The 55,053-nt window shown below is 70.1% G+C and carries 56 protein-coding genes, 1 tRNA gene and 1 pseudogene (1 of these 58 only partly in view); 37 read left to right on the top strand and 21 right to left on the bottom strand.

What is annotated here, in order from left to right; genetic code table 11:
• Positions 1–1,174, top strand: partial view of a heavy metal translocating P-type ATPase gene (locus B9Y70_RS10540; RefSeq protein WP_085550234.1) — the 3' portion only. 668 nt of this gene lie to the left of the window's left edge; 1,174 of the gene's 1,842 nt are visible here — the last part of the coding sequence; the start codon falls outside the window, past its left edge; it ends in the stop codon at positions 1,172–1,174.
• Here the strand turns inward: B9Y70_RS10540 and B9Y70_RS10535 are convergent.
• From B9Y70_RS10535 to B9Y70_RS10525, 3 genes are read right to left on the bottom strand one after another with little or no spacing between them, the layout of a single operon-like run.
• Complete coding sequence (locus B9Y70_RS10535; RefSeq protein WP_143337615.1) at positions 1,129–1,560, bottom strand: Rossmann-fold NAD(P)-binding domain-containing protein; 432 nt, start codon at positions 1,558–1,560, stop codon at positions 1,129–1,131. The two genes, B9Y70_RS10540 and B9Y70_RS10535, sit on opposite strands and share 46 nt — an antisense overlap.
• Before the next feature lie 3 nt (positions 1,561–1,563).
• Positions 1,564–2,043, bottom strand: coding sequence for an NAD-dependent epimerase/dehydratase family protein (locus B9Y70_RS10530; RefSeq protein WP_085550232.1), 480 nt, complete (start codon positions 2,041–2,043; stop codon positions 1,564–1,566).
• A 45-nt stretch (positions 2,044–2,088) separates the two neighbouring features.
• A complete protein-coding gene (locus tag B9Y70_RS10525; protein ID WP_085550231.1) occupies positions 2,089–2,508 on the bottom strand; it encodes a rhodanese-like domain-containing protein in 420 nt (139 codons plus the stop codon).
• A 57-nt stretch (positions 2,509–2,565) separates the two neighbouring features.
• Between B9Y70_RS10525 and fdh the strand changes: the two genes are divergently transcribed.
• Genes fdh through nrfD form a run of 3 tightly spaced genes read left to right on the top strand, consistent with a single transcriptional unit; the run spans position 2,566 to position 7,947 of the window.
• Positions 2,566–5,883: a formate dehydrogenase gene (gene fdh / locus B9Y70_RS10515; RefSeq protein ID WP_205410444.1), complete on the top strand. Its 3,318-nt coding sequence runs from the start codon at positions 2,566–2,568 to the stop codon at positions 5,881–5,883.
• Complete coding sequence (locus B9Y70_RS10510; protein ID WP_085550324.1) at positions 5,873–6,862, top strand: 4Fe-4S dicluster domain-containing protein; 990 nt, start codon at positions 5,873–5,875, stop codon at positions 6,860–6,862. Before fdh ends, B9Y70_RS10510 begins: the two co-directional genes overlap by 11 nt.
• On the top strand, positions 6,859–7,947 hold the full coding sequence (nrfD, locus tag B9Y70_RS10505) for an NrfD/PsrC family molybdoenzyme membrane anchor subunit (protein WP_085550228.1): 1,089 nt from the start codon (positions 6,859–6,861) through the stop codon (positions 7,945–7,947). The genes B9Y70_RS10510 and nrfD overlap by 4 nt, the downstream gene beginning before the upstream one ends.
• Here the strand turns inward: nrfD and selD are convergent.
• A complete protein-coding gene (selD, locus tag B9Y70_RS10500) occupies positions 7,934–8,926 on the bottom strand; it encodes a selenide, water dikinase SelD (protein ID WP_085550227.1) in 993 nt (330 codons plus the stop codon). The two genes, nrfD and selD, sit on opposite strands and share 14 nt — an antisense overlap.
• A 46-nt stretch (positions 8,927–8,972) precedes the next feature.
• Between selD and B9Y70_RS10495 the strand changes: the two genes are divergently transcribed.
• The 5 genes from B9Y70_RS10495 (at position 8,973) to B9Y70_RS10480 (ending at position 13,302) form a co-directional block, all read left to right on the top strand.
• Positions 8,973–9,067: transfer RNA gene (locus tag B9Y70_RS10495), tRNA-Sec, on the top strand.
• Between the two features lie 25 nt (positions 9,068–9,092).
• Positions 9,093–10,400 (top strand): L-seryl-tRNA(Sec) selenium transferase, encoded by a 1,308-nt coding sequence (gene selA / locus B9Y70_RS10490; protein WP_240309238.1) that lies wholly within the window; start codon positions 9,093–9,095, stop codon positions 10,398–10,400.
• Between the two features lie 3 nt (positions 10,401–10,403).
• On the top strand, positions 10,404–12,191 hold the full coding sequence (gene selB / locus B9Y70_RS10485; RefSeq protein WP_085550225.1) for a selenocysteine-specific translation elongation factor: 1,788 nt from the start codon (positions 10,404–10,406) through the stop codon (positions 12,189–12,191).
• Positions 12,192–12,505: 314 nt separating this feature from the next.
• Positions 12,506–12,868, top strand: a complete 363-nt coding sequence (locus B9Y70_RS12830; RefSeq protein ID WP_162494809.1) for a hypothetical protein — start codon at positions 12,506–12,508, stop codon at positions 12,866–12,868.
• Positions 12,865–13,302, top strand: coding sequence for a DUF418 domain-containing protein (locus tag B9Y70_RS10480; protein ID WP_240309237.1), 438 nt, complete (start codon positions 12,865–12,867; stop codon positions 13,300–13,302). The genes B9Y70_RS12830 and B9Y70_RS10480 overlap by 4 nt, the downstream gene beginning before the upstream one ends.
• Here B9Y70_RS10480 and B9Y70_RS10475 read toward each other — a convergent pair.
• Both B9Y70_RS10475 and B9Y70_RS10470 read right to left on the bottom strand, forming a co-directional pair.
• On the bottom strand, positions 13,292–13,744 hold the full coding sequence (locus B9Y70_RS10475; RefSeq protein ID WP_476728486.1) for an S-ribosylhomocysteine lyase: 453 nt from the start codon (positions 13,742–13,744) through the stop codon (positions 13,292–13,294). The two genes, B9Y70_RS10480 and B9Y70_RS10475, sit on opposite strands and share 11 nt — an antisense overlap.
• 35 nt (positions 13,745–13,779) lie before the next feature.
• Positions 13,780–14,535, bottom strand: coding sequence for a hypothetical protein (locus B9Y70_RS10470; protein WP_085550222.1), 756 nt, complete (start codon positions 14,533–14,535; stop codon positions 13,780–13,782).
• 35 nt (positions 14,536–14,570) lie between these two features.
• Here B9Y70_RS10470 and B9Y70_RS10465 point away from each other — a divergent pair, with 35 nt between their 5' ends.
• Positions 14,571–15,005 (top strand): methyltransferase family protein, encoded by a 435-nt coding sequence (locus B9Y70_RS10465; RefSeq protein ID WP_085550221.1) that lies wholly within the window; start codon positions 14,571–14,573, stop codon positions 15,003–15,005.
• On the opposite strand, the gene B9Y70_RS10460 is transcribed toward B9Y70_RS10465, so the two are convergent.
• Positions 14,992–15,621, bottom strand: a complete 630-nt coding sequence (locus B9Y70_RS10460; protein WP_085550220.1) for a superoxide dismutase family protein — start codon at positions 15,619–15,621, stop codon at positions 14,992–14,994. The genes B9Y70_RS10465 and B9Y70_RS10460 overlap by 14 nt on opposite strands.
• A gap of 96 nt (positions 15,622–15,717) precedes the next feature.
• Between B9Y70_RS10460 and B9Y70_RS10455 the strand changes: the two genes are divergently transcribed.
• The 4 genes from B9Y70_RS10455 to B9Y70_RS10440 all read left to right on the top strand — a co-directional run bounded on the left by B9Y70_RS10455 (position 15,718) and on the right by B9Y70_RS10440 (position 20,302).
• Positions 15,718–16,224 (top strand): O-acetyl-ADP-ribose deacetylase, encoded by a 507-nt coding sequence (locus B9Y70_RS10455; protein ID WP_085550219.1) that lies wholly within the window; start codon positions 15,718–15,720, stop codon positions 16,222–16,224.
• 154 nt (positions 16,225–16,378) lie between these two features.
• Positions 16,379–18,178, top strand: coding sequence for a BCCT family transporter (locus B9Y70_RS10450; RefSeq protein ID WP_085550218.1), 1,800 nt, complete (start codon positions 16,379–16,381; stop codon positions 18,176–18,178).
• 27 nt (positions 18,179–18,205) lie between these two features.
• A complete protein-coding gene (locus B9Y70_RS10445) occupies positions 18,206–19,483 on the top strand; it encodes a cytochrome P450 (RefSeq protein ID WP_085550217.1) in 1,278 nt (425 codons plus the stop codon).
• 51 nt (positions 19,484–19,534) lie between these two features.
• Complete coding sequence (locus tag B9Y70_RS10440; protein ID WP_085550216.1) at positions 19,535–20,302, top strand: SDR family NAD(P)-dependent oxidoreductase; 768 nt, start codon at positions 19,535–19,537, stop codon at positions 20,300–20,302.
• On the opposite strand, the gene B9Y70_RS10435 is transcribed toward B9Y70_RS10440, so the two are convergent.
• Positions 20,299–22,626: an ATP-binding cassette domain-containing protein gene (locus tag B9Y70_RS10435; protein WP_085550215.1), complete on the bottom strand. Its 2,328-nt coding sequence runs from the start codon at positions 22,624–22,626 to the stop codon at positions 20,299–20,301. The genes B9Y70_RS10440 and B9Y70_RS10435 overlap by 4 nt on opposite strands.
• The gene (locus tag B9Y70_RS10430; RefSeq protein ID WP_085550214.1) at positions 22,616–23,674 is read right to left on the bottom strand and encodes a lipoate-protein ligase small subunit; all 1,059 of its coding nucleotides are present in this window, start codon (positions 23,672–23,674) and stop codon (positions 22,616–22,618) included. The genes B9Y70_RS10435 and B9Y70_RS10430 overlap by 11 nt, the downstream gene beginning before the upstream one ends.
• A 122-nt stretch (positions 23,675–23,796) precedes the next feature.
• Between B9Y70_RS10430 and B9Y70_RS10425 the strand changes: the two genes are divergently transcribed.
• The 3 genes from B9Y70_RS10425 to B9Y70_RS10415 all read left to right on the top strand — a co-directional run bounded on the left by B9Y70_RS10425 (position 23,797) and on the right by B9Y70_RS10415 (position 27,179).
• A complete protein-coding gene (locus tag B9Y70_RS10425; RefSeq protein ID WP_085550213.1) occupies positions 23,797–25,113 on the top strand; it encodes a hemolysin family protein in 1,317 nt (438 codons plus the stop codon).
• A gap of 11 nt (positions 25,114–25,124) precedes the next feature.
• Positions 25,125–25,931, top strand: a complete 807-nt coding sequence (gene zupT / locus B9Y70_RS10420) for a zinc transporter ZupT (RefSeq protein WP_085550212.1) — start codon at positions 25,125–25,127, stop codon at positions 25,929–25,931.
• Between the two features lie 114 nt (positions 25,932–26,045).
• Entirely contained in the window at positions 26,046–27,179 is a 1,134-nt protein-coding gene (locus B9Y70_RS10415; protein ID WP_143337614.1) for an HNH endonuclease signature motif containing protein, read from the top strand.
• Here the strand turns inward: B9Y70_RS10415 and B9Y70_RS10410 are convergent.
• Both B9Y70_RS10410 and B9Y70_RS10405 read right to left on the bottom strand, forming a co-directional pair.
• Positions 27,162–28,343: a chloride channel protein gene (locus B9Y70_RS10410; RefSeq protein ID WP_085550210.1), complete on the bottom strand. Its 1,182-nt coding sequence runs from the start codon at positions 28,341–28,343 to the stop codon at positions 27,162–27,164. The genes B9Y70_RS10415 and B9Y70_RS10410 overlap by 18 nt on opposite strands.
• 4 nt (positions 28,344–28,347) lie before the next feature.
• On the bottom strand, positions 28,348–29,448 hold the full coding sequence (locus tag B9Y70_RS10405) for an MFS transporter (protein ID WP_085550209.1): 1,101 nt from the start codon (positions 29,446–29,448) through the stop codon (positions 28,348–28,350).
• Between B9Y70_RS10405 and B9Y70_RS13155 the strand changes: the two genes are divergently transcribed.
• The 3 genes from B9Y70_RS13155 to B9Y70_RS10395 are packed head-to-tail and all read left to right on the top strand — an operon-like array spanning position 29,434 to position 30,235.
• Positions 29,434–29,562 carry a hypothetical protein gene (locus B9Y70_RS13155; RefSeq protein WP_275886741.1) on the top strand — a complete coding sequence of 43 codons (129 nt, stop codon included), beginning with the start codon at positions 29,434–29,436 and terminating at the stop codon, positions 29,560–29,562. The genes B9Y70_RS10405 and B9Y70_RS13155 overlap by 15 nt on opposite strands.
• A 12-nt stretch (positions 29,563–29,574) precedes the next feature.
• Positions 29,575–29,976 carry an ArsR/SmtB family transcription factor gene (locus tag B9Y70_RS13250; protein ID WP_085550208.1) on the top strand — a complete coding sequence of 134 codons (402 nt, stop codon included), beginning with the start codon at positions 29,575–29,577 and terminating at the stop codon, positions 29,974–29,976.
• Entirely contained in the window at positions 29,861–30,235 is a 375-nt protein-coding gene (locus B9Y70_RS10395; RefSeq protein WP_420838457.1) for a rhodanese-like domain-containing protein, read from the top strand. Before B9Y70_RS13250 ends, B9Y70_RS10395 begins: the two co-directional genes overlap by 116 nt.
• Here the strand turns inward: B9Y70_RS10395 and B9Y70_RS10390 are convergent.
• Positions 30,232–31,173 carry a DUF808 domain-containing protein gene (locus B9Y70_RS10390; RefSeq protein ID WP_085550206.1) on the bottom strand — a complete coding sequence of 314 codons (942 nt, stop codon included), beginning with the start codon at positions 31,171–31,173 and terminating at the stop codon, positions 30,232–30,234. The genes B9Y70_RS10395 and B9Y70_RS10390 overlap by 4 nt on opposite strands.
• Before the next feature lie 56 nt (positions 31,174–31,229).
• Here B9Y70_RS10390 and B9Y70_RS10385 point away from each other — a divergent pair, with 56 nt between their 5' ends.
• From B9Y70_RS10385 to B9Y70_RS13245, 7 genes and pseudogenes are all read left to right on the top strand, one after another.
• Positions 31,230–32,090 carry a 2-dehydropantoate 2-reductase gene (locus B9Y70_RS10385; protein WP_085550205.1) on the top strand — a complete coding sequence of 287 codons (861 nt, stop codon included), beginning with the start codon at positions 31,230–31,232 and terminating at the stop codon, positions 32,088–32,090.
• Between the two features lie 10 nt (positions 32,091–32,100).
• Positions 32,101–32,406 carry a hypothetical protein gene (locus B9Y70_RS10380; protein ID WP_085550204.1) on the top strand — a complete coding sequence of 102 codons (306 nt, stop codon included), beginning with the start codon at positions 32,101–32,103 and terminating at the stop codon, positions 32,404–32,406.
• 170 nt (positions 32,407–32,576) lie between these two features.
• Entirely contained in the window at positions 32,577–34,196 is a 1,620-nt protein-coding gene (locus tag B9Y70_RS10375; protein ID WP_085550203.1) for a peptide ABC transporter substrate-binding protein, read from the top strand.
• Between the two features lie 100 nt (positions 34,197–34,296).
• On the top strand, positions 34,297–35,223 hold the full coding sequence (locus tag B9Y70_RS10370; protein WP_085550202.1) for an ABC transporter permease: 927 nt from the start codon (positions 34,297–34,299) through the stop codon (positions 35,221–35,223).
• A complete protein-coding gene (locus B9Y70_RS10365; RefSeq protein ID WP_085550201.1) occupies positions 35,216–36,235 on the top strand; it encodes an ABC transporter permease in 1,020 nt (339 codons plus the stop codon). Before B9Y70_RS10370 ends, B9Y70_RS10365 begins: the two co-directional genes overlap by 8 nt.
• Positions 36,232–37,893, top strand: coding sequence for a dipeptide ABC transporter ATP-binding protein (locus B9Y70_RS10360; RefSeq protein WP_085550200.1), 1,662 nt, complete (start codon positions 36,232–36,234; stop codon positions 37,891–37,893). Before B9Y70_RS10365 ends, B9Y70_RS10360 begins: the two co-directional genes overlap by 4 nt.
• Positions 37,894–37,979: 86 nt before the next feature.
• A pseudogene (locus tag B9Y70_RS13245) lies at positions 37,980–38,048 on the top strand (hypothetical protein); the annotation flags it as partial.
• 175 nt (positions 38,049–38,223) lie between these two features.
• On the opposite strand, the gene B9Y70_RS10350 reads toward B9Y70_RS13245, so the two are convergent.
• The 9 genes from B9Y70_RS10350 to B9Y70_RS10320 all read right to left on the bottom strand — a co-directional run bounded on the left by B9Y70_RS10350 (position 38,224) and on the right by B9Y70_RS10320 (position 45,118).
• A complete protein-coding gene (locus B9Y70_RS10350; protein WP_085550198.1) occupies positions 38,224–38,676 on the bottom strand; it encodes a CinA family protein in 453 nt (150 codons plus the stop codon).
• Entirely contained in the window at positions 38,676–38,837 is a 162-nt protein-coding gene (locus tag B9Y70_RS12815) for a hypothetical protein (RefSeq protein ID WP_159449810.1), read from the bottom strand. Before B9Y70_RS12815 ends, B9Y70_RS10350 begins: the two co-directional genes overlap by 1 nt.
• Before the next feature lie 49 nt (positions 38,838–38,886).
• Positions 38,887–40,344 carry an FAD-dependent oxidoreductase gene (locus B9Y70_RS10345; protein ID WP_085550197.1) on the bottom strand — a complete coding sequence of 486 codons (1,458 nt, stop codon included), beginning with the start codon at positions 40,342–40,344 and terminating at the stop codon, positions 38,887–38,889.
• On the bottom strand, positions 40,341–41,525 hold the full coding sequence (locus B9Y70_RS10340; protein WP_085550196.1) for a zinc-dependent alcohol dehydrogenase: 1,185 nt from the start codon (positions 41,523–41,525) through the stop codon (positions 40,341–40,343). Before B9Y70_RS10340 ends, B9Y70_RS10345 begins: the two co-directional genes overlap by 4 nt.
• A gap of 6 nt (positions 41,526–41,531) precedes the next feature.
• Positions 41,532–43,184: an NAD-dependent epimerase/dehydratase family protein gene (locus B9Y70_RS10335; protein ID WP_085550195.1), complete on the bottom strand. Its 1,653-nt coding sequence runs from the start codon at positions 43,182–43,184 to the stop codon at positions 41,532–41,534.
• 107 nt (positions 43,185–43,291) lie between these two features.
• Positions 43,292–43,636, bottom strand: coding sequence for an arsenate reductase (glutaredoxin) (gene arsC, locus B9Y70_RS10330; protein WP_085550194.1), 345 nt, complete (start codon positions 43,634–43,636; stop codon positions 43,292–43,294).
• A gap of 16 nt (positions 43,637–43,652) precedes the next feature.
• On the bottom strand, positions 43,653–43,814 hold the full coding sequence (locus B9Y70_RS12885; protein ID WP_162841660.1) for a hypothetical protein: 162 nt from the start codon (positions 43,812–43,814) through the stop codon (positions 43,653–43,655).
• Positions 43,815–43,892: 78 nt separating this feature from the next.
• Positions 43,893–44,438, bottom strand: a complete 546-nt coding sequence (locus B9Y70_RS10325; RefSeq protein ID WP_085550193.1) for a ribonuclease FAU-1 family protein — start codon at positions 44,436–44,438, stop codon at positions 43,893–43,895.
• 5 nt (positions 44,439–44,443) lie between these two features.
• The gene (locus B9Y70_RS10320; protein WP_085550192.1) at positions 44,444–45,118 is read right to left on the bottom strand and encodes an Rv1157c family protein; all 675 of its coding nucleotides are present in this window, start codon (positions 45,116–45,118) and stop codon (positions 44,444–44,446) included.
• 270 nt (positions 45,119–45,388) lie between these two features.
• On the opposite strand from B9Y70_RS10320, the gene B9Y70_RS10315 reads away from it, so the two are divergent.
• The 10 genes from B9Y70_RS10315 (at position 45,389) to B9Y70_RS10270 (ending at position 54,937) form a co-directional block, all read left to right on the top strand.
• Positions 45,389–45,964, top strand: a complete 576-nt coding sequence (locus B9Y70_RS10315) for a hypothetical protein (protein ID WP_085550191.1) — start codon at positions 45,389–45,391, stop codon at positions 45,962–45,964.
• Positions 45,965–46,090: 126 nt separating this feature from the next.
• A complete protein-coding gene (gene typA / locus B9Y70_RS10310) occupies positions 46,091–48,004 on the top strand; it encodes a translational GTPase TypA (protein ID WP_085550190.1) in 1,914 nt (637 codons plus the stop codon).
• 1 nt (position 48,005) lies between these two features.
• On the top strand, positions 48,006–49,160 hold the full coding sequence (locus B9Y70_RS10305; RefSeq protein ID WP_085550189.1) for an MFS transporter: 1,155 nt from the start codon (positions 48,006–48,008) through the stop codon (positions 49,158–49,160).
• An 8-nt stretch (positions 49,161–49,168) separates the two neighbouring features.
• Positions 49,169–50,770 (top strand): ABC transporter family substrate-binding protein, encoded by a 1,602-nt coding sequence (locus B9Y70_RS10300; RefSeq protein ID WP_085550188.1) that lies wholly within the window; start codon positions 49,169–49,171, stop codon positions 50,768–50,770.
• Positions 50,767–51,618, top strand: coding sequence for an N-acetyl-1-D-myo-inositol-2-amino-2-deoxy-alpha-D-glucopyranoside deacetylase (gene mshB, locus B9Y70_RS10295; protein WP_085550187.1), 852 nt, complete (start codon positions 50,767–50,769; stop codon positions 51,616–51,618). The genes B9Y70_RS10300 and mshB overlap by 4 nt, the downstream gene beginning before the upstream one ends.
• Positions 51,615–52,007 carry a hypothetical protein gene (locus B9Y70_RS10290; protein WP_085550186.1) on the top strand — a complete coding sequence of 131 codons (393 nt, stop codon included), beginning with the start codon at positions 51,615–51,617 and terminating at the stop codon, positions 52,005–52,007. Before mshB ends, B9Y70_RS10290 begins: the two co-directional genes overlap by 4 nt.
• 58 nt (positions 52,008–52,065) lie before the next feature.
• The gene (gene fdxA / locus B9Y70_RS10285; RefSeq protein WP_085550185.1) at positions 52,066–52,389 is read left to right on the top strand and encodes a ferredoxin; all 324 of its coding nucleotides are present in this window, start codon (positions 52,066–52,068) and stop codon (positions 52,387–52,389) included.
• A gap of 3 nt (positions 52,390–52,392) precedes the next feature.
• Positions 52,393–53,502, top strand: coding sequence for a succinyldiaminopimelate transaminase (gene dapC / locus B9Y70_RS10280; protein WP_085550184.1), 1,110 nt, complete (start codon positions 52,393–52,395; stop codon positions 53,500–53,502).
• A complete protein-coding gene (locus B9Y70_RS10275) occupies positions 53,495–54,334 on the top strand; it encodes a pseudouridine synthase (protein WP_085550183.1) in 840 nt (279 codons plus the stop codon). The genes dapC and B9Y70_RS10275 overlap by 8 nt, the downstream gene beginning before the upstream one ends.
• A 15-nt stretch (positions 54,335–54,349) precedes the next feature.
• Positions 54,350–54,937 carry a GtrA family protein gene (locus B9Y70_RS10270; RefSeq protein ID WP_085550182.1) on the top strand — a complete coding sequence of 196 codons (588 nt, stop codon included), beginning with the start codon at positions 54,350–54,352 and terminating at the stop codon, positions 54,935–54,937.
• Positions 54,938–55,053 lie beyond the last annotated feature (116 nt).

Raw genomic sequence — 55,053 nt, 5'->3', positions numbered from 1 at the left:
CACCCCGGGCGTCATGCTCGGCGCGCTGCTCGCCGGGCTGCTCACCCGCGACATCGAACTGGCGCTGACGCTGCTGGTCATCGGCTGCCCCGGCGCGCTGGTGATCTCCATCCCGGTGTCGATCGTCGCCGGTATCGGCCGCTCCGCGAAGGACGGGGTGCTCATCAAGGGCGGCGAGTACCTGGAGACCGCCGCGAAGGTGGACACGGTGGTCGTCGACAAGACGGGCACCCTCACCAACGGCCGCCCGGAGCTCACCGACGTCCTGGCGTTCGACGGCTGGTCGCAGGATGAGGTGCTGGCGCTTGCCGCCCGCGCCGAGACCGCGTCCGAGCATCCGCTCGCCGAGGCGATCATCCGCGGGGCGGAGGACCGGGGCCTTGAGGTCCCGCTTATCGACGCCGCCGAGCCCGTCACCGGCCACGGCATCCGCGCCCTGATCGACGGGCAGGACGTCACCGTCGGCACCGCCGCCCTGCTGCAGGTGCAGCCGGACCCGGCCCCGGTGCTGGAACTCAACGAACTGGGCCGCACCGCGATGTGGGTCGGTGTCAACGGACAGGCCGTGGGTATCGTGGCCGTGGCCGACACCGTCCGTGCCGACGCCGCCGCCGCGATCGCGGCTCTGCACCGTCGCGGGGTGCGGGTGGTCATGGCCACCGGCGACGCCTCCCGGGTGGCGCACAACGTCGCCGCCCAGCTCGGCGTCGACGAGGTCCGCGCGGAGCTCATGCCCGAGGACAAGCTCGACATCGTCCGCGAACTGCAGGATGCCGGGCGGGTGGTCGCCATGGTCGGCGACGGAGTCAACGACACCCCGGCCCTGGCCCGCGCCGACATCGGCGTGGCGATGGGAGCCGCCGGATCGCCGGCCGCCATCGAGACCGCCGACATCGCGCTCATGGCCGATCGTCTGCCCCGGCTGCCCTACGCCCTCGGCCTGGCCCGCCGCACCGTCCGGACCATGCGGATCAACATCGCCATCGCCCTGGTGACCGTCGCGGTGCTGCTCGCCGGTGTCCTGGCCGGCGGGGTGACCATGTCGATCGGCATGCTCGTCCATGAGGCGTCCGTGCTGCTGGTCATCGCCATCGCGATGCTCCTGCTGCGGCCGACGCTGCGGGAGGATCAGCCGACGCTGCGGGTGGCATCGCGGGAGGGGGTGCGGGTCTGACCCTGCAGGTCAGCCACCATGTCGGTGAGACTCTCCCGCACCGGGCGCGGCCGGAACGACAGTTCCCGCCGCGCCCGCGTGCTGTCGAAACGGTTGCCGGAACCGAGTGTGTGGAGGGCGTAGCGGGTGAACAGGGGAGGACGTCCGAAGACCTTCCCGATCCACTCCGCCGGGATGGCACCGACCCGGGCGATCCACGTCGGCAGGATCGTCGGGCGGCGTCGGCCGACCAGCTCCGTGACGATGCCGCCGATCTGCCGGAGCGTGACGTAGTCGCCGGTGGTGAGGTAGCAGCCGTCTCCGGTGCGGCAGGCGGTGACGATCGCCGCCGCGACGTCGCGCACGTCGACCATGTCGTACCCGCCGTCGCACCACGCCGAGCTCACCGATCATGAGTCGGCGCACGAGGTTGGTGAGGTTGGTCGACCCCGGATCACCCGGCCCCAGCAGGCCGGAGGGGTGGATGATGACGCGCTCGAGATCGTCGGCCGCCAGCACCACGCGGCGGCCTCCGCCTTCGTCTTCGCGTAGCCGCCCACCACGGTGTCGGGGTCGAAACTGTCGGCCTCCCGCATGACCGCCCCGGCCGGGGATTCGGTGAGTGCGTGGACGGAGGAGACGTAGACCAGGCGGGCGCTCAGTCGGCGCGCGGCGTCGATGATGTTCGCCGTCCCGCCGACGTTGACGGCGCGCACCTCCGGGCGGACGATGTCGTCGCATGGGCCGATCGCCTCCGCCACCTGCGCGGCGTCGCGCACATCGCAGGCCGCCGGGTCCGCCAACGCGGTCACCCGGTCGCCGTAGGCCCGCAGTTGAGCGACGACATGGGTGCCGAGGACACCCCCGGCCCCCGTGACGGTGACATGCAGTGGAGTGCCCGTACCTCCACCGTACGCGTTCCGGGGAAAGCGTCCTCAGGGTCGGACGTCGACCGGGCCGTGGTGCAGCGGCAGGCCCGCGGCCTCCCAGGCGTCGAAACCGCCGACGATGTCGGTCGCCCGGTGCAGACCCATCTGACGCAGGTTCCAGGCCGCCAGGGAGGAGGAGTAGCCGTGCCGGCAGAAGAGGATGATGCGGCGGTCGAAGTCCGTGGCCTCCGGGATGCGGTGGCTGAACCCGGGGTCGAGCCGCCAGGGCAGGACCGTGAGGTCCACGGCGATGGCCCCCGGGACACCCGCAGTGCCGGCGCGGTGGGTGTCCGTGCGGACGTCGATGAGCAGGGCACCGGAGCGCTGCTCGGCGAGCGCCTGCTCGGGGGAGAGCCGGTCGAGGCCGGCGCGGGCGTGCTCGAGGAGCGACATCGAACCGGCCACCGGAAACCGAGGGGGATACATGCGGACAATGTTAAAACAAACCCGTGTGTCGTATACGTCACTTGGTAGGGTGGGGACATGTCCAGAATCAGCCCCCTGAATTGGCCGGTCATCCGGCAGCTGCGGGACGGTGACCCCTTCGGCCGCGACCGCAACGCGCAGTCACGGAAGAGCGCCGAGCTCCAGCCGCGGGTCGCCGAGGCGGACCGCGTCGTCAAGAGCGTGTGCCCCTACTGTGCCGTCGGCTGCGGCCAGCTCGTCTACGTCAAGGACGAGAAGGTCATCCAGATCGAGGGCGACCCGGATTCGCCGATCTCGCGCGGCCGTCTGTGCCCGAAGGGCTCCGCCTCCGAGCAGCTGGTGAACTCCTCCACCCGTGTGACCGAGGTGCTCTACCGCGCGCCGAAGGCGAAGGAGTGGCAGAAGCTCGACCCGGAGCAGGCGATGGACATGATCGCCGACCGCTTCCTCGAGGCCCGCCGCAACGGCTGGCAGGACACCGACGCGCAGGGCCGCCCCGTCAACCGCACGATGGGTATCGCCGGGCTCGGCGGCGCGACGCTGGACAACGAGGAGAATTACCTCATCAAGAAGCTGTTCACCGCCGCCGGCGCGATCCAGCTCGAGAACCAGGCGCGCATATGACACTCCGCCACGGTTCCTAGTCTAGGAACCTCGTTCGGCCGCGGCGGCGCGACCCAGCCGCTGCAGGATATGGCGAATGCGGACTGCATCGTCATCCAGGGGTCAAACATGGCCGAGGCTCACCCGGTGGGATTCCAGTGGGTGATGGAGGCGAAGAAGCGCGGAGCCAAGCTCATCCACGTCGACCCGCGCTACACGCGCACCTCCGCCGTGGCGGACCGTCACATCGGCATCCGTGCCGGCAGTGACGTCGTGCTGCTCGGTGCCCTCATCCGCCATGTCATCGAGAACGATCTGTGGTTCCGGGACTACGTCCTCAACTACACGAACGCCTCGACGCTCATCCACGAGGACTTCCAGGACACCGAGGACCTCGACGGCCTGTTCTCCGGCTTCGACCCGGAGACCGGGCAGTACGACATCGACACCTGGGCGTACCAGCGTGCCGACGGCTCCCACCGCAACCCGCAGGGGGAGAGCGACAACCAGGAGGAGGAGCACCAGCGCGCGGCGTGGGCGCAGTCGACCGGGGCCGGCGGTCAGCCGCTGGACACGTGGCAGTTCAAGAAGGACGAGACGCTGCAGGACCCGAACACGGTGTTCCAGATCCTGCGCCGCCACTACTCCCGCTACACCCCGGAGATGGTGGAGGAGACCTGCGGCATCTCCGTCGAGGACTTCCACTACCTCGCCGACGCAATCACGCAGAACTCCGGCCGCGAGCGCACGACCTGCTTCGCCTACGCGCTGGGCTGGACCCAGCACACCCTGGGCGCGCAGTTCATCCGCACCTCGGCGATCCTCCAGCTGCTGCTGGGCAACATGGGTCGCCCCGGCGGCGGCATCATGGCGCTGCGCGGTCACGCGTCGATCCAGGGCTGCACCGACATCCCGACGCTGTTCAACCTGCTGCCGGGTTATCTGCCGATGCCGACCGTCGAGGAGCAGTCCTTCGACGACTACCTGTGGACGGTGAGCAACCCGAACCAGGCCGGTTTCTGGCAGAAGGGTGACGCCTACGCCGTCAGCCTGCTCAAGGCCTACTTCGGCGAGCACGCGACGGAGGAGAACGACTGGGGTTTCAACTGGATCCCCAAGCTCACCGGCGCGCACTCGACGTACCACACCCTGCAGGCCATGCTCCGCGACGAGGTGGAGGGGTACCTGGTCTTCGGCCAGAACCCGGCCGTCGCCCAGTCGCACGGCCGCCTGCAGCGCCTCGGCCTGTCCCACCTCAAGTGGCTGGTGGTCCGTGACTTCCAGGTCATGGAGACCGCGTCGTTCTGGAAGGACTCCCCGGAGGTGCTCTCCGGCGAGCTGAAGACCGAGGACATCGAGACCGAGGTCTTCTACCTGCCGGCTGCCAACCACGTGGAGAAGTCCGGCACGTTCACCCAGACGCAGCGCATGCTGCAGTGGCGTTTCCAGGCGAAGCACCCGCCGGGGGACTCCACCAGCGAGCTGCAGTTCTTCTACGACCTCGGCGTGCGCATCCGCGAGAAGATCGCCGATTCGGATGATCCGCGCGACATCCCGCTGAAGAACATCACGTGGGACTACCCGGTCGACGAGCACGGTGACCCGGACGCCGAGGCCGTGCTCAAGGAGATCAACGGCTACCACCTCACCGGGGAGAAGGCCGGCGAGCTGCTCAGCACCTTCACCGAGATGAAGGCGGACGGCTCGACCTCCGGCGGCTGCTGGATCTACTCCGGTGTCTTCGCCGACGGTGTCAACCACTCGGCGAAGAAGCGCCCCGGCTCCGAGCAGAACGAGCTCGCCATGGACTGGGGCTGGGTGTGGCCGCTCAACCGTCGCCTGCTGTACAACCGCGCCTCTGCGGATCCGGACGGCCGGCCCTGGTCGGAGCGCAAGAAGTACGTCTGGTGGGACGAGTCCGCGGGTAAGTGGGTGGGTGACGACGTGCCCGACTTCCCCGTCGGACTGCGTCCGGACCACGAGCCCTCGCCGGGTGACGTCGGCCCGGCCGCCCTGTCCGGTAGGGACGCCTTCATCATGCAGGCGGACGGCAAGGGCTGGCTGTACGTGCCCAAGGGCATGGTCGACGGCCCGCTGCCCACGCACTACGAGCCGCACGAGTCCCCGGTGGGCAATGCGCTCTACGGGCAGCAGCAGTCGCCGGCGCGCCTGACGTTCCCGGGTGCGGACAACCTGTCGCGCCCGGCGCCAGGCGAGTTCGGCTCCGACGTCTACCCGTTCGCGTTCTCCACCTACCGCCTCACCGAGCACTACACCTCCGGCGCAATGACGCGCGCGCTGCCGTTCCTCGCGGAGCTGCAGCCGGAGCTGTTCTGTGAGGTCTCCCCGGAGCTCGCCGAGCTGCGGGGGCTGGAGAACGGCGGCTGGGCGACGCTCATCTCGCCACGCGGCGTCATCGAGGCGCGCGTGCTGGTCACCGACCGCATGCCGGCGATGACGATCAACGGACAGGAGTACCACAACATCGGACTGCCGTTCCACTTCGGCAACGGGCCCTACGCGCCGGTGACCGGCGACGGTCCGAACGATCTGCTGGGCATCACGCTCGACCCGAACGTGGCCATCCAGGCCTCCAAGGTCGGCGCGTGTGACATCCGGGCGGGCCGCCGCCCGCGGGGCGCGGAGCGTGACGACCTCGTCCGCCTCTACCAGGTCCGGGCGGGCCTGACGGCGGCGTCGGGCAACACGAAGGTCTCCGACCCGGAGGAACTGCGCGAGCTGGAGAAGGAGAGTGACCACCGTGAGCACTAACCAGGTGACCGAATACCCGGCCCACGTCGGCTACGCGCGGGAGACCCGCAAGGCCTTCTTCACCGACACCTCCGTGTGCATCGGCTGCAAGGCCTGCGAGGTGGCGTGCAAGGAGTGGAACCGCAACCCGGTCGAGGGCTATGAGCTGTCGGGCAACTCCTACGACAACACCGGGTCCCTCGGCGCGGACACGTGGCGCCACGTCGCGTTCATCGAGCAGGACCACGAGCGCATCGAGCAGGCCCGCGAATCGGGCCGTCGCCTGACGGGCCTGGGCATGCCGACGATCGGGGACCCGTCCCGGCAGCAGGAGGAGCAGCCGCACCCGGACACCCCGGACTTCCGCTGGCTCATGTCCTCGGACGTGTGCAAGCACTGCACGAACGCCGGCTGCCTCGACGTGTGCCCGACGGGTGCGCTGTTCCGCACGGAGTTCGGCACGGTCGTCGTCCAGGACGACGTGTGCAACGGCTGCGGCACGTGCGTCGCAGGTTGTCCCTTCGGCGTCATCGAGCGCCGCGCGGACGGCGGCGTGCAGAAGCGCAACAGCCGCGAGGGCGAGGACTTCACCGAGGGTGTGCACGCCCCGACCCGCAACGTCGGCGTCGCCCAGAAGTGCACCCTGTGTTACGACCGCCTCATGGACGGGCTGGCCCCGGCCTGCCAGAAGGCCTGCCCGACCGAGTCGATCCAGTTCGGTGACCGGGACGAGATGTTGCGCCGCGCCCACGAGCGGCTGGCCACCCTCCACGCCCAGGGGCGCACCGAGGCGCGCCTCTACGGTGCCAACGAGCTCGACGGGGTCGGTGGCACCGGCTCGATCTTCCTGCTTCTCGACGCCCCCGAGGTCTACGGCCTGCCCCCGGATCCCCGGGTGCCCACCGCGGACCTGCCCGAGATGGCGAAGAAGGCGGCCCTCGCGGCCGCGGGCATGGTCGCGGCCGTCGTCGGTTCCTTCCTGATCGGAGCGCGTGCATGAGCAACCAGTTCGACAACTACCGCGACCCGGTCGAGCCCCGCCGCCGCGACGGGGGTGGGCGGAAGAAGCGCCGCCGCCGGGCCGGGGCGGGGGCCATGGACGGTTCCCGTGAGGAGCGCATGGTCCCGGACATGCAGTTCGAGTCCTACTACGGCAAGCCGGTGGTCAAGGCCCCGCCGTGGGAGTGGCCGATCGGTGTCTACCTCTTCCTCGGCGGCGTGGCCGGCGGTTCCTCGCTGCTGGGCTTCGGCGCGCAGCTGACGGGGCGGAGGACGCTGCGTCGTAACGCGCGGCTGGCCACCATCACCGCCGCCGGTGCCGGTTCGCTGGCACTCATCGCGGACCTGGGCCGCCCGGAGCGGCTGCTCAACATGTTCCGCGTGTTCAAGCTCTCCTCGCCGATGAACGTCGGCTCGTGGCTGCTCGCCAGCTTCTCGACGGCCGCCGCCGCCGCCGCCGCCGCCGAGGTCGACGATCTCACGGGGCGTCGCCTGCCGCTGCCGGACGCGATCCGCACGGTCACCCACCAGGCGGCCGCCCCCGCGGCCGGAGCCCTGGCCGCCTCGCTCGGTGCGCCGCTGGCGGTCTACACCGCGGTGCTCTTCGGCGACACGGCCACCCCGGCGTGGAACGCGGCGAAGTACCACCTGCCGTTCCTCTTCGTCAGCTCGGCATCGGCCGCCTCGGGTGGCCTGGCAATGATCACCACCCCGGTGGAGGAGGCGGGCCCGGCCCGCGTGCTCGCCGCCACGGGTGCGGTGTGCGACGTCGCGGTGACGAAGGCGATGCACACCCAGCTGGACGAGGTGTCCGCGGAGCCGTACCACCACGGCACCGCCGGGCGGCTGCTCACCTGGGCGGAGCGCCTCGTCATCGCCGGCGGCGTGGGCACGGTGCTCGCCGGTCGCCACCGGGTCGGCGCGGCCCTGTCCGGGGCGGCACTGCTCGCGGGTTCCGCGCTCACCCGTTTCGGCGTGCTCGAGGCCGGCCTGCACTCGGTGACCGACCCGAAGTACGTCGTCGAACCGCAGAAGGCCCGCCTCGCGCAGCGGCAGGGCGGCGGGAACATCACTACCGGACGGTGATCTGCCCCGGGGTGCCCGCGGTGATCTCACCGATGACCGGGTACCCCGGCACCTCACCGACGACGAGCAGACCGCCGGAGGTCTGGGCGTCGGCCAGCATGATGAGGTCCTCCTCGCTCACCCCCTCGGCCTGCAGGTGCGGGCGCACCCAGTCGAGGTTGCGGCGCGAGCCGCCGGAGATGAAACCGTCGCGCAGGGCCTCGTCGGCGCCGTCGACGTGGGGGACCGCCGTGTGGTCGATGACGGCGGAGACACCCGAGGCGCGGGCCATCTTGTAGAGATGACCGAGCAGTCCGAAGCCGGTGACGTCGGTCGCGGCCCTGACCCCGGCGGCCACCGCCGCGCGGGAGGCGTCCCGGTTGAGGGTGGTCATGGTGTCGATCGCCGCCTGGAACACCTCACCGGTCGACTTGTGCCGGTTGTTGAGCAGGCCGACGCCGATCGGCTTCGTCAGGGTGAGGGGCAGGCCGGCCTGCGCGGCGTCGTTACGCATGAGCGTGGCGGGGTCGGCGATGCCGGTCGCGGCCATGCCGTACACGGGCTCGGGGCCGTCGATGGAGTGGCCACCGGTCACCGGTGCGCCGGCCGCGGTGGCCACGTCCATGCCGCCGCGCAGCACCTCGGTGAGCAGCTCGAGGGGGAGGGTCTCGCGCGGCCAGGCGACGAGGTTGATGGCGGTGACGGGGCGGCCGCCCATGGCGTAGACGTCGGAGAGGGCGTTGGCGGCGGCGATGCGTCCCCAGTCGTAGGCGGAGTTGACCACCGGGGTGAAGAAGTCGGCGGTGGAGATGACGGCGAGGTCGTCGGCGATGCGGACGGCGGCGGCGTCGTCACCGTCGTCGAGCCCGACGAGGACGTTCGGGTCGGTGACACCGGTGAGCCCGCGGACGGCCTCCTCGAGTTCCCCGGGCGGGATCTTGCAGGCGCAGCCGCCGCCCGCGGCGAAGCTGGTGAGAACAATGTCCGGATTAGTTTTCATGCACCCGACTGTAGCTATACAAGTGGCACGCGGTAGCCTCGTCGGCGGAGGCGTACGTGTCCTGGTGGGCGCCCCGGTCTTCAAAACCGGTGAGGCCGAGTATCTCGGTCTGGCGAGTTCGATTCTCGTCCGTCTCCGCCACTGCTCTCCTGCGAAAGGACCCCGGGTGGACCCGCGTCGACGCATCCCACGTACCGATGACCTGCTGCGCAGCGCCGCCGTCCGGCAGGCCCGGGGGCGACTGTCGGAGCAGTCCATCCGCGCCCACCTCGCTGACGCGCAGCAGGCGGCGCGTCGCGGGGAGATCGCCCCGGAGGACGTCGAGACGCACCTGGCCGCCCTGCTTGCCGACGCCCCCGTCTCCTCCCTCACCCCCGTCCTCAACGCCACCGGCGTCGTCGTCCACACCAACATCGGCCGCGCGCCGCTGTCGGCCGCCGCGACGGACGCGCTCGTCGACGCCGCCGGATACGTCGACGTCGAGATGGACCTCCCCACCGGGCTGCGCTCGGGTGACCGTGGGGCCGGGGCCCTCTCTGCCCTGGTCGCGGCGTGCCCCGGCGCCGAGGACGCGCTCGTGGTCAACAACGGCGCGGCCGCCCTGCTGCTCGCCACCACCGCGTTGGCCGAGGGTGGGGAGCTGGTCATCAGCCGCGGGGAACTCATCGAGATCGGCGCCGGTTTCCGCCTGCCGGAACTCATTGAGACCGCCGACGTCCGCCTCCGCGAGGTCGGTGCGACCAACCGCACACACCCGACGGACTATGTCCGGGCCGTCGGGGAGCGCACCCGTGCGATCCTCAAGGTCCACCCCTCGAACTTCCGCATCGAGGGTTTCACCGCCGAGGCCACCGTCGCGCAGCTGCGGGAGATCGCCGACGAGCACGACCTGTCGCTCATCGTCGACCTCGGCTCCGGCCTGCTCACCCCTGACGACGCCCTGCCCTCCGAGCCGGACGTCGCCGCCCAGCTGGCGGCGGGTGCCGACGTCGTCATCGCCTCCGGTGACAAGCTGCTCGGCGGCCCGCAGGCCGGCATCCTCCTCGGTCGCGCGGACGTCATCGCCCGGCTGAAGAAGCACCCCCTGGCGCGCGCGGTGCGCATCGACAAGCTCCGTCTGGCCGCCCTCGAGGCGACCCTGCGCGGCGGGGAGGCCCCCGTCGTGGAGGCCCTGCACGCCGACCCGGCTGACCTGCGCCGCCGCGCCGAGGCCCTGGCCGCGCGTCTCGCCGGCCACGTCACCTGCCGGGTCGTCGCCCACGACGGGCGCGTCGGCGGGGGAGGGGCCCCCGGGGTGCCGCTGCCCGGCTGGGCCGTGGAGCTGCCCGCGTCCCTGGCCGCGGCGCTGCGCACCGGCGACCCGGTCGTCCTGCCGCGCGTCCACCAGGGGTCCTGCCTCATCGACCTGCGCTGCGTGCCCGCCGCCGCCGACGATACCGTCGCGGCCGCGATCCTGCGCGCGGTGGAGGGGTAGCGCATGCACGTCGTCGCCACCGCCGGACACGTCGATCACGGTAAATCCACCCTGGTCAAGGCCCTCACCGGGATGGAGCCCGACCGCTGGGAGGAGGAGCAGCGCCGCGGGCTGACCATCGATCTCGGCTTCGTGTGGACGCACCTGCCCTCCGGGCGCGACGTCGCCTTCGTCGACGTCCCCGGCCACGAACGCTTCATGGGCAACATGCTCGCCGGGGTCGGCCCGACGCCGGTCGTCTGCTTCATCGTCGCCGCCGACGAGGGCTGGCAGGCCCAGTCCACCGACCATCGCGACGCCGTCCGCGCGCTGGGGATCCGGCACGGCGTCATCGTGCTCACCCGCGCCGACCGGGCGGATGACGCCCGCCGCGCCGAGGTCGCCGCCCGCGTCCGGCACGAGTTCGCCGACACCGGGCTCGCCGACGCCCCCGTCGTCACCGTCTCCGCCCGCAGCGGCGAGGGCCTCGACGAACTCCGCGCCGCCCTCGACGGGGTGCTCGCCGCCGCTCCGGCCCCGGATCCGGACGCCCGCGTCCGCCTGTGGATCGACCGGTCCTTCACCGTCAGGGGAGCGGGCACCGTGGTCACCGGCACCCTGCCTGCCGGCACCCTCAGCGAGGGCGACCGCCTGCAGCTGCTCGGCGTCGACGGCACGCGCGAGGTCACCGTCCGCGGCCTCCACAGTGAGAACCGCCCGCACACGGACATCGGCCCGGTCAGCCGCGTCGCCGTCAACCTCCGCGGGGAGAGCACCGGGGACATCCACCGCGGCGACGCCCTGCTCACCCCGGACGCCTGGCCGCTGGTCACCACCCTCGATGTGCGCCGCACCATGGGTACCCCGCTGGACGACGCCCCCGGTGAGGTCATCGTCCACGTCGGCACCGCGGCCGTCGAGGCGGCGCTGCGCCCCTTCGGCGACGGCCACGCCCGGTTGACGCTCACCCGGCCACTGCCGCTGATCCTCGGCGACCGGCTCGTCCTGCGCAGCTCCGGCGCGCGCTCCGTGCTGGCCGGCGTGCAGGTCATGGACGTCGACCCACCCGCCCTGTCGCGCCGCGGTGACGGTCGCCGCCGCGCCGAGTCACTGACGACCATGCCCGCCGAGGGGGACCTCTCCGCCGAGATCACCCGCCGCGGGGCCCTGCGCCGCACCGACCTGGAGACCATGGGTTTCGAGGTTCCCGACGCGCCGCCGAAGGGGGCCGTGGCCCTGCGGGACTGGTGGATCGACGTCCCTCAGCTGGGTCGCTGGCGCGACACCCTCCTCGCCGCCGTCACCCGGCACGCCACGGAGAATCCGCTCGCCGCCGGCCTCAGCCGCGGGGCGGCGCTCAGCGTCCTCGCGTTGCCCGACGACTCCCTCCTCGGACTCGTCATCGCCTCCGCGAAACTCGAGCAGGCCGACGGCGTGCTGCGCCTGCCCGGGGCGGCCGTGGATCTCGGTGCGGCGGAGGCGGGGGTGGCCAGCGTCGAGAAGCGTCTCACCGAAGCCCCCTTTCACGCCCCGGAGGCCGATGACCTGCGGGCCCTCGGCCTGGGTCCGAAGGAGCTGGCCGCCGCGGAGCGTGCCGGGCGACTGCTGCGCCTCGACGCCGGCATCATCCTCCGGCCCGACGCCCCCGACGTCGCGCTCGCCCGTCTGCGGGAACTCGAGCAGCCGTTCACGACCTCGCAGGCGCGTCGCGCGCTGGACACCACCCGACGGGTGGCCATCCCGCTGCTCGAGCACCTCGACGCCACCGGCCGGACGGTGCGTCTCGACGGCGGGCACCGCCGGGTGCGCTGACCGGTCTACGTGAGGTGTGCGGCACCGTTCCTGGTCGCCCGATCATGCCCATGGCCTCGACCCCGGGGGATGCGATGGGATCGTTAGTTTCATGAGTGAAATCACCGGGTAGAAAGGGAAGTGTTTAGACAACGTTCCCCTCGGAGATCACATGACGACTTCCACACCGGTAACCCCCGGAACAACCGACAGGCGAATCGTGGAGATCGATGCGGTCCGGGGGTTCGCCCTGTGCGGCATCCACGTCGTAAACGTTCAGCAGGTGGTCTTCCCGGCGATGTTCGGGGAGATGCGCGGCAAAGGCCTGGGGGGTGATGCCGGACGTGGTCCGCCACGGCTTCTACGAGCGCTTCTTCCCGATCTTCACCCTCCTCTTCGGCCTGGGGTTCGCCATCTTCCTGGAATCGGCCGGGAGGAAGACTGATTCGCCACGGAAGGTCCTGGCACGCAGGCTCCTCGCGCTGGCGGTGATCGGCGTGATCCACCAACTGTTCCATCAGGGGGAGGCGCTGGTGCCCTACGCGGTTTTCGGCCTGGTCTTCCTGCTGCCGTCGTCATTCCTCAGGCCCTGGCCGGTTACGGGGTCATGCCGGGGCTGCTCGTCATCGGCCTGGCCCTGGCCCGGTTCGGGGTGCACCGCCGTCTGGGGTCCCATACCGGTTCCTGGGTTGTGGTGACACTTCTGTTCGGCGTGATCACCGCCGCCTGCTGGTGGACGGTGTGGGCGGGTGTCGACCTGCCGCGCCTGTCCTTCGGCCTGGCGTCACCGCCCGAACAACTTGCTGGTGTCGCCGGCGGCCTGTTCTACGCCAGCCTGTTCGTGCTGCTCATGCGGCTGGGGCTGCGGGGTGTCCTGGGGGCTGTCTTCGCGCCGATGGGGCGGATCGCGTTGACGAACTACCTGCTGGCCACGGTGCTCATCCTCGCTCTCTCCCCGGTCCTGGGGATCGAGGACGTGTCCGACTGGCCGCAGATCACCGGCCTGGTCATCGGCATCATCGTTGTCCAGGGCGTCTGGAGTGCCCTGTGGCTCGCCGCCTTCCGCTACGGCCCGGCCGAGTGGGTGTGGCGGTGCATCACCTGGTGGCGGGTGGCGCCGTTCAGGCGGTGACCTGCGACCACTCCGCGCGGCGGTCGAGGAAGGCGCGGGCGGCGGCCTTCGCATCCTCCAGGGAGTGGCTCTCGCCCCAGCCGCACTGGATCTCGTTGGCGGCGGGCACCTCGGTGAGCTCGAGGACGTCCGTGAGCGACACGGCGATGAGCTCCTCGATCTCGTCCTGCGGGTGATCGCCGACGACCATGAGGTAGAAACCGGTCTGGCAGCCCATGGGGGAGAAGTCGAGGACGTAGTTCGCGTGGTTGCGGATGGTCTCCGCCATTGAGTGCTCCAGCGAGTGGATGCCGGGCATGTCGAGGTGGTCCTGGTTGGGCTGGCAGAAACGGATGTCGTACTTGGTGATGACATCGCCCGCGGGGAGGGTCTTGCGGTCGGCCACCCGGATGTAGGGGGCGGCGACGGTGCGGTGGTCAAGGTTGAAGGATTCGACGTTCATGCGCATGCCGGTGATCGTAGCAACGCCGGGCGTCGTCATTCCGTTTCTGCTGGTGTGACGAACTCCCGCGGCCCCGTCGGGTTCGGTTCCATGACGTCCTCCGCGTCCATGGTGATCTCCCACGGGGCGGCCGGATCGAAGGGCGGGGCGGGTGGGGCCGGAGGTTCCCATTCCGGCAGGACCTGCATCTCGCGCGGCTCGCCGACACCGAGGTCCACGAAGCTCTCGCCGTCGATGACGAAGATCCGGACGCCGAGGGGACCGTCGACGAGCGGGACGTACTCGAGCTGGGCGACCGGCGTGTCGTCGACGAGCACGTCGAGGCCGTCGACGCGGCCGAGGACCTGGCGGTTCTCACCGCCGAGGGTGGCGGGCAGGCGGTACCCCTGGGGCAGGATGCGTGAGCCCTCCGGCAGGGAGGTGCGGGGGACCAGCAGCTCGGGGGAGGGGAGTTCGACCGCGACGTCGAGAAGCCCGCGTTCCTTGTCGATGCACACCCGCGCCCACACCTGCGGCTCCACCTGCGCCGCGTGGAGGTGCTCGAGCTGCGGGAACTGCGCGCGCATCCCCTCCGACAGCGACCCGATGACACCGAACTCCCACCGCACGCGCCAGCCACGGGTGAGGAAGTCCGGCACAAGCACCACCGGAATGAGCGTCCCGGCGGGTTCCATGAGTTCCGCGGTGCGCAGGTGGGAGAACAGAATCGCCTGGTTGACCCGGTCCAGGGGGAGGGAATGGACGTCCTCACCCGCCGGCGGGCGGGGCAGGGGGCAACTCGGAACAGCCATGGGTACAGCCTAGCTGCGCTGGCTAGGCTGGCGGCATGAGAATCCCGCCTGCCGGACTGTTCCTTGTCGCCGCCGGGGCCCAGGCCGCCCTGGGCCGCTTATCGACGCCCCGTCTCCTCCGGGCCGCGCCCCTCCTCGCCGCCTCCGGCGTGCTGGGCGTCGCCGCGGTCGGCGGGTTCCTCCGGGCGGGCACGACCATCGACCCGGTGCGGGTGAACCGCGCCTCGTCGCTGGTCACCGACGGTGTCCTCGGGTACACGCGCAACCCGATGTACCTGGCGTTGGCCGGCGCGCTGACCGCCCACGCCGTGGCCCGCGGATCCTGGGCGGGGCTGCTGCCGGTGGCCGGGTTCGTGTGGGCCGTCGACCGGGGACAGATCGCGGCGGAGGAGGCGGCCCTGCGGGCGCGGTTCGGCCCGGAGTACGAGGCCTACGCGGCCCGGGTGCCGCGCTGGGTCAGGCCCCGATGACTCCGCAGGCGAGGCGGTCGCCCGCGTCACCGGTGCTGGTGGTGTCCTCGTCGACGCCGTCGGTGGCGTAGCGCCCGGGGACGTTGGCGTAGTTGTCCGGACCGGAGTGGATGATGACGGCCGCGCCGTCCCCGTCCGTGAGGTCCGCCAGGGTGAAGCGGTCGGTGAGGAAGGTGAGTTCCGCGTCGCCGGAGTCGGTCACGAGAAGCTGGGGGAGGTCACCGGCGTGGTCGGGGTGGTCGGCACCCGTGGGGTTGAGGTGGCCCCCGGCGGAGAGAAAGTCACCGGTGTCCTCCGGGTCGTCGGGGGCGGCGCTGTCGGTCTCGCAGGTGCCGATCTCGTGGATGTGGAAGCCGTAGAACCCGGGCTCCAGGCCCGAGAACTGTGCGCTGACCTCGACGCCGCCGTCGCGCTCGAGGAACTCCACGGTGCCGATCTCGGCGCCGTCGGCGGTGTTCATCGAGGCGGGCAGCCCTTCGGTCTCCGGGTCCTGCGTGGTGACGGCGGCGCTGCCGTCACTGCCCTCGGCGTCGGTGGTCTCGTTGTCGGTGGCACAGGCGCTGACACCCAGCAGTCCGAGGGCCGACAGGGTGGCGATGGTGGTGCGGTGTCGCATGGGGTTCTCCTTCGGTGGTGGTGTGCCGCCCACCGTACATATAACTAGGCGTGCATGCGTTGCCGGTCGGGGGCGGGCGCGGTTAGCCTCGCGGGCATGGAACTGCGCATCGAACCAGGCGACATCACCACCGTGCACGCCGACGCCATCGTCAACGCCGCGAACTCCGGGCTGCTCGGCGGCGGGGGAGTCGACGGGGCCATCCACCGGGTCGGCGGTCCCGGCATCCTCGCCGAGTGTCGGGAGATCCGCGCCACCACCCACCCCGACGGGCTGCCCGCCGGACAGGCGGTGGCCACCGGCGCAGGTGACCTCCCGGCGCGCTGGGTCATCCACACGGTCGGGCCGGTGTGGTCGGAGACGGAGGACCGGTCGGCCACCCTCGCCTCCTGCTACCGGGAGTCGCTGCGGGTGGCCCGGGAGCTGGGTGCGCGGAGCGTGGCCTTCCCGGCGATCTCCGCCGGGGTGTACGGCTGGCCGATCGACGACGCCGCCCGCCTCGCCGTGACGACGTGCCGGGAGGTCGGGGGTGTCGACGAGGTCATCGTCGTCCCCTTCGGTGCGGAGGCGGAGGAGGCCTTCCGCGCGGCCCTGCGCAATTAGTTAAGGGATTGTTATGGCCCGGCTGAGGCGCTGGTGGGCGGGGGAAACGGGGTGTCGATAAGCGAGATGTCCGGTCACCTTCCGGTGTCGGCGGCCGCGCCGCTGGGCCTATGTTGGAAAGAATAATTGTCTCCTATTCCGACGGGATTTCGATGTGTTGACCCGCTTAGCCTCCTCCCTCCGTCTGAAGACCGACCCAGCGGTGTACTTCGCCACCGTGGGAGCCGTCCTCGCCTTCGTCGTGCTGACCATCGTCGCCGGCGACTGGGTCGGGGACGTCTTCGGTGCCGCCACCACCTGGATCCTGTCGAACCTCGGCTGGTTCTACATCCTCGGTGTGACGGTGTTCCTCATCTTCCTGTTCATCGTCGCCATCAGCCGCTACGGGCACGTCCGTCTCGGCGCCGACGATGAACGCCCCGAGTACCCCACCCTCGTGTGGTTCGCCATGCTCTTCGCCGCCGGTATCGGCACCATCCTCATGTTCTGGGGCGTGGCGGAGCCGATCTCCCACTTCGCCAACCCGCCGATGGGGGAGGTGACGCCCGAATCCACCGAGGCGGCCCGCCAGGCCATCGCCCTCACGCACTACCACTTCGGCCTGCACACGTGGACGATCTTCGCGCTGCCCGCCCTGTGCTTCGCGTACTTCATCTACAAGCGGAAGATGCCGCCGCGCGTCAGCTCGATCTTCTCCCCGCTGCTCGGCTCCCGCGTCTACGGGCCGATCGGCAAGAGCATCGACGTCATCGCGCTCATCGGCACCATCTTCGGCGTGGCCACCTCCGTCGGCCTGGGCACCATGCAGATCAACGCCGGCCTCACCGAGCTCTTCGGACTGACGTACTCGCCGACGGTCCAGGTGATCATCATCGGCATCGTCACCACCATCGCCTGCATCTCCGTCGCCGCCGGCCTCGACCGCGGCATCAAGCTGCTGTCCAACATCAACATCTGGATGGCCATCGCCCTGCTCGTCTTCGTCATCCTCGCGGGCCCCACCGTCATGGTGCTCAAGGGCACCATCGAGTCCTTCGGCATCTACTTCTCCCGCCTCCCGGAACTGGCGTTCTGGAACAACGCCACCCCCAACAGCGCCGACAACGCCACGTGGCAGAACGCGTGGACCGTCTTCTACTGGGCGTGGACCATCACATGGTCACCCTTCGTCGGCATCTTCATCGCCCGCATCAGCCGCGGCCGCACCGTCCGTGAGTTCGTCGCCGGTGTCCTCGGGCTGCCGGTCGCGTTCTCCCTCATCTGGTTCGGCGTGTTCGGCACCTCCTCCTTCCTCATCGAGGAGCAGGACGGCGGCCTCGTCGAACGCGTCGCCGTCGAGGGCGACATCCCGGGCGCGCTCTTCGAGTTCCTGTCCAACTACCCGGCCGCGACGTTCATGTCCGGCCTCGGCATCCTCATCGTCGTCATCTTCTTCACCACCTCCGTCGACTCCGCGGCGATGGTCACCGACATGATCGCCTCCGGCAAGGAACCCGCCTTCGCGCCCACCCACCAGAAGGTCACGTGGGCCGTGCTCATGGGGGCGGTCGCCGCCGTCCTCCTCGCCGCCACCGGTGAAGGCGGACTCTCCGCCCTGCAGCAGATCATCATCGTCATCGGCCTGCCGTTCTTCGTCATGGGCTTCATCATGATGTTCAGCCTCGGTGTGGCCCTGCGGAACGACCTCGGCGACCCCGTACCCACCGTCACCCGCCAGTGGACCTCCGCCGCGACCGCCGAGGAATGGGAGGAGATGGAGCAGACCCCCTCGCCCGAACCGATCGGCCCCATCCACCACATCCCCGACGAGGAGGGCGAGGCCATCAACCCGGCCGTCGTCGGTGCGGTGCTCGAGGAGTACTCGCGGCAGCAGGACGGTGACGGTGACGGTGACGGTGACGGTGATTACGACGTGCGGATCGTCGAGGAGACGGAACCGGAGGGACGTCGATAAGCAACGATGCATGTGTAGGTTGGGGGCATGACGACACGACTCGAACAAGGCCTCACCTTCCTCCGCTCCGGCTACCTCTTCGCCTCCCGCATCCGCCAGAAGGCCGGGGTGGCCGCCACCTCGCACGCCCCCGTGACGCTCACCATGCTGGGTAAGACCACCCACCTGGTGCGCGGCGCGGAGGGCGTGCGCCTCTTCTACGACTCCACCCGCATCAAGCGCGACGGCGCAATGCCCAAGTTCATCCAGGTCCCCCTGTTCGGCAACGGGGCCGTGCACACCCTCGACGGCGAGGAGCACCAGGTCCGCAAGAAGGCCATGGCCGACCTCGCCTACGACGACGCCCGCGTCGTCGACTTCACCGACCTCGTGGGCGACGAGCTGGAGAACACCCACCGCCGCTGGATCGCCGACGGCGGCACCGTCCACGAGGACACCGCCGTCGCCTTCGGCCGCGCCGCCTTCCGCTGGGCGGGCATCCCCCTGTCCGACGAGGAGATGGACCGCCGTGCCCGGCAGATGAACCGCCTCCTCGACACCTTCGGCCGCCTGCGCACCAACCCGGTCGCCGCGTTCGAACGCCGACGCCTCAACAAGTGGGCGACCGGGCTCATCGAGCAGGTCCGCGCCGGCGACATCGAGGCCCCCGCCGACTCCGTCCTCGCCCACATGGCCGACCTGCGGGGCATCGACGGGGAGCGTGTCGACGCCGCCGTCGCCGGTGTCGAGCTCCAGAACCTCACCCGCCCCACCGTCGCCGTCGGCCGCTTCGCCGCCTTCGCCGCCACCACCCTCGTCGAACACCCCGAGTGGGCCGAACGCATCCGCGCCGCCGCCGGCGACCGCCTCACCGACGTCCCCGAGGCCGTCGCCTTCGCCCAGGAGGTGCGCCGCACCCACCCCTTCGTCCCCATGCTCCCCGGCCTGCTCACCCAGGACACCGAACTGTCCGGCTGCCCCATGAAGAAGGGGCAGCGGGTGCTGCTCGACTTCGTCGGCACCCTCACCAGCCCGCGGGAGTGGGACAACGCCGCCTCCTTCGACCCGGAGCGCTTCCTGCCCTACGACGGAGTGGAGGAGGCCGAGGCGATCGAGGCGTTCATCCCGCAGGGCGGCGCGGGCGTCTACACCGGCCACCGCTGCCCCGGTGAAAAGATCGCCGTCGCCGCCCTGTCCGCCGCGATCGTCCTGCTCACCCGGCCCACCGTGGAGATCTCCACCGACGTCGAGGACCTCACCTTCCCGTGGACGCAGATGCTCACCCGCCCGGCCACCGGCGTGCGCATCCAGGCCGCGACCGTGTGATCCCGGATACACTCGGGAGGGACATCCACCACTGCTGAAAGGGGATCTCCCGTGAGCGACTTCGCAGGTCAGACCATCATCGTGACCGGTGCCGGCTCCGGCATCGGCCGCTCCACCGCACTGCAGCTCGCCGAGCGCGGCGCCCACGTCATCGTCGCCGACATCTCCGACACCGCCCACGGCGTCGTCGAGGAGATCACCGGGGCCGGCGGGCAGGCCACCGCCGCCATCGGCGACATCTCGGATCAGGGGGTCGTCGACAAGCTTGTCGACGCCGCCGTCGCCACCGGCGGCCGCCTCGGTCTGGTGAACAACGCCGGCATCATGGACCAGTTCGCCGGCGCCGCCACCACCGACGACGTCCAGTGGGAGCGCTGCCTGCGCATCAACCTCACCGCCCCGTTCCTGCTCACCCGCGCCGTGCTGCCGCACATGCTGGCCGCGGGTGGCGGGGCGATCGTCAACCTGGGCTCCGCGGCGTCGATCCGCGGCGCGGCCGCCGGGGCCGCCTACACCGCCTCCAAGCACGGCGTCACCGGCCTGACGAAGAACACCGCCTACACCTACGGCCGCGAGAACATCCGCTGCAACCTCGTCGCCCCTGGCGGCGTGGAGACCAACATCATGACCACCTCGGCCACCGACACCGAGATCGACCCGGCGAACGGCCTCGCCGCGATCACCCCCATCCACCAGGGGGCGATCCGCAACGCCACGCCGGAGGAACTCGCCGGACCCATTGTGTTCCTGCTCTCCGACGCTGCCTCCGACGTCAACGGTGCCATCATCCCCGTCGACGGGGGCTGGGCCGCCGGCTAGGAGGCCACGTACCCGGCGAGGTGGCGGCCCGTCAGGGTCGAGCCGTCGGCGATCATCTCGGCGGGGGTGCCGGTGAAGGTGATCTCGCCGCCGTCAGACCCCGCGCCGGGGCCGAGGTCGATGACGTGGTCGGCGTGGGCCACCACCGCCAGGTGGTGCTCGATGCACACCACCGACTTCCCGGCGTCGACCATGCGGTCGAGCAGCGCCAGCAGCTTGTCGACGTCCGCCAGGTGCAGCCCCGTCGTCGGCTCGTCGAGGATGAACACCGTCGCCTTCTCCGCCAGGTGGGAGGCCAGCTTGAGGCGCTGACGCTCACCGCCCGACAGGGTGGTCAGCGGCTGGCCGAGGGTGATGTAGCCCAGGCCCACGTCGACAAGCCGCCCGCAGATCCGCGCGGCGGCCGGCACCTTCGAATCCGGGGCGGTGAAGAACTCGGCCGCCTCCGCCGCGGGCATCTGCAGCACCTCGGCGATGTCCTTGCCGCCGAAGCGGTAGTCGAGGACGGCCTCGTCGAAACGCCGCCCCTCACACACCTCACACGGCAGGTCCACACCCGACATGATGCCCAGGTCCACGTAGACCACACCGGCGCCCCTGCAGTTGGGGCACGCGCCCTCTGAGTTGGGGGAGAACAGCGCCGGCTTCACCCCGTGCGCCTTGGCGAAGGCCTTGCGGATCGGCTCGAGCGCGCCGGTGTACGTCGCCGGGTTGGAGCGCCGCGAACCGCGGATGGGCGACTGGTCGACGAACACCGTCGTCTCCGCGCGAGGCAGCTCCGCGATGAGCGAGGACTTGCCGGAACCCGCCACACCCGTGACGGCGGTGAGCACACCGAGGGGGATGTCGACGTCGACGTCGCGCAGGTTGTTGCGGCTCGCCCCGCGCACCTCGATCGCACCCGTCGGAGTGCGCGTCTCCGCTTTCACCGAGACCCGGTCGTCGAGGTGCCGCCCGGTGAGGGTGTCGGAGGCGCGCAGCTCATCCACCGTGCCCTCGAACTGGATGAGGCCGCCGTCGCGCCCGGCGTGGGGGCCGAGATCGATGACGTGGTCGGCGATGGCGATGGTCTCCGGCTTGTGCTCGACGACGAGGACGGTGTTTCCCTTGTCGCGCAGCTCCAGGAGGAGGGAGTTCATGCGCTCGATGTCGTGGGGGTGCAGGCCCGCGGTGGGCTCGTCGAAGACGTAGGTGACGTCGGTGAGCGCCGAGCCGAGGTGGCGGATCATGCGGGTGCGCTGCGCCTCACCGCCCGACAGGGTGCCGGCGGGGCGGTCGAGGGTGAGGTAGCCGAGTCCGATATCGGTGAAGTTCGCCAGGGTCTCGCGCAGGGCGTCGACGAGCGGGGCCACCGACGGTGCCGACACCCCCTCCATCCACGCGGCCAGCTCGCGGATCTCCATGGCGCACAACTCCGCGATGTTCCTCCCCTCGATCCGGGAGTCCAGTGCGTGCTGCGCCAGGCGGGTGCCGCCGCACGAGGGGCAGGCGATGAAGGTGACGGCCCGGTCGACGAACTCGCCCATCGCCTTCTGCATCGAGTCGCGGTCCTTGCTGAGGATCGACTTCTCCACCCGCGGCACGAGCCCCTCGTAGGTGTAGTTGAAGCCGTTGAACTTGACCTTCCGCGGCTCGGAGTGGAGCAGGATGTCGCGCTGCTCGGCGGTGAACTCCTTCACCGGGACGTCCGCCGGCACGAGCCCGGTCTCGGCGAAGGTCTTCCACGCCCAGCCGTCGACCTTGTAGCCGGGGACGAGGATGGCGCCGTCGCGGAGGGAGAGGCTGTCGTCGACAAGCTCGCTGAGCAGGATGTCGGAGATGCGGCCGGTGCCCTCGCACTCGGGGCACATGCCGCCGGTGCGCCTGAACTCGACGCGTTCCTTCTTCCCACCCTGCACGGAGATGGCCCCGGCCGCGGAGACCGAGGGCACGTTGAAGGAGTACGCGCCGGGCCCGCCCGCCGGGGGATGGGCGATCCGGGAGAAGAGGATGCGCAGCATCGCGGTGGCGTCGGTGGCGGTGCCGACGGTGGAGCGCGAGTTCGCGCCCATCGGCTCCTGGTCGACGATGATGGCGGTGGTGATGCCCTCGAGGCGGTCGACGTCGGGGCGGGCCAGCGTCGGCATGAAGCCCTGGACGAAGGTGGAGTACGTCTCGTTGATCAGTCGCTGGGATTCGGCGGCGATGGTGCCGAACACCAGGGAGGACTTGCCCGAGCCGGAGACGCCGGTGAAGACGGTGAGGCGGCGCTTGGGGATCTCCACGCTCACCCCGCGCAGGTTGTTGACGTGCGCGCCGGTCACGCGGATGACGTCAGGGGACATGATGGGTCCATGCCTCGGTGCCGAACTTCTCGGTGACGAGCTGCTCGGCGGCGGCCAGGTCGGCGTCGCTGAGCGCGGCGGGCACGGCACCGTAGCGGTTGGAGAACTCGGAGATCATCGTCGCGATGATCTCCTCGCGCGGGGCACCGGTCTGGCGGCGCAGCGGGTCGACGCGCTTCTTCGCCGACCGCAGTCCCTTCGACGCCAGCTTCACCTTGCCGACGCGCAGGACCTCCATCATCTTGTCAGCGTCGATGTCGTAGCTCATCGTCGCATGGTGCAGGACGGCCCCCTTGCGGCGTTTCTGGGCGGCGCCGCCGATCTTGCCGCCGTCGGAGGTGATGTCGTTGATGGGCTCGTACCAGGCGTTGACGCCGTGGCGGGCGAGCGCGCCCAGCACCCACTGGTCGAGGTAGGCGTAGGAGTCCTCGTAGGACAGGCCCGCCACCATCGACTCCGGCACGTAGAGGGAGTAGGTGATGCAGTTGCCGCCCTCCATGAACATCGCCCCGCCGCCGGAGATGCGGCGCACCACCTGGATGTCGTGCCTGTCGACGCCCTCCTGCTCCACCTCGTTGACGTACGACTGGTAGGAGCCGATCACCGCCGCCTTGTCCTCCCACTCCCAGAAACGCAGCGTCGGCCCGCGCTCCCCGGCGGCGACCTGGTTGAGCATCACCTCGTCGAGGGCGACGTTGACCTGCGTCGGCAGCGGTCCGGGGTGGATGACCTCCCAGGAGTGGTCGGTGAAGTCGGTGCCGCCGGCGACGGCGCGTTTGACGGCGACGGCGACATCCCGCGTCGTGAAGCCGTGGAGGGCGAGGTCCTCGAACCCGGCGAGGGCGGCGTCGAGACGCCCCTGCAGATCCTCCGTGGACTCGCTTATCGACGCCCCCGTCAGCGCCGGGCCGAGCGCCCCGTACGCCTCGTCCGGCTCGAGGAAGAAATCGCCGGAGATCTGCGCTGCGGTGATCCGGCCGTCGTCGGTGTGCACGTCCGCGACGACGAGCTTGCCGCCGGGGACCTTGATCTCGAAGTGCTGGTGCATACCGCCCCAGGGTAGCGGAGGTGGTACCAAGGAGGTCATGGAGTTCAACCCGGAGAATCTGGTCCACCTCGACACCCAGGAGGTGGCTCTGGTGTGCGGCCCCGAGGGGTGCACGCCGGTGAATGACGATGCTGATTAACATCGCGCTGGTCCTCCTCTTCATCCTCATCGGCGGCATCTTCGCCGCCACCGAGATGGCGCTGGTGAGCCTGCGCGAATCGCAGATCCGGCAGCTGGAACGCGGCACGGGGGCCGCACAGACCGTCGCCCGCCTGGCCCGCGACTCGGGGCTGTTCCTCTCCGCCGTGCAGATCGGTGTGACGTTCGCCGGGTTCTTCTCCTCGGCGTTCGGCGCGTCGACGATCGCCCCGCAGATCGCCCCGTACCTGGGGGAGGCGGGGCTGGGGGAGACGGCGGCGTCGATGAGCGCGCTCGTGCTCATGACCATCCTCATCTCATATCTCTCCCTCGTGCTCGGGGAGCTGGTGCCCAAGCGCATCGCCATGCAGAAGGCGCAGCGCGTCAGCCTGGTGGTCGCCCCGCCGCTCAAGGTGTTCGCCACCCTCATGCGGCCGGTCATCTGGATCGTCGACACCTCCTCCGCCGGCATCCTGCGGCTGCTCGGCATCGACCCGGACGCCCGCACCTCCGCGATGACGATGGAGGAGGTGCGTGACATCGTCACCTCCCACGAGGGCATCGACGAACGCCAACGCGAGATCGTCGACGACGTCTTCGACGCCGGTGAAAGAATCGTCGGCGAGGTCATGCAGCACCGCTCGGACACCGTCGCCTACCGGGGGGACCTCACGCTCGGGGAGGTCACCGCCGACATCACCGGGCGGCCCTACTCGCGCTACCCCGTCTACGGTGAATCCATGGACGACATCATCGGCTTCGTCCACGTCCGCGATCTGCTCGAACACCAGGGGCGCGCCGCAGAACCCATCAGCCGTTTCGTCCGGCCCATCGCCTCCTTCCCGGGATCCATCCGCCTGCCGGAGGCGATGGCGCACATGCGCGCGTCCGGGCAGCACATCGCCATGGTCGTCGACGAGTACGGCGGCACCGACGGCATGGTCACCCTCGAGGACCTGCTCGAGGAGCTCGTCGGCGAGATCTGGGACGAGTACGACGCCGCCCCGCGCCGCGAGTTCCTCCAGCTCCACGAGTCCCGCCGCTTCGCCGGCGCCACCAACCTCGAGGACTTCGCCGACGACACCGGGGTCGTGCTCCCCGACGGCCCCTACGAGACCGTCGCCGGCTGGGTGCTCACCCGCCTCGGGCGCCTGGGGCGCGTCGGCGACGTCGTCGTCGTGCCGTCCGGACTCACCGAGGACCCCGCCGACGACACCGACCCCGTCCGCTACGAGCTCGAGATCGTCGAGGTCGTGGGCAACCGCATCGTCGCAGTCGAGCTCCGCAAGGCGACCGCGTAGAGTCAACCGGCATGTACGACCTCCCCACCGTTCTCACCGCCTTCGGACTGACCCTCTTCGCCGGTCTGGCGACGGGCATCGGTGGACTCATCGCCGTGATGAAGAACAACCCCGGCAAACGCTTCATGGCCGGGGCCCTCGGCTTCTCGACGGGCGTCATGCTCTACGTCTCCTTCATGGAGATCCTGCCGAAGGCCTTCGAGGAGCTGGGGACGGCCTGGGGGGAGCGCGGTGGGGCGTGGGCGGCGGTGGCCGCCTTTTTCGTCGGCATCGCCGTCATCGCCGTCATCGACCGCCTCGTGCCCGAGCCCATCAACCCCCACGAGCGTGGCATCGGTGAGGATCCGCAGAAAGCGGCCCAGCGGCGCCGGATGATGAAGATGGGGATGTTCACCGCGGGGGCGATCGCGATCCACAACTTCCCCGAGGGGTTCGCCACGTTCATCGCGGGCCTCGAGGACCTCTCCATCGCGGTGCCGGTGGCGGTGGCGATCGCCATCCACAATATCCCCGAGGGCGTGGCCGTCGCCGTGCCCATCCGCCAGGCCACCGGATCGCGGCGCAAGGCCCTCAACTGGGCGACCCTGTCCGGCCTGGCGGAGCCCGCCGGTGCCCTCATCGGCTTCGCGTTGCTCATGCCGTTCATGGGGCCGGCGGCGCTGGGCCTGTCGTTCGCGGCGATTGCCGGAATCATGGTCTTCATCTGCCTCGACGAGCTGCTGCCCACCGCCGTCGCCACGGGCCGTCATCACACCGCCATCTACGGTGTCATCCTCGGCATGGGCGTGATGGCGGCATCTTTGCTGCTCATGATGTGACTGTCAACCGGTCGACGGGCAGGAATGCCGGTTTCTGTGGATAACCGACGGTTGTCCACAGGCGCGGTCGGATGCTTGTCGACGTCCCCGTGATCGACGCTTATCGTCCGGGGCATGAGACCTGCCGAGATGATGCGCGCCCTGGCCACCCGGGGCATGGAGCTGCTGGAGGACATCGCCTCCGGTGCTGCCCCGCGCGCCCATCTCGGCCAGTCCTCCTCCACGGCCGGCTCCTGGGAGCGCCTGGCCGGGGTGTACTTCGGGCCGACCAGGCAGAAGAAGCTGCAGGCCGCGGCGGTGACTGCGGGGCGTGGGCTGCCGGTGGCGGCGATCGAGAGGATCGAGAAGCACCTGCGCAAGCTGTCTCGGAAGGCCGCGGTGTCGGAGTGGGAACTGCGCGTCGAGCTGTGCGGCCTGCGCGGCACCGTCGACGAGATCGACCGGGAGGCGGCAGCCCGGGTCTACGCCCACAACCGGCAGGTCCCCGGTACCGACAACCGCGGCCTGCGCGCCTTCCGCGGCGGCAAGAACGTCGACGCCCAGGGTATGTCCACCGCGACACTGACACTCCCGGCCGGCGACATGGCCCGCTACAAGGCGCACCTGCAGGTCACCGCCGACAAGTTGCGGGAGGCGGACCCGTCGCTCGACTGGACGCGGGCGATGGCCGACGCCGCCTACCAGCACGGCGTCGGCGGCGGCCAGGCCGGCAACCCGCCGCCCCCGGTGCCCTTCGGCGTCATGCGCGCACCCGACTACGTCACCTACGCCCGGGGCGAGGGCGGCGACACCGTCTTCGGCCTCAGCGACGGCACGACCATCACGGGCCGGGAATGGGTCGAGAAGGGCTTCGCCGAACTCGGGTACGTCGGGATCTTCGACCCCGTCGAGGGCGGCATCGACCTGTACCGGGAGTCACGCTTCGCCAACGACAAACAACGGATGCTCCTCAAGGCCGAGACCCTCGTGTGCCCCTACCCGGAGTGCACCACCCCGGCCGATGAGTGCCAGTTCCACCACCTCACCGCCTGGGAGTACGAGGGGGAGACGAACCTCGCGAACATGACCGCCGCCTGTCGGGTGCACAACGGGCGGAACGACGATGACCCCCACGCCCCACCCCGCAACGGACGCTTCGAACGGGAACCCGGCGGCGTCGTCTTCCACCCACCCGACGGTGGACCACCCCGGGTGAACCGACATCCCCAGCGGAGACTCTCCGCCATGGGGCTACTCGCCGCGCCGTGAGCGCCAGGGGCGGTGGGCGAGCAGATAGGCCCCCACGGCCCCGGACAGCAGGAGCGGGATCAACCACAGTGGAGCCCACGTCAGCTCCCACGCGATGACCGCCGCGAACAGCGGTGCCTTCTGCATGACCGCCAGCACCATCGCGGCACCGAGGACGGCGAGGACGGGAATGGTGGCGGGCGGGGCGTCGATGAGCACGCCGGAGGCGGCCCCCAACGCGGCACCGACCGCCAGGGCCGGCGTCAGCGTGCCGCCGATCGCACCCGAGCCGAGGGAGGCGGCGGTGAGCAGCGGCTTCACCAGGAGAAGGGTGAGCAGCAGCGGCAGCGCGGTGACCGGGTCGAGGGCCGAGCGGACGATATCTTCACCGTTACCGGTGACCCCGGGCAGGAACTGGGAGACGGTGACCACGCCGGCGGTCGCCGCGCCGACGCTGAGGGGGAGCCAGCGGGGATCGACGACCTTCCACGTGTGGGCGGAGCGCAAGAGGGTGAGGAAGGTCCGGCCGACGACCACCGCCGCCAGCAGCAGCGGCACGAACACCCACAGGACGCGCGCGTCGAAGGGGGAGTCCGGCACCCAGTAGACGGAGTGGTTGCCGACGATCGGCCACGCCGTCACCGTCGCCACCCCGGACATCGTCGCCGTGATGAGCAGGGCCCGCCCGCTGCGGCGCACCGGCATGGCCTCGAGGGTGAAGAGGATGCCCGCCACGGGCACGTTGTACACGGCGGCCAGGCCTGCGCCGGCGGCGGCCGCAACGAGCAGGCGGCGATGGTCCTCGGCGATCCGCACCACGCGGGAGATCCGGTCGAGGACGGCCGCCGACGCCTGGCGCGGCGCCTGCTCCCTGCCCAGGGAGATGCCGGATCCGACGGCGAGCAGCTGCAGGAGGGCGTCGGTGAACGTGCGTCCGAGGGGGAGCGGGGTGTCCGTGGTGGCGGACTCCTCGACACTGCGGACCGGGCCCCGGCGACGCAGCCACCACCAGCCGAGGCCGGCGAGGACACCGCCGAGCGCGGCGGCGGCGACAGGATGGAGGGGGCCGTCGCCGACGAGCAGATGGATCCGGTGAATGAGCCACGCCATCGCCCCACCGATGAGACCGGCGGCCACGCCACCGGTGAGGGTCACCAGGGTGAGGGCTGCCAGGGCGCGGAACATAAATTCAGGGTAACCCGGGGTGGGACTCGGTGAGTCGGTAGGCGACGAGCGCCGTCACCAGCCCCGAGAGGACGGCGGCCGCCCACACGGCGCTGTGCAGGCCGAGGGCGTCGGCGGTGAGGCCGCCGAGGAGTGCGCCCGCGGTGTATCCGAGGTCGCGCCAGACGCGATAGACACCGACCGCCCGGCCGCGCCACGCGGGGTCGGCGACATCACCGATGACGGCGAGGAGCGCCGGGTAGACCATGGCTGATCCGAGGCCGAGCAGTATGGTGCCGGCGACCCAGCCGCCCATCCCCTCCGACCAGGCGATGACCGCCGGGGCGCCCGCCTGCAGTGCCATGCCGCCGACGACGAGGGGTTTGCGGCCGATGTGGTCGGAGATCCAGCCGGTGGCCAGCTGCCCGAGTCCCCACACGAGCGGGTAGAGCGCCACGAGCAGGCCGATCTGTCCCAGGCTCAGTCCGGCGCCGGCGAAGAGCAGGGGGAAGACGCCCCAGGACAGGCCGAAGTTGAGGTTGCTGGCCATGCCCACCACGCTGGCCGAGGACAGGGCGGGGTGGCGCCAGGTGACGTCGGCGATGATCGCGGTGTTGCTCAGGTTGGCGCGGCCGGACGGTGCCTCGAGGGCGACGTGGCCGCGGGTCTCGTGGACGAGGAGGGCGACTATCACCAGGGCCAGCACGGCGTAGGCCACGCCGAGGAGGAAGGGGGCCGGGCGCAGGCCGTACTGGGCGGCGAGCATGCCTGCGGCCAGGGAGGTGAGGGAGACGGCGAGGTAACCGGCGGCCTCGTTGAGTCCCATGGCCAGGCCGCGTTGGCGGGGTCCGACGAGGTCGATCTTCATGGTGACCGTCGTCGACCAGGCCAGTCCCTGGTTGATGCCGAGGAGGACGTTGGCCACGATGATCCACTCCCAGGACGGGGCCCGCATGATGAGCAGGGGGACGGGGAGGCCGAGGATCCAGCCGGTGAGGAGGACGGGTTTGCGTCCGTGGCGGTCGGAGAGGACGCCGGCGACGTAGGCGAAGACGTAGGAGTAGCCGGTGAGGGAGAAGACCTGTTCGGCGAGGAGGTGGAGTGTGGTCTGTTGTTGGCCGACCATGCCGCCGACGAGGGCGTTGACGATGACGAGCAGGGTGAACTGGGCGGCGTTCTCGCGCAGTCCGAGGCGGGGTGGGTGGACGATGTCGGCATCCTCAACTATTCAACGAAATAGTTGAACAGTGCGATGGGAGGCATGACACCGCAAACTCCCCGCGATTTCAAGGACGCCGCCTTCGGCCACACCGCCCGTATCGGCGCAGCTCTGGGCAACGCCACACGGGTGGAGATCATGGACGTCCTGCTCCAGGGCGAGCGGAGCGTCGAGTCCCTGGCGCAGCAGGTGGCGGCGTCGGTGGCCAACACCTCACGCCACCTGCAGATCCTCGCCGCGGCGGGCATGGTGACGCGCCGGGCGGAGGGGACGACGCTGTACTACCGGGTCGCCGACGACGTATCTGGCGGTGGCGGGGCTGGCGCGGACGCATATCGCGGACCTCGCCGCCCTCACCGAGGCCTTCTTCGGGGAGGTGGACGGGGCGCGGGCGATCTCCTTCGCGGAGTTCGACGAGCTGGCGGCGGCCGGTGACACCCTGCTTGTCGACGTCCGCCCCGCCGAGGAGTACGCGGCCGGGCACGCGGAGGGGGCGATCAACATTCCCCTGGCGGAGCTGGATGAGCGGCTGGGGGAGGTGCCCGTCGACAAGCGGGTCGTCGCGTACTGCCGCGGGCCGTTCTGTGTCTTCGCCGCGACAGCGGTGACCCGCCTGCGGGAGGCGGGTCGGGCGGCGGTGCGGATGGAGGAGGGGTATCCGGAGTGGCGGGAGGCGGGGCGCCCGGTTGCCTAGTGTGCCGCCTTCTCCTTCGGGCCGGTCATGCCCTTGATGCCGTCGAAGACGAGCGCCACGACGAGGCCCCAGATGAGGCCGACGACCAGGGAGAAGAAGGTGTTGACGAGCCAGCCGACGAAGCCTCCGCCGACGGAGACCTCGAGGCCGTGGATGAAGTCGTAGGGCCAGGTGACGCCGAACTCCTCGAGGCCGACGACGATGATGTGGCCACCGACCCACAGCATGGCGAAGGTGCCGACGATGCCGATGAACGACAGGACCTTGGGCATGGCGTGGACGAGGCCGCGCCCGAAGCCGGCACCGGGGCCGCCGCGCTCGGCCATGTGGAGGCCGATGTCGTCCATCTTCACCAGGAGGGCGACCGCACCGTAGACGAGGGCGGTGATGCCGATGGCGACGACGACGAGGACGGCGGCGCGGAAGGCCATGGGCTGGTCGGCGACCTCGTTGAGGGAGATGACCATGATCTCCGCGGAGAGGATGAGGTCGGTGGTGATGGCGCCCTTCACCAGCTTGTCCTCGTCGGCGGGGGTCTTGTCGACGCCCGCCGCGTTGCTGTGGTCACCGTCCTTGGAGTGGCCGCGCAGCTTGTGGAGGATCTTGTGGGCGCCCTCGAAGCACAGGTAGGTGCCGCCGATCATGAGTATCGGGGTGAGGACCCACGGCGCGATCCACGACAGGAGCAGCGCGATGGGCAGGATGATGACGAGCTTGTTGAACAGCGAACCCTTGGTGATGCGCCAGATCATCGGCAGCTCGCGGGCGGGCTGGATGCCGGTGACGAAGCGCGGGGTGACGGCGGCATCGTCGACGACGACACCGGCGGCCTTCATCGAGGTCTTGCCGGCGGCGGCCGCGACGTCGTCGACGCTGGCGGCGGCGGCCCGGGCGATGAGGGCGACGTCGTCGAGGAGGGCAAGCAGGCCACCGGCCATGGGTTCACACCTTTCGTAGAAGTACGGGCAAATTCTACGCCCGTTAGGATGGGTGCATGAGAATCGCGGTGCTGGGTGTCGGGGCGGTCGGCGGATGGTTCGGCGGCAGTCTGGTGAAGGCGGGGAACGAGGTCGTGTTCATCGCCCGCGGGGAGACGTTGCGGGTGCTGCGCGAGGAGGGGCTGCGGCTCAACGATGAGCCGCCGATCCCGGTGGAGGTCGTCGAGAAGCTTGTCGACGCCGGCGACATCGACATCCTTCTCCTGGCGGTCAAGGTCACGGCCGGGACCGACCTTCCGGAGCTTCTCGACGGCCTGCCCGGGCACACCCTCGTGGCGGTCACCCAGAACTCCGTCGAGGTGCCCGACCTTGTGGCGGAGGTCGTGGGCCGGGAGCGGGTGCGCCCGGGCGTGGTGCGCGGTTACTTCCACCACACGGGGCCGGGACGGGTCGAGTTCCACGGCGGGCCGATCTCCTACGACGTGGGGGACGGCGATGTCGATACGTTCGTGGCGGCGCTGGCCGAGGCGGGTGTCGACGCGACCGCGCGCGGTGACATCGACGTCGACGTGTGGGAGAAGGCGATGTACGTGACCACGACCGGCGCGCTGGGCGCGCTCGTGCAGGCGCCGCTCGGGGAGCTGCGGACTCGCCTGCGCCCCAGCCTGGAGGCGCTCATGCGGGAGGTCGACGCCACGGCGCGGGCCCACGGGGTGCCGCTTCCCGACGATGCCGTCGCGCGCACCCTCGCCTTCGCCGACCGCATGCCGGCGGACGCGACGAGCTCCATGCACCGCGACCTCGTGGCGGGGCGTCCGAACGAACTGGACGCGCAGGTTGGGGCCGTGTGCCGCCTGGCGGCGCGGCACGGCGTCGACGTCCGGTTGCATGATCTCTTATACGAGGTGCTGGGGTAACCTCTTGCTCATGACAACATCCTCCACCTCCCGCGTCCGGAGCGAGAAGCCGCAGCGCCTCGCCAAGTCCCTGGTGTCCCGTTTCGCCGAGGTGGCGACCACCGAGTGGATCGCCGAGGAGGGGCGCGGTCACGTCACCTGGGCCAGTGGGGCGGAGCTCGACATGATCGCGGGGGACGGGGTGCTCCTCATCCACCTCGTGTGCTCGGCCGCCGATGTGGCGCAGTGGGAGGTGGCCGTCTCCCGGGGGATCGTGGCGTCCGGTGAGAGCGTGGAGTGGAAGAGGGCGGGGGTGGCCGGGGGTGGTCGTAACTGATAATCGGTGTCGTATGAAAATCGACTGAGCAGCGCAAAAGGTGACACGAACTACTTTTGTGGCCATAATCATGTGGTAACGGTCTCATCACAACTGCAGGGTGATGGACGTCACGCGGTAACGTGAACGGGAGATTAACTTCTGACTCTTTCACCCTGGAGGTCCGCCACATGGCACTCAGCAAGAAGACAATCGCCCTGCTCGCAGCCACCACGCTCGGGTTCGGTCTGGTCGCCTGTACCGATTCCGGCGACAACGGCAACGGCTCCGACGGCGCAGCAAGTGGCGACGGCGCCACCGGCGGCGACAACTACGTCCTCGCCAACGGCACCGAGCCGCAGAACCCGCTGATCCCCTCGAACACCAACGAGGTGGGTGGCGGCAACATCGTCGACCTCATCTACTCCGGCCTCGTCTACTACGACGCCGACGGTGAGATCCACAACGAGATGGCCGAGTCCATCGAGCCCGAGGGCGAGAAGGGCTACCGCGTCACCCTCAAGGACGGCTGGACCTTCGCCGACGGCACCGAGATCACCGCCCAGCACTTCGTGGACACCTGGAACCACGCCGTGGCCAACTCCCACCTCTCCGCCTACTTCTTCGAGCCGATCCTCGGCTACGAGGAGGGCGTCGAGTCCATGGAGGGCCTCGAGGTCGTCGACGACAAGACCTTCACCATCGAGCTCAACCAGCCCGAGGCCGACTTCCCGCAGCGTCTGGGCTACTCCGCCTTCTACCCGCTGCCGGACGAGGCACGTGAGGACGAGGCCGGCTTCGGCGAGAACCCGAACGGCAACGGCCCCTACAAGCTGCTCGAGTGGAACCACAACCAGGACGCCACCGTCGTCCCGAACGAGAGGTACCAGGGCGAGCGCACCCCGCAGAACGACGGCATCAAGTTCGTCTTCTACGCCCAGCAGGACGCCGCCTACAACGACCTGCTGGCCGGCAACCTCGACACCCTCGACGCCATCCCGGACATCGCGTTCTCCACCTTCGAGGACGAGCTCGGCGACCGTGCCGTCAACCAGCCTTCCGCGGTCTTCCAGTCCTTCACCATCCCGGAGAGCCTCGAGCACTGGGGCGGCGAAGAGGGCGTGCTGCGTCGTCAGGCGCTCTCCCACGCCATCAACCGCGAGGAGATCACCGACACCATCTTCCAGGGCACCCGTACCCCGGCCACCGATTTCACCTCCCCGGTCCTCCCGGGCTACGACGGTGAGATCGCGGGCAACGACGTCCTCGACTACGACCCGGAGCTCGCCCAGGATCTGTGGGCCCAGGCCGACGAGATCAACCCCTGGTCCGGCGAGTTCACCCTCTCCTACAACTCCGACGGTGGCCACCAGGCCTGGGTCGACGCGGTGACCAACTCCATCCGCAACACCCTCGGCATCGAGGCCGTCGGCAACCCGTACCCGGACTTCAAGTCCCTGCGTGACGACGTCACCGGCCGCACCATCGAAGGCGCGTTCCGCACCGGCTGGCAGGCCGACTACCCGTCCGCGGGTAACTTCCTCGGCCCGCTCTACGGCACCGGTGCCGGCTCCAACGACGGCGACTACTCCAACCCGGACTTCGACGCCAAGCTGGCCGAGGCCGCAGGTTCCGACTCCCCGGAGACCGCAGCAGGCCTGTACAACGAGGCCCAGGAGATGCTCTTCAACGATCTCCCGGCCATCCCGCTGTGGTACTCCAACGTCGCGGGCGGCTACTCCGAGAACGTCGACAACGTGACCTTCTCCTGGAAGTCCGTCCCCGTCTACTACGAGATCACGAAGAACTAGCGCTACGCTGTTACACCGTGACCTCTGATACCCGCGTGGCGCCCAGCGCGTCACGCGGGTATCTGCCTGTCTGCCTACTAACCACCCACAAGGACTAGTTATGTTGCGCTATATCGGGCGACGACTGCTCCAGATGATCCCCGTGTTCTTCGGGGCCACCCTGCTCATCTACGCACGCGTCTTCCTCATGCCCGGCGACCCCGTCGAGGCACTGGGCGGTGACCGCGGCCTGTCCGAGGCGGCCCGCGCCCGCATCGAGGCGGAGTACAACCTGGACAAACCCTTCATCGTCCAGTACCTGCTCTACCTCAAGGGCATCCTGACCCTCGACTTCGGCACCACCTTCTCCGGCCAGCCGGTCGCCGACGTCATGGCCCGGGCCTTCCCGGTGACCATCAAGCTGGCCCTCATGGCCCTGGCCTTCGAGGCGATCTTCGGCATCATCTTCGGTGTCATCGCCGGTGTCCGCCGCGGCGGCATCTTCGACTCGACCGTCCTGGTGATGTCGCTCATCGTCATCGCCGTCCCGAGCTTCGTCATCGGTTTCGTCCTGCAGTTCGTCGTCGGCGTGAAATGGGGGATACTCCCCGTCACGGTGGGATCGAGAGAGACGTTCACGTCCCTGCTCATGCCCGCCGTGGTGCTCGGCGCGGTCTCCTTCGCCTACGTGTTGCGCCTGACGCGCCAGTCCGTCAGTGAGAACCTGCGCGCCGACTATGTCCGTACCGCCCGCGCCAAGGGCCTGGGCAACGGACAGGTCATGGGCCGCCACGTCCTGCGTAACTCGCTCATCCCCGTCGCCACCTTCCTCGGTGCCGACCTGGGTGCGCTCATGGGTGGCGCCATCGTCACCGAGGGCATCTTCGCCATCAACGGCGTCGGCGGCACCATCTACCAGGCGATCATCAAGGGTGAACCGACGACCGTGGTGTCCTTCACCACCGTCCTCGTCATCGTCTACATCATCGCCAACCTCATCGTGGACCTGATCTACGCCGTGCTCGACCCGAGGATCCGCTATGCCTGACATCAACAGAAACGTCGCCAACCCGGCCGGCGAGGACGAGATCCTCGCCGGGAACCGCCTGCACTCCCGACCGGGGCTGCGCCCCGGCCAGGACCACTTCATCGCCGAGACCGACGAGACCGGCCTCGGTGCCGTCGATGCGGTCGCCGACGAGTCCGCCCCGGCCTCCATGTGGGGCGAGGCGTGGCGCAACCTGCGTCGCCGCCCGCTGTTCTGGGTCTCCGCCGTGCTCATCCTCATCGCGGTGGTCATGTCGCTGTTCCCGCAGCTGTTCACCTCCGTCGACCCGCGTGCCTGCATGCTGTCGAACTCGCTGGGCGACCCGCAGCCGGGCCACCCCTTCGGCTTCGACCGCCAGGGCTGCGACATCTACTCCCGCACCATCCACGGGGCGCGTGCCTCCGTGGCCGTGGGTATTCTCACCACGGCGCTCGTGGTGCTCATCGGCACCGTCATCGGTGCGCTCGCCGGCTTCTTCGGCGGCATCCTCGACTCGATCCTGTCGCGTCTGACGGACGTCTTCTTCGCCATCCCGCTGGTGCTCGCCGCCATCGTCGTCATGCAGATGTTCAAGGACTACCGCACGATCCTCACGGTCGTGCTGGTCCTGGGTCTCTTCGGTTGGACGAGCATCGCGCGTATCACCCGTGGCGCGGTGATGAGCGTGAAGAACGAGGAGTACGTCACCGCCGCCCGGGCGCTGGGAGCCTCGAAGCTGAAGATGCTCTCCAGCCACATCATGCCGAACGCGGCGGCCCCGATCATCGTCTACGCCACCGTGGCGCTGGGCACGTTCATCGTCGCGGAGGCCACCCTGTCCTTCCTGGGCATCGGCCTCCCGCCGACCATCGTGTCCTGGGGTGGAGACATCTCCGCCGCGCAGGCCTCCCTGCGCACCAAGCCGATGGTCCTGTTCTATCCGGCCATGGCGCTCGCGCTCACCGTCCTGAGCTTCATCATGCTCGGCGACGTCGTCCGTGACGCCCTCGATCCGAAGGCGAGGAAGCGATGACCACCCCTCTTCTCGAGATGAAGGACGTCCAGATCTCCTTCACCTCCTCCACCGGTGTCGTCGAGGCCGTCCGCGGCATCAACATGACGATCTACCCCGGACAGTCCGTCGCCATCGTCGGTGAGTCCGGTTCCGGCAAGTCCACCGCCGCCATGTCGATCCTCGGCCTGCTGCCGGGCACCGGCAAGGTCACCGGCGGCCAGATCATCTTCGACGGCCAGGACATCACCGGCCTGAGCAACAAGGAGATGCAGAAGTACCGCGGTTCCGAGATCGGCCTGGTCCCGCAGGACCCGATGTCGAACCTCAACCCGGTGTGGCGCGTCGGCACGCAGATCGGCGAGTCACTCAAGGCCAACAACGTGGTCAAGGGCTCCGAGGTGCGTCCCCGTGTCGCCGAGCTGCTCGAGGAGGCCGGGCTTCCCGACGCCGACCGTCGCGCCCGCCAGTACCCGCACGAGTTCTCCGGCGGTATGCGTCAGCGCGCGCTCATCGCCATGGGCCTGGCCGCCCGCCCCAAGCTGCTCATCGCGGACGAGCCGACCTCGGCCCTCGACGTGACGGTCCAGAAGCGCATCCTCGACCACCTCGAGGGGCTCACCCGGGAGCTGGGCACGGCCGTGCTGTTCATCACCCACGACCTCGGCCTGGCCGCCGAGCGCGCCGAGCACCTCGTGGTCATGCACCGAGGCCGCATCGTCGAGTCGGGTCCGTCGCTGCAGATCCTCCGCGACCCGCAGCACCCCTACACCCAGCGACTGGTGAAGGCGGCGCCCTCGCTGGCGTCGGCCCGTATCCAGTCGGCGCTGGCCGCCGGTATCGAGTCCACCGAGCTCGTCGCCCAGGGTCGGGAGGCGAAGACGGAGGAGGTCATCCGCGTCGAGAACCTCACCAAGATCTTCGGCGAAAACAAGGCCGTCGACGACGTCTCCTTCACCCTGCGCAAGGGCACGACCCTGGCGCTGGTGGGCGAGTCGGGTTCGGGCAAGTCGACCGTGGCGAACATGGTGCTCAACCTGCTCGATCCGACGGACGGCAAGGTGTTCTACAAAGGCACCGACCTGTCGTCGCTGAGCGGGAAGGAACTGTTCGACATGCGCCGCAAGATGCAGGTCGTGTTCCAGAACCCCTACGGCTCTCTCGACCCGATGTTCTCCATCTACCGCTGTATCGAGGAGCCGCTGGCCCTGCACAAGGTGGGCAGCCGCAAGGAGCGTGAGGCGCGCGTCGCCGAGCTGCTCGACATGGTCGCCATGCCGCGCTCGGCGATGCGTCGTTTCCCCAACGAGCTCTCCGGCGGTCAGCGTCAGCGCATCGCCATCGCACGCGCCCTGGCGCTGCGCCCCGAGGTGCTCGTGCTGGACGAGGCGGTCTCGGCTCTCGACGTGCTCGTGCAGAACCAGATCATCCGTCTGCTCGCCGAACTGCAGGAGGAGCTGGATCTGTCCTACCTGTTCATCACGCACGACCTCGCGGTGGTCCGCCAGACCGCCGACGACATCGTCGTGATGAAGCAGGGCGCGGTCGTGGAGCAGGGCACATCGGATGAGGTGTTCGCGGATCCGAAGCAGGAGTACACTCGCGACCTCATCAACTCGGTGCCGGGTCTCAACATCGAGCTGGGTACCGGAGAGAATCTGGGTCTCGTCGAGCACTGAGGGTGTGATGTGGATTACAGTTGGAATCCTGCATGTATCATCCACCCACACCTGAAGGACCTGACATGACCACTGCATGAGCTCTCATGAGCACCGACGTCGGCTCCCTCTCCGTCACCGACGGTGAGGGGGCGGTTGTCGGTATCATCACCGACCGCGACATCGTCGTCGGCGCCCTCGCCGAGGGGAAGAACCCCACCGCCGTCACCGCCGGTTCGCTTACCGACGGCACCGTCGTCACCGTGGCCCCCGAGGATTCCGTCGAGGAGGTGCTCGCCGCCATGAACCGGACTCCACGGTCGGCGAGTTCCTGGAGTCCGTCTCCGAGGACTAGTCCATCTCCTCGGCGAGCAGCCGCAGGGCGAACTCCCGGGAGGCGGCCAGGACCTCCTCGGGGGAGCCGGGGAAGTGCCGGCGTTCGGTGCGGGCGCGGCCGCGCACCAGCGTGGCGAACCAGGTCGTGCCCGGCGGCTGCCCGTCCTGGCCCTCCGGGCCGCCCGCGCCCGAGACCGTCACGACCGCATCGGCGGACATGAGCTCGGCGAGGGAGGCGGCCATCGTCGACACGCACTGCGCGGAGATGACCGGGCAGCCCGCGGGCACCCGGAGCACCGCGACCTTGGTGCGGGTCTGATAGGCGACGACGCCGCCCGCGAACCAGTCGGAGGAACCCTCCGTCGCGGCCAGATCGGCGGCGAGGGTGCCTCCCGTCAACGACTCCGCCACCGCCACGGTGTACCCGTGAGTGGTGGCGAGGTCGGCTATGCGTTCAGCCGGGGTCATCAGTAGTTGGCCGGCGGATCGGAGGCCGGGAAGGACTCCTTCTCGAACTGCTCGACGAGGTCCTCCTGGCTGGCCTCGTCACGCTTGCCCGGGTTGTCGGGGTCGGACTCCTCGGCGAAGCGTGTGTCGTCGAGATCGGGGTTCTGCTTGGGGTCGGTCATGGTTCTTCCTTTCGTCGGGAGTGACGGGCGTCACGTCCAGTATGCGATTCTACTCATCCTTCGGCAGCTGCGGGAGGTCTTTCACCGCCGGGCCCTCGATGACGCGGCCCTCCGGGGTGAAGCGCGAACCGTGGAGCGGGCAGTCCCATGACTGCTCCGCCTCGTTCCACGCCAGCGGGCCGCCCATGTGCGTGCACAGGAGGCTGACGCGGCAGGTCTTCCCGTCGACGACGGCCTCGCCGACGGGGCGGGCACCGGCGCGTCCGGTGGCGGCGTCACCCTCGTCGAGGGTGCTGCTGTCGTCCGGTCCGCGGGTGTCACCGCCGGTCACCGCCCGCGCGAGGTGGGCGGCGGCGTGTCCCGCCGCCTTCGCCAGGGTCGTGGCGGTGGTGCCGGCGGTGCCGCTCAGCGTGGTGTCGCCGAAGGTCTCCGGCTCGCGGCCGTCCAGCAGATCGACGAGCATGTGGGCGGCCGCCGGGGCCGCCGCCATGCCCCACTTGCTGTACCCGCCCGCGAAGACCACACCGTCGGAGAGCTTCTCGACGACCGGGACCCCGCCCACCGGGTGATAGTCCTGCGCGGACCAGCCGTGGGTGCGCCGGGCCCCGGGGAAGTGGTGCTCCGCCCACGCGTCGAGGGCCGCCAGCCGCTCCTGCGTCCGCGTCTCCTGCCCGGTGGGGTGCCCCTGGCCGCCGACCAGCAGCCGTCCCGCTGCCGCGCGGACGGAGATGGTGGGGGACTCGGCGCTGATGTACATCCCCTCCGGCAGGGGGCCGGTGACCTCGTAGGCGCCCAGGTAGGAACGCTCGGGGGACAGGGACATGGTGACCCGGCCGGTGTCGAGGATGGGCGAGGCGGTCGCCAGGACGACCTGCCCCGCCCGCAGATCGCCGGCGTCGGTACGCAGGGTCGTGCCGTCGATCCCCGTCACCCGGGTGTGGTCGGTGATGGTGCCGCCGGCCTCGGTGAGGGCCCGGCACAGCGCGACGAGCAGGTCCGCCGGGTCCAGCTGCAGCATCTCCGGCAGGCGGAGCGCCGCGTGGGTGGCGAACTCCTCCCCCGGGTGCTCGTCGAGTTCGACGTCAAGGCCCAGCTCGCGGGCCAGTTCGTACTCGCGGCGGACGGCGTCGGCCCCGTCGTCGGTGGTGGCGAAGGTGACGGCCGGGGTGCGCTCCGCGGGTACGTCGTGGGCGGTGCAGAACTCCGTCAGCCACTCCAGGCCGTGCCGGTTGGCCGCCAGGTACTGGGCGGCGACCTCGGGGGAGTGCTGGTCGGCGAGGTCGGTGAGCCGGGTGTTCTGCAGCAGGCTCGTCTTGGCGGTGGTGGCGCCGCTGGCCCCGGCGCCGACGTGCCGGGCCTCGACGACGGCCACCCGCCGGCCGGTGCGGGCCAGGAGCAGGGCGGTCGTCAGGCCGGTGAAGCCGGCGCCGACGACGGCGACGTCGACAAGCGACGTGGGGAGCGGGGAGACGGTGATCTCGCCGCTGACATCTCTCCAGAATCTCATCGGGACTCCTTCGGGTCGAGGACGACCTTGACGCAGCCGTCGGTCTTCTTCTGGAACATCTCGTAGGCCTCCGGGGCGGACTCGAGGGGCAGGCGGTGGGTGATCAGGTCGTCGACGCCGAGGGGGTCGGCGGGATCCTCCACGAGGGGGAGCAGGTCGTCGATCCACGCCTTGACGTTGGCCTGGCCCATGCGCACCTGGATCTGCTTGTCGAAGAGCGTGAGCATCGGCAGCGGGCTGGCCTGCCCGCCGTACACACCCGACAGGGAGACGGTGCCGCCGCGGCGGACCAGGTCGATGGAGGCGTGCAGGGCGCCGAGGCGGTCGATGCCGGCGGTCTGCATGAGGGGGCGGGCGGCGGCGTCGGGAAGCAGTCCGACGGCCGTGTGGGCGACCTTGCCCACGGGTGAACCGTGGGCCTCCATGCCGACGGCGTCGACGACCCCGTCGGGGCCGCGGCCCTGCGTGGCGTCGCGGATGGCGTCGTTGGTGTCGGAGTCGAGGTCGTGGACCTCCACCCCGTGGCGGCGGGCCATGGCGCGGCGCTCCGGGACCGGGTCGATGCCGAAGACGCGGGCACCGAGGTGGACGCCGATGCGGGCCGCCATCTGGCCGACGGGCCCGAGGCCGAACACGGCCAGCGTGTCGCCCTCGCCGACCCCGGCGTAGCGCACGCCCTGCCACGCGGTGGGCAGGATGTCGCTGAGGAAGAGGTAGCGGTGGTCGGGCAGATCCTCACCCACCCGGATCGCCCCGAAGTCGGCGTGCGGCACCCGCAGGTACTCCGCCTGGCCGCCGGGGACGGAGCCGTAGAGGCGGGAGTAGCCGAACAGGCGCGCGCCCGTGCCCTGCCCGGTGACCTGCGTGGTCTCGCACTGGGAGTACAGCTTCCGGTCGCACATCCAGCACCGGCCGCACGCGATGGTGAAGGGGACGACCACCCGGTCGCCCACGGCGAGTCCCGAGGCGCTGCCCGCCTCGACGACCCGCCCCATGGGCTCGTGGCCGATGATGTCGCCGGGGTCCATGAAGGGCCCGAGGACCTCGTAGAGGTGGAGGTCGGAGCCGCAGATGGCGGTGGAGGTGACCTCGATGATGGCGTCAGTGTCGGCCTGCAGCCCCGGGTCCGGGACCGTCTCGACGCTGACCTTGCGCTTGCCCTGCCAGGTGACGGCTCGCATGTCCCATCACTCCCAGAAGGTCTCGCGGTTGTCGCGCAGGGCGCGCTCGCGGGCGTAGGCGTGGACCTTCTCCATCGTCTCCAGCTGGCGGTGGGAGGAGGCGATGAGGTCCTCAAACACCTGCGGATCGAGGTTGAGCCCGGCGGCGTGCTCCCGGAGGGTCTCCCAGCCACCCAGCTTGCCGCTCACCGCCGAGCGCATGAGCTCCGCCTCGAGCAGCATCGTCATGGGGGAGCGCTCGAGGACGCGGCCGTTGAGCTTGAGGCGGCCGACGCGCTCACCGACCCAGGCCACGGCCTGCCGGTAGGGCTTGCGGGCCAGGCCGAGGTCCTCGATGATGTTGCGCAGCAGCTCGCGGTCGGAGCGGATCTCGTCGGCGACGGCGGACAGCTCGGCGAACATGGGGGTGTCGACGTAGTCCTCGGCCATCCGCTCGATGCGGTTGACCCCGGCGGTCGCGCCGGTGAGGTGGTCGGAGAGGTACAGCTCGAGCAGATCCTTCGTGTAGTGCTCGGGGATCTTCTCCTCGCCGCCGGCGGCCGATCCGGCACCGGCGTCCGCGCCCTCCCCGGCGGGCTCACCCGCGGCGGGATTGAGGCGCTCGTCCTTCTCGCGGGGGCGCAGCGGGGGAGAGGGCAGTCCGCGGCCCTCGATCATGCCCTCGAGCAGCTCGGCGAGGGCGTCCGCGGCGGAGAAGCTCGGACGCCAGTCGAGTTCGGTGGCGGCGCGGGAGTTGTCCATGAGCGGGACCTCCATGCCCATGTCGAGCCAGCCGGCGTCGGCGGGGACGGTGCCCGCCTTGTGGGCGGCGACGAGGCCGGCGCGCACGACGGCGGGCGGCATCTCGATGTAGCGCCCGTGGTCGACGATGTCGGCCAGCTCCTGCGGGCCCAGGACGTCGTCGGCGCAGATGTTGAAGGCCCCGCCGACCTTCTTCAGGATCGCCGCCACATACGCCCGACCGAGGTCGTCGGCGTGGACGGCCTGCAGGCGGATGCCCTTCGGCACGGGCAGCGCGGGCAGTTTCCCGGCGCGCAGCGCCCCGACGGGGACGAGGTCGCCGAGGAAGTAGTTCCGGATCTCCGACCCGGCGTCGCCCTGGAAGGTGAGGCCGGGGCGCAGTCGGGTGAGCGTGATGTCGGGGTGGGCGGCCGCGAAGCGATCGAGGACCTCCTCCTGGGCGGCCTTGTCGACGCTGTAGTGCGAGGTGTCGATGCCGCCGGTGGCCCAGGACTCGTCACGCAGCGGCGGCTCACCGTCCCCCGAGCGGGCCGCGTCGGGGGAGTAGGCGCCGACGCTGGAGGCGACGACGAGGTGCGGGACGCCCGCCTGCGCGACGGCCTGTGTGACACGCTCGGTGCCCTCGACGTTGACGCGGCGCAGCAGGTCGCGGCGGTCGTTGGGCTGGATCATCCAGGCGAGGTGGACGACGGCGTCGGCCCCCGCGAAGGCCTCGGCGAGGGAGTTGACGGCGTCCTCGGCGGTGGAGGCGCCGGCGATGTCGATGGAGCGCCACTCCACCCCGTCGTAGGGCGGTTGGTCCTGCTCGGGTAGTCGGCGGGCGATGCCGACGATCTCGGTGACCTCGGGTGTCTCGTGCAGGGCGCGGAGGACCGCGGTGCCGTGGTTTCCGGTGGCGCCGACGATGGCTACCTTCATGATGTTCTCCTCGGATTTCCGGTGATGGTCTGTACTGCCGAGGAAACGGGAAAACCCATCACATTTCAAGCATGCGATGGGTTGGGGCTGGTAGCGGGGCCGCGGGGTCAGAGGATGTCGTCGATGGCCTCGGTCGGGCGGGCGATTCGCACGCCCTTGTCGGTGACCACGAACGGCCGCTCGATGAGGCGCGGGTGCGCCACCATGGCGGCGAGCAACGCCTCGTCCGGGGTGTCGGGCGAGAGCCCGAGCTCGGAGTACTCCGCCTCGCGGGTGCGCACCGCGTCGTGGACGGTGATGCCCGCGGCGTCGACAAGCTCCCTGAGCTTATCGACGTCCGGCGTGTCATCCAGGTACCGGATGATCTCGGGTTCGATGCCCCGCTCGCGCAGATGGTCCAGCGCCTGGCGGGACTTCGAGCAGCGGGGGTTGTGGTAGATCGTCGCGTTCATGCCACAACCCTAGCCGTCAGTAGTTGGCGGGCGGGTCGCTGGCGGGGAAGGACTCCTGCCCCCACTCCTCGGGCAGCTCCTCGCGCTGCTCCGGGGTCTCCTTGCCCACATCCTCCGGATGGTTGTGCTTGAAGGGCTTGTCCTCGGGGAACTCCCAGGTGTACTTCTTCTCGGTCATGATGCGTCCTTTCCTCGTGGGTGGTTGTTACCCTCAACCTACCCCGGAAAAGTGGCCCGCATCCCAACAATGTCGTAACTATTTCGCCTGCGCAGCGGGGACGAGGGTGACGTTGTCCGCCCAGGTCAGCTCGATGCCGAGGGTGCGCAGCCACTCCATCGCGTCATCGCGGTGGCGGGTGATGCCCTCGACGGCGGTGAGGGTGGTGTCGATGGCGCGCTCGGCGTCCTCGGCGGAGATGAGTCCCGCGGAGGTGGCGGCGGCCAGCTCGTCGATGTCCTGGACGTCGATCGGCTCACCGGTGACGGAGACGAGGTCGACGTAGAGGTCACGGGTGGACCACACGCCGTCCTGGACGTGGATGTCGGCGACGTCGAAATAGAAGTCCTGGCGCTCGTCCACCCCGTCCCGGAAGTGGAAGATGTTGGCGCGCAGGCCCAGCTTCGGCAGGAGCCACGACTCCAGGTAGCCGAACTTCGGGTGGTTGGCGCCGCGGGCCATGTAGAGGCCGAAGTCGGTCACCTGGTAGGTGTCGACCTCGCGGAGGTGGCCCTTCGGGTCGATGTTGATCCGGTCGGTGGTGTTGAAGGTCTCTTCCTTGACCGGATGCAGATCAGCAGTCATGACTGTTACCTCGCGTCGATGATCGCGGCAGTGGGGATGAAGTCGCAGGGCCCGTCGGCGGTGTGGACCCGACCCGACACCAGGGCGACGACGGTGCCGTGCCCGGTGTCCGCGGTGCCGGACAGCGTCGCCGGCCCGTCGGGGTTGATGCCGTGGTTGCCCAGCGGGGTGGCCCCGTGCTGCAACGTGTTGATGTTGACCCAGTTGACGTGCATGCCGCCCTGCTCGGCCGCGGCCGGGGCGGTACCCAGCGCGGTGAACACGAAGGCGGTCTGGCCGTCGGCGGCACCCGGGGCCGGGATCTCGGCGGGGCCGGGGACGGCGATGGCGGTGCCGACGGCGTCGAGCTCGCCGCCGATGCAGGAGCCCGACACGGTCGGCCAGTAGAACTGCGTGAACGTCGGGGCGTCCTCCGGCAGCTCCGGACCGCCGTCCCCGTTGTCCCCGGCCGCGAAGGCCAGGGCGGAGAGCAGCATGTTCCGGATGTCGGCGGGCATCCACGGCTGGTCGGCCAGCGCGCGGATCTCCGCCTGGGTGCGCTCGGTGGGGCGGCCCAGTTCGTCAAGCGGGTTGTGGCTGGAGAGATCGGGAATCGAGCTGGCCGTCGCCGAGGGGGCGGCGACCAGGGTGCCGGCGGTGGCGAACGCGGCGGCGATGACAGCGGTGGACATCCTCTTCATCAGGGTGTGTCGTGCGGTGTGTCCCACTGACAGGCTCTCTTCCGGGGTGATCTCAGGGAGGCGGTGTTGCGCATGTCACGGCCCGCCGCGCGGCGCGGCTGTCACAATTGCAACTTGAGTAACAGTAGTTTCGCTACCCAACAATATTCACTTGCGTGACAGAATCAACCGGAATGGAGAAATCCCGGTTACTTGATCTTTCGCAGCCTGAGACTCTTTCGTTACATTTCCGTGGAAATGCGGGATGAGCAGCGGCGTAGGGTGGCGGGTATGGTGCCGCTCCGTCAGCCCGCCCTGCGCACGGTGGGGGCCCTCACAGTGGTGTCGGCACTGACGGTGCTGACGGCGTGCGGGAACCTCGTCGACATGACCGACTACGATTTCCGCGGCGGCCTGGCCCTGGGGATGAACGAGGCCGGCGATGTCATCGCCCACATCGAGGCCTGCCAGTTCCGCGTGCATGCCATGGAGGTCATCCAGGGGCGCGAACTCCTCGGGGGAGAACCGAATCCGGTTCTGGGGCGCATCGTCACCGATCAGCCGCAGACCGGGAGGTTCGAGGTCAACCTCAGCAACCCGCAGGCACCGAGGTGGGCGGAGCAGCCCGTCACGGAGCCGCCGAACCCCGACCACATCATGATCGTCAGCCCGGAGACCGACGGCACGACCTCCCGGAAGATCGAGGTGATCAGTAATGGATCGGCCTCCCGCACGGCCCTGGAGGCACTGTCTCCCGGCCAGGCGATCATCGACGTGTGGAACGAGGACGCGGGACCCGCGGACCCGCCGCTGGTGGACCAGGTCGTCCGCCTGGAGGAGTTCCACCCGGAGTGCCCGCCACAGTAGAGGTCCGTCGCCGGTGTTCCGCGACACTCGATAGTGCAATACCCCCATAGTGCGAGTATCGTCAAGGGCTGTTCATACATCGCGTGCCCCGTGGCCGCGACCCCTTTTTATAGGAGCAGCCCACCCGTGTCTCATCCTGAGTTCCGCAACGTCGCCATCGTCGCACACGTCGACCATGGCAAGACCACCCTCGTCAACTCCATGCTGGAGCAGTCCGGCGTGTTCGACGACCACGGTGGTGTCACCGACCGCGTGATGGACTCCGGAGATCTCGAACGCGAGAAGGGCATCACCATCCTGGCCAAGAACACCGCCGTGCGCCGCCAGGGTGCCGGCAAGGACGGCCGTGACCTCATCATCAACGTCATCGACACCCCGGGTCACGCCGACTTCGGCGGCGAGGTCGAGCGCGCCCTGTCCATGGTGGACGGCGTCGTGCTGCTCGTCGACGCCTCCGAGGGCCCGCTCCCGCAGACCCGTTTCGTGCTGGGCAAGGCCCTGGCCGCGAAGATGCCGGTCATCATCCTGGTGAACAAGACCGACCGCCCGGACGCGCGTATCGACGAGGTCGTCGAGGACGCCCAGGACCTCCTCCTCGAGCTGGCCTCCGGCCTCGAGGACCCGGAGGCCGCCGAGGCCGCCGAGCAGCTGCTCGACCTCCCGGTCCTCTACGCCTCCGGCCGTGAGGGCAAGGCCTCCACCGAGAACCCGGGCAACGGTGTCGCCCCCGACGCCGCCGACCTGCAGGCACTGTTCGACGTCATCTACGAGGTCCTCCCGGAGCCCTCCGCCGAGATCGACGCCCCGCTGCAGGCGCACGTCACCAACCTGGACTCCTCCTCCTTCCTCGGCCGCATCGGCCTGGTCCGCGTCCACGCCGGCACCCTGAAGAAGGGCCAGCAGGTCGCCTGGATCCACTACGACGACGAGGGCAACCCGCACACCAAGAACGTCCGCATCGCGGAGCTGCTGCGCACCGTCGGCACCACCCGCGTTCCGGCCGAGGGCGAGGTCGTCGCCGGTGACATCGCCGCCATCTCCGGCATCGACGAGATCATGATCGGCGACACCCTCGCCGACCCGGAGAACCCGGTGGCCCTGCCGCGCATCACCGTCGACGAGCCGGCCATCTCCATGACCATCGGCGTCAACACCTCCCCGCTCGCCGGCCGCGGCGGTGGCGACAAGCTCACCGCCCGCATGGTCAAGGCCCGCCTCGACCAGGAGCTCATCGGTAACGTCTCCATCCGCGTCCTGCCCACCGAGCGTCCCGACGCCTGGGAGGTCCAGGGCCGCGGCGAGATGGCCCTGTCCGTCCTCGTCGAGACGATGCGTCGCGAGGGTTTCGAGCTGACCGTCGGTAAGCCGCAGGTCGTCACCCAGATCGTCGACGGCACCGTCCACGAGCCCTTCGAGCGCATGGTCATCGACGTCCCCTCCGAGCACCAGGGTGCCGTCACCCAGCTCATGGCCGCCCGCAAGGGCCAGATGGTGTCCATGGACACCGGCTCCGGCGACTGGGTCCGCATGGAGTTCGACGTCCCGGCCCGTGGCCTCATCGGCTTCCGCACCACCTTCATGACCGAGACCCGCGGCACCGGCATCGCCAACTCCTACGCCCTCGAGCCGCGCCCGTGGGCCGGCGAGATCAAGGACCGTGCCACCGGCTCCCTCGTCGCCGACCGCTCCGGCCAGATCACCTCCTACGCCCTGCAGCAGCTGTCCGACCGCGGCAACTTCTTCGTCGAGCCCGGCACCGAGGCCTACGAGGGCATGGTCGTCGGCGCGAACAACCGCGACGAGGACATGGACATCAACATCACCCGCGAGAAGAAGCTGACCAACATGCGTGCCGCCTCCGCGGACACCACCGTCACCCTCGCCAAGGCGCACGTCCTCTCCCTCGACGAGGCCATGGAGTTCTGTGGCCAGGACGAGTGCGTCGAGGTCACCCCGGACATCCTGCGCGTCCGCAAGGTCATCCTCAACGCCACCGAGCGCGCCCGCGCCCGCTCCCGCGAGAAGGCCCTCAACAAGTAGGGTGCTGCGCCCCGCTCTCGGCGTCGGCCTGCTCTTCGCCACCAACGGCGCGGCGCTGGCCTCCGTCCTGCCCTGGTACCCGACCCTCAAGGCGCAGTGGGGGTTGGGTGACTTCGCCTTCGGCCTCATGGTCGCGGCGGTCGCCCTCGGCTCCCTCGTCTCGACGGTGCTGCCCTCGCTGGCGGTCAACCGCTTCGGACCGCGCCCGGTCGTGTTCTGGGGCACCGTCGTCCTCGCCCTGCTCATCGCCGCCGTCGGGTGGGCCCCGTCGGCGGTCATGCTGGCGGGGCTGCTCGCCGCGGTGGGGCTTCTCGACGCCGTCATCGACGTCTCCCAGAACGTCGCCGGAGTGCGCGTCGAGGCGGCCTCCGGCCGCTCCATCCTGTCGTCGATGCACGCCTGCTGGTCGCTCGGGGCGGTCGCCGGCGGCATCGGCGGCACCCTCGCCGCCAGCAGCGGCCTCGACCTGCGCGTCCACCTGGCGCTCGTGGCGGCGGCCATCATCGCCACCCTCGCCGTCGGCGTGTGGCTCACCGGGCCGGTCCCGCGCGGGGAGCCCCCGGCGACGCGCGCGGGCGTCGATAAGCGGGTCGGGGTGGGGCGCCTCATGTGGCTCACCCTGCCGGTCGCCCTCGTGGCGACCTCCGGCACGATGATCGAGGACATCGCCAACAACTGGGCCGGCCTCGCCTCCGTCGAACTGGTGGGGGTGGAGCTCGGCCAGGCGGGCGTGGCGTTCACCGTCGTGCTCGCCGCGCAGACGATCGGGCGTTTCACCGGCGACCGGCTCATCGACGCCTTCGGGCGGGTGGCTGTCGCCCGGACCGGTGGGGCTCTCATCGCCCTCGGCGGCGGACTGGTCATGGCGGCGACGTCCCCGGGCCTGCTCTACCTCGGCTTCGCCCTGGCCGGCTTCGGCTGCGCCACCCTCGTGCCCAGCGCCTTCGCCGCCGCGGCCCGCCTGCCCGGCGTCTCGGAGGGGGCGGGTGTCACGGCCGTCAGCTGGCTCATGCGCGTCGGCTTCCTGGCCACCAGCCCCGTCCTCGGCGGGCTGTCCGCCGCCACCGATCTGCGCTGGGCGCTCGGCCTCATCGTGGTCGCCGGTGTCGTGGTCACCGTCCTGGCATCCGCGTTGCGCGAGAGCCCTGGTACATAATCGACAGTGTGAAAGCCCGACTTCTCCCCGCCCTCCTGCTCGCCGCCTCGCTGAGCGCCTGCGCCGCGAACCCCGGCCCGCCCCCGGTGGAGGAAGCCGAGCCCGAGACCACCCCCGCCACGTCGAGTGCGGCCCCCACCACGACGGAGGTGCCGTCGCGACGCGACAAGATCATCACCGTCGGCGTCGACCCCCTCCCCGCCGGGTTCAACCCCCACCTGCAGGCGCACGACTCGACGTTCACCCGCTCCATGGGCTCGCTCGTGCTGCCCAGCGCCTTCCGCGACGGGGCGATGGACACCAACCTCCTCGAGTCCGCCGGGGAGGTCGAGCCCGCGCCCGGCACGGTGGTGCAGACCGTCCGCTACGTCATCTCCCCGGCGGCGCAGTGGTCGGACGGCACACCCATCACGGGAGCCGACTTCCGCTACCTCTGGCAGGGCATGACCGGCCATGCGGGCGTCATCGACCCCGCCGGCTACCGCGCCATCGAGGGGATCCGCACCAGCGCCGACGGACGCACCGTCGACGTCGACTTCCACACCCCGGTCGCCGACTGGCGGGAGATGTTCGACAACCTCCTGCCCAGCCACGTCCTGCAGGGCGAGGTCGCGCGTTTCGACTCCGGCTTCGTCGACGGGATGCCCGCCTCGGGTGGCCGCTACTCCATCGAGAGGGTCGACCGGTCCCGCGGCGTGGTCACCCTCAACCGCAACGACCGCTTCTGGGGCGCCGACCCCGCCGCCACCGACCGCGTCACCTTCCAGGAGGTCCGCACCGTCACCCAGGGCGTCGAGCAGCTCCGCAGCGGCCAGCTCAACTTCCTCGACACCACCCCGGGGGAGACCAGCGTCGACTCCTACCGCCTCATGCGCGACACCCAGGTCCGCCTCGTCGACCAACCCCGCGAGCTCACGCTCACGATGTCCGTCTCCTCCCCGTTGCTCGCGGACCATGCGGTCCGCGTCGAACTGCACTCGCTTCTCGACGTCCCCCTCATCGCCCGCCTCGCCGCCGGCCGGACCGCGGAACTCGCCGTCCCCGCCCACACCCCCGCCCGCGCCGTCGAGCAGGGCCCGCCCGAGCTGCTGCCCGGCCTGACGGGGGAGGAGGGGCGGCCCCTCCGCCTCGGCGTCGACCCCGCCGACGAGACCTCCCTCGCCGCCGCCCGCACCATCGTCGACCTGCTCTCCCAGTTCGAGGTCCGCGCCGAGACGGTCACCTCCGACCTCGCCGACCTCACCGGGGTGCAGCTGCCCGCCGGCGACGTCGACGCCGTCATCGCCTGGCAGCGCGCCGAGAGCGGCATCCTCGAGCAGGCCGGCCGCTGGTTGTGCCCGCCCACCCCGGAGGCCCCGCGCTCCGGCAACCTCTCCGGCTACTGCGCCGAGGACACCCACGGCACGGCGGAGGGGCTCATCTCCGGGGCTGTGCCTCTCGACGAGGGGGAGGCCTTCTTCGACGCCACCAACGCCCGCGAACACGTCAGCGTCCCGTTGCTGGGGGAGCGGCGGATGCTCGTCCTGGGCGAGGGTATCGTGGGACCGGACCCGGACCTGGAGAACTGGACCGCCGGAATATCGACGGTCGCGAGCTGGAGGAAGCCATGACCACCCGTGATCTCGTCGGCCGCCGCGTGGTGGCCGTCCACGCGCACCCCGACGACGAGGCCATCACCACCGGCGGCACCCTCTTCGACCTGGCCCGCCGCGGCGCCGACGTCCTCGTCGTCACCTGCACCCTCGGCGAGGAGGGCGAGGTCATCGGAGCCCCCTTCGCACACCTGACGAACGACCACGCCGACCAGCTCGGCGGCTTCCGCATCGCCGAACTCACCCGCGCCCTCGCCGCGCTCGGTGTGCGGGGCACCTTCCTCGGTGGGGCAGGCCGCTTCCGGGACTCCGGCATGGCCGGCAGCCCCGCCCACCACAACCCGCGCGCCTTCGTCAACTCCGGGGAGGCGGCCGTCGCGCTGCTCACCGAGATCATCGCCGCGGAGGACCCCCACCTGGTCATCACCTACGGACCCGACGGCGGCTACGGCCACCCCGACCACATCCGCGCCCACGAGATCACCCACGCCGCCGCCGGCGACCGGGACATCCTGTGGACCGTCACCCCGCTCGCCGAGTTCCGCGCCGGCATCGACGCCATCGACACCGTCCCGGAGGGGTGGACCCTGCCGTCGACGGAGTACGTGGAGAACCAGGGCGTCGACAAGCATGATCTGGTCGTGCCGCTCGACGACGCCGCCCTCGCCGCCAAGCGGGAGGCCATGCGGGCGCACGCCACCCAGATCTGGTTCGCCGACGGCTCCGTCTCCACCACCAACCCGCAGGCCGCGTGGGGCCACGGCACCCACCCCGTGTGGGCCCTGTCCAACCTCCACGCCCAGCCCCTCCTGCCCTCCGAGTACTACCAGCTCGGCGCCGGCACCCTCCCGGAGTTCCTGGCATGAGCCGGGGATTCGTGCGCACCGACTTCAGCCGCGGCGAGGCCGTCGGCGGTCTCATCTGGCTGTCAGTGGCCGCGCTCATCTCGGTGCTGCTCGAGGTCGTCTACCTCGGCACCTGGGTGACCCTGCCCGGTGGGGCCCGCCTCGCTGTGCCCTACACCATCGTGCTGGCGTTCCTGTTCAACATGGTGCTCACCCGCACCGCCCGCCTGTGGAACCCCGAGCCGGTCGTCGCCGCGATCCCGCTGTACGTGTGGCTCGCCGGCTACTTCGCGCTCATGATGGGGGTTGTCGTCACGGGCGACCAGCTGGTCGGCAGTAATATTCGTAGTGTGCTGCTGCTTTGCGCAGGTGTGGCCGGAGGCGTCTGGCCGCTCATGCGGGGTAAGTGACATACTAGGTTCGATTATCCAGTTCTTTTTTGTGGTTTAAAAGGAGTGCCCGATACCCATGACCTACATCATCGCCCAGCCGTGCGTGGACGTCCTCGACCGCTCCTGCGTCGAGGAGTGCCCGGTCGACTGCATCTACGAGGGCAAGCGGATGCTCTACATCCACCCCGACGAGTGCGTCGACTGCGGCGCCTGCGAGCCGGCCTGCCCGGTCGAGGCCATCTTCTACGAGGATGACGTCCCCGAGGAGTGGGACCAGTACTACGACGCCAACGTCGGCTTCTTCGACGACCTCGGTTCCCCCGGTGGGGCTGCCAAGACCGGCCCCGTCGACAAGGACCATCCCTTCGTCGCCGCGCTTCCGCCGCAGAACCAGGAGTAGTCCGTGGCCCGCACGCCGCTGGGAACCCGTCTGCCCGATTTCCCCTGGGACACCCTCGACGACGCCAAGGCGACGGCGGCGGCGCACCCGGACGGCATCGTCAACCTGTCCGTGGGCACCCCGGTCGATCCTGTGGCCCCCGGCATCCAGCTGGCGCTGGCCGAGGCCGCCGCGGAGCCCGGTTACCCGCAGACCGCCGGCACCCCCGGGCTGCGGGCGGCGATCGCGGAGGGGCTGGTGCGCCGCTACCACATGGTGGGGGTGACCCCCGACGCCGTGCTGCCCGTCGTGGGCACGAAGGAGGCCATCGCCCTGCTGCCGACGCTGCTGGGTATCCGGGGCGGGTTCGTCGTCATCCCCGAGGTGGCGTACCCCACCTACGAGGTGGCGGCCCTGGTGGGGGAGAACCGTGTGCTGCGGGCCGACTCCCTGCTGAAGATCGGCCCGGAGACCCCCGACCTGCTGTTCCTCAACTCCCCCTCCAACCCGACGGGCAAGGTCCTGGGTGTGGAGCACCTGCGCAAGGTGGTGTCGTGGGCGCGTGAGCGGGGCGTCATCGTCGCCTCCGACGAGTGTTATCTCGGGCTGGGGTGGGCGGAGGAGGAGCCGGTGTCGATCCTCGATCCGCGCGTGTGCGACGGCGACCACACCGGACTCATCGCGATCCACTCCCTGTCGAAGACGTCGAACCTGGCGTCCTACCGCGCCGGTTACTTCGCGGGCGATCCGGCGCTCATCTCCGAGCTGCTGGAGGTGCGCAAGCACCTGGGCCTCATGGTGCCCGGTCCCATCCAGCAGGCCATGGTCGCCGCGCTCGAGGACGACGCGCAGGAGGCCGCCCAGAAGCTCGTCTACGCGCGTCGTCGGGCGGTCCTCATGAAGGCGCTTATCGACGCCGGGTTCACCGTCGACAACTCCGAGGCCGGCCTCTACCTGTGGGCCACCCGCGGCGAGCACTGCCGGGACACCGTCGACTGGCTAGCCGGGCTGGGCATCCTCGTCGCCCCCGGTGACTTCTACGGGCCCCGCGGCGAGCGTCACATCCGTATGGCGCTCACCGGCACCGACGAGCGTATCGACGCCGCCGCCGCCCGCCTCGCCGCCGTTGTCTGACGCGCCCCTCCCGGCCCGGGAGGGGATCTCCCCGCAGCGGGTCGTCCTGCGCGGGGTGGTCCCCACCGACCGGGAGTACTGGGCGGGTGCCGCCGGGGACGCCCCCTACCGGTGGGGCACCCTCCTGCCGGCCGGGGCGGAGCTCGACCGTCCGCAGCCGGCGTGGTTCCACCCCGACGTGCCCGCGGAGGCCCCGATCCCCTTCGGGTACACGGTGTTGTTCGCGGATGAGGACCTGGTGGTCGTCGACAAGCCTCCTTTCCTGCCGTCCACCAGCAACGGACGGCTCGTCCGGGAGACGGTGCAGACGCGGTTGCGCGTCGAGTTCGGCGAGGACGACATCGTGCCCCTCCACCGCCTCGACCGGCTCACCTCCGGCGTGCTCGTCTGCTCCCGGCGGGCGGCGACGCGCGGGGCGTACCAGCGGCTCTTCCAGGAGCGCCGGGTGAACAAGCTCTACCGCGCGCGTGTCGACGGCGAGGTCACCATCGGCGGCGACTGGCAGCTCGTCGTGCTGCCCCTCCGGAAGCGGCGCGGGGAGCGGCAGGTGACGGTGGGGGACGGGGGCGTCGAGACGCGCACCTGGCTCCGCCGGGTGGGGGACCGGGAGGTGGAGGCCCGGCCCGTCACCGGCCACACCCACCAGATCCGCGTCGTGCTCCACCACCTCGGCATGCCCATCGACGGCGACGACACCTACCCCGTCGACCGCGGCCTCGACCTCTACGACTTCACCCGCGAACTGCGCCTGCGCGCCGGGGCGGTGTCCTTCGACGATCCTCACAGCGGACGCCGACGAGCCTTCCACGTCGCCGCCCCTGGGTGGGGCTAAGCTGAATCGACAGTCATGAGCACAGGAGGTCCCGTGGGGTCGAACGCAACGGCGCTGGCCCGGATCCAGAACACCACCCGCCAGTTCCTCATGTTCGGCATCGTCGGGGGATCCGGCACCGTGGTCAACCTGATCGTCAGCGTCATCTCCAAGAAGGTCGCCGGCTGGACCGCCGGCATCTCCGAACACGACGTCTTCCTGCCGCTGCTGGGCACCGACTTCAACATCCGCTGGTTCAACATCTTCATGACCATCGCCTTCCTCGTGGCCAACACGTGGAACTACCAGCTCAACCGCAGCTGGACCTTCCGCGGCATCCCCCAGCGCACCTGGTGGCGGGGCTTCTTCCCCTTCCTGCTCACCGGCATCGGCGCGTTCATCGTCAGCCAGATCGTAGCGACGCTGCTCATGAACCCCACCTCACCCATCGCGCTGTCCTCCGAGATCTTCGACGACTCCTCTGGCCTGCGCACCAAGTTCTACTGGGCGACCGCCATCTCCATCGTCGTGGCCATGCCCGTCAACTTCCTCGTGAACAAGCTCTGGGCATTCCGGAAACCCCGCCGTGGCACGCGGGTGGTCTCCGAGCAGTCACCGGTTTAGGGGTCGCTGCGGGGCCCTCGGGCGGACAGGTCGCGGAGGGGGTGGGTGTTGCTGCGGGGTGGCCCACCATCCGGTGGGATGTGCACCACCCCGCCGGGATGACGTTCCAGGCGCCC

The sequence above is a fragment of the Corynebacterium pollutisoli genome (assembly GCF_900177745.1).
GTDB classification, from domain to species: Bacteria; Actinomycetota; Actinomycetes; order Mycobacteriales; family Mycobacteriaceae; genus Corynebacterium; species Corynebacterium pollutisoli.
The sequence above is the reverse complement of the archived record's forward strand: the minus strand, read 5'-3'. Positions and strand labels throughout refer to the sequence as shown.

Excerpts from the sequence above, each read along its gene's own strand:
- B9Y70_RS10525 (WP_085550231.1), bottom strand. The coding sequence starts at position 2,508 with ATGTATCCCCCTCGGTTTCCGGTGGCCGGTTCGATGTCGCTCCTCGAG.
- nrfD (WP_085550228.1), top strand. The coding sequence starts at position 6,859 with ATGAGCAACCAGTTCGACAACTACCGCGACCCGGTCGAGCCCCGCCGC.
- selD (WP_085550227.1), bottom strand. The coding sequence starts at position 8,926 with ATGAAAACTAATCCGGACATTGTTCTCACCAGCTTCGCCGCGGGCGGC.
- selB (WP_085550225.1), top strand. The coding sequence starts at position 10,404 with ATGCACGTCGTCGCCACCGCCGGACACGTCGATCACGGTAAATCCACC.
- B9Y70_RS12830 (WP_162494809.1), top strand. The coding sequence starts at position 12,506 with ATGCCGGACGTGGTCCGCCACGGCTTCTACGAGCGCTTCTTCCCGATC.
- B9Y70_RS10475 (WP_476728486.1), bottom strand. The coding sequence starts at position 13,744 with ATGAACGTCGAATCCTTCAACCTTGACCACCGCACCGTCGCCGCCCCC.
- B9Y70_RS10470 (WP_085550222.1), bottom strand. The coding sequence starts at position 14,535 with ATGGCTGTTCCGAGTTGCCCCCTGCCCCGCCCGCCGGCGGGTGAGGAC.
- B9Y70_RS10465 (WP_085550221.1), top strand. The coding sequence starts at position 14,571 with ATGAGAATCCCGCCTGCCGGACTGTTCCTTGTCGCCGCCGGGGCCCAG.
- B9Y70_RS10460 (WP_085550220.1), bottom strand. The coding sequence starts at position 15,621 with ATGCGACACCGCACCACCATCGCCACCCTGTCGGCCCTCGGACTGCTG.
- B9Y70_RS10455 (WP_085550219.1), top strand. The coding sequence starts at position 15,718 with ATGGAACTGCGCATCGAACCAGGCGACATCACCACCGTGCACGCCGAC.
- B9Y70_RS10445 (WP_085550217.1), top strand. The coding sequence starts at position 18,206 with ATGACGACACGACTCGAACAAGGCCTCACCTTCCTCCGCTCCGGCTAC.
- B9Y70_RS10435 (WP_085550215.1), bottom strand. The coding sequence starts at position 22,626 with ATGTCCCCTGACGTCATCCGCGTGACCGGCGCGCACGTCAACAACCTG.
- B9Y70_RS10430 (WP_085550214.1), bottom strand. The coding sequence starts at position 23,674 with ATGCACCAGCACTTCGAGATCAAGGTCCCCGGCGGCAAGCTCGTCGTC.
- B9Y70_RS10425 (WP_085550213.1), top strand. The coding sequence starts at position 23,797 with ATGACGATGCTGATTAACATCGCGCTGGTCCTCCTCTTCATCCTCATC.
- zupT (WP_085550212.1), top strand. The coding sequence starts at position 25,125 with ATGTACGACCTCCCCACCGTTCTCACCGCCTTCGGACTGACCCTCTTC.
- B9Y70_RS10415 (WP_143337614.1), top strand. The coding sequence starts at position 26,046 with ATGAGACCTGCCGAGATGATGCGCGCCCTGGCCACCCGGGGCATGGAG.
- B9Y70_RS10410 (WP_085550210.1), bottom strand. The coding sequence starts at position 28,343 with ATGTTCCGCGCCCTGGCAGCCCTCACCCTGGTGACCCTCACCGGTGGC.
- B9Y70_RS10405 (WP_085550209.1), bottom strand. The coding sequence starts at position 29,448 with ATGGTCGGCCAACAACAGACCACACTCCACCTCCTCGCCGAACAGGTC.
- B9Y70_RS13250 (WP_085550208.1), top strand. The coding sequence starts at position 29,575 with ATGGGAGGCATGACACCGCAAACTCCCCGCGATTTCAAGGACGCCGCC.
- B9Y70_RS10390 (WP_085550206.1), bottom strand. The coding sequence starts at position 31,173 with ATGGCCGGTGGCCTGCTTGCCCTCCTCGACGACGTCGCCCTCATCGCC.
- B9Y70_RS10385 (WP_085550205.1), top strand. The coding sequence starts at position 31,230 with ATGAGAATCGCGGTGCTGGGTGTCGGGGCGGTCGGCGGATGGTTCGGC.
- B9Y70_RS10380 (WP_085550204.1), top strand. The coding sequence starts at position 32,101 with ATGACAACATCCTCCACCTCCCGCGTCCGGAGCGAGAAGCCGCAGCGC.
- B9Y70_RS10375 (WP_085550203.1), top strand. The coding sequence starts at position 32,577 with ATGGCACTCAGCAAGAAGACAATCGCCCTGCTCGCAGCCACCACGCTC.
- B9Y70_RS10370 (WP_085550202.1), top strand. The coding sequence starts at position 34,297 with ATGTTGCGCTATATCGGGCGACGACTGCTCCAGATGATCCCCGTGTTC.
- B9Y70_RS10365 (WP_085550201.1), top strand. The coding sequence starts at position 35,216 with ATGCCTGACATCAACAGAAACGTCGCCAACCCGGCCGGCGAGGACGAG.
- B9Y70_RS10360 (WP_085550200.1), top strand. The coding sequence starts at position 36,232 with ATGACCACCCCTCTTCTCGAGATGAAGGACGTCCAGATCTCCTTCACC.
- B9Y70_RS10350 (WP_085550198.1), bottom strand. The coding sequence starts at position 38,676 with ATGACCCCGGCTGAACGCATAGCCGACCTCGCCACCACTCACGGGTAC.
- B9Y70_RS12815 (WP_159449810.1), bottom strand. The coding sequence starts at position 38,837 with ATGACCGACCCCAAGCAGAACCCCGATCTCGACGACACACGCTTCGCC.
- B9Y70_RS10345 (WP_085550197.1), bottom strand. The coding sequence starts at position 40,344 with ATGAGATTCTGGAGAGATGTCAGCGGCGAGATCACCGTCTCCCCGCTC.
- B9Y70_RS10340 (WP_085550196.1), bottom strand. The coding sequence starts at position 41,525 with ATGCGAGCCGTCACCTGGCAGGGCAAGCGCAAGGTCAGCGTCGAGACG.
- B9Y70_RS10335 (WP_085550195.1), bottom strand. The coding sequence starts at position 43,184 with ATGAAGGTAGCCATCGTCGGCGCCACCGGAAACCACGGCACCGCGGTC.
- arsC (WP_085550194.1), bottom strand. The coding sequence starts at position 43,636 with ATGAACGCGACGATCTACCACAACCCCCGCTGCTCGAAGTCCCGCCAG.
- B9Y70_RS12885 (WP_162841660.1), bottom strand. The coding sequence starts at position 43,814 with ATGACCGAGAAGAAGTACACCTGGGAGTTCCCCGAGGACAAGCCCTTC.
- B9Y70_RS10325 (WP_085550193.1), bottom strand. The coding sequence starts at position 44,438 with ATGACTGCTGATCTGCATCCGGTCAAGGAAGAGACCTTCAACACCACC.
- B9Y70_RS10320 (WP_085550192.1), bottom strand. The coding sequence starts at position 45,118 with ATGAAGAGGATGTCCACCGCTGTCATCGCCGCCGCGTTCGCCACCGCC.
- B9Y70_RS10315 (WP_085550191.1), top strand. The coding sequence starts at position 45,389 with ATGGTGCCGCTCCGTCAGCCCGCCCTGCGCACGGTGGGGGCCCTCACA.
- mshB (WP_085550187.1), top strand. The coding sequence starts at position 50,767 with ATGACCACCCGTGATCTCGTCGGCCGCCGCGTGGTGGCCGTCCACGCG.
- B9Y70_RS10290 (WP_085550186.1), top strand. The coding sequence starts at position 51,615 with ATGAGCCGGGGATTCGTGCGCACCGACTTCAGCCGCGGCGAGGCCGTC.
- fdxA (WP_085550185.1), top strand. The coding sequence starts at position 52,066 with ATGACCTACATCATCGCCCAGCCGTGCGTGGACGTCCTCGACCGCTCC.
- B9Y70_RS10270 (WP_085550182.1), top strand. The coding sequence starts at position 54,350 with ATGAGCACAGGAGGTCCCGTGGGGTCGAACGCAACGGCGCTGGCCCGG.